Here is a 47,657-nt window from a genome sequence, read left to right as displayed (position 1 = left end):
CCGCCCCGGGGGTCAGACGGCATCCGCCGGGAGACGGCGCCCGGGGCGCGAAGGCAACCGCCGGGCCACAGCACCCCGGGGCCAGACGGCAACCGCCGGACACTCAGCCGGGCCGGACGACAGCCGCCGGGTACTCTGCCGGGCCCTGCCGCGGTCGCCGGGGGCCCGCCCCGGGGGTCAGACGGCATCCGCCGGGAGACGGCGCCCGGGGCGCGAAGGCAACCGCCGGGCCACAGCACCCCGGGGCCAGACGGCAACCGCTGGACACTCTGCCGGGCCGGACGACAGCCGCCGGGACACGCCCCGGCTCAGATCGCAGCCCCCGCCGGAAAACGGCCCCGGCTCAGATCGGCAGCCGCCGGAACACCCCTCGTGGCAGATGCCGCAGTGCCGACATCACCACCCGCAGGGTGCCCGGTACCCACACGGTCTCCGAGCGGCGGCGCAGCCCCAGTTCCACGGCCGTGGCGACCGCCTCGGGCGTGGTCGCGAGGGGGGTCTCGGGGAGGCCGGCGGTCATGCGGGTGCGTACGAAGCCGGGGCGTACGACCATGACGTGCACGCCCGTGCCGTGCAGCGCGTCGCCCAGGCCCTGCGCGAAGGCGTCCAGGCCGGCCTTGCTGGAGCCGTAGATGAAGTTGGCGCGGCGGGCCCGCTCGCCCGCGACGGACGACAGCACGACCAGCGAGCCGTGCCCCTGGGACTGCAGGGCGCGGGCGCACACCAGGCCCGCCGAGACCGCGCCCGTGTAGTTGGTCTGCGCGACCCGCACCGCCGCCTCCGGCTCCCGTTCGTCACGGGCCTGGTCACCGAGCAGCCCGAAGGCGAGCAGCACCATGTCGATGTCGCCCTCGGCGAAGATCTTGCCGAGCACGGCCTCGTGGGCGGCGGGGTCGAGCGCGTCGAAGGCGACGGTGTGCACGTCGGCGCCGAGTCCGCGCAGCTGCCCGGCGGCCTCCTCCAGCGCGGGTGAGGGACGGCCCGCCAGCCAGACCGTGCGGGTGCGGCGGGCGATCAGCCGGCGGGCGGTGGCCAGCGCGATCTCGGACGTACCACCGAGGACGAGCAGGGACTGGGGGAGGCCGAAGGCGTCCTTCATGACAGCTCCTAGGGGTTGCCTGGTTTCCGGTGCCTAGAGACCGAGGCGGCGGGACAGGTCGGACACGAAGACACCGTGCGGGTCCAGTTCGGCGCGCAGGGTGCGGAAGTCGTCGAGGCAGGGGTACATCGCCGCGAGCAGTTCCGGGCGCAGCCGGGCGTCCTTGGCGAGGTAGACGCGGCCGCCCGCGGCGGCGACCTCCTCGTCGAGTTCGTCGAGGAACGCGCCGAGGCCGGGCAGCCCCGCCGGGATGTCCAGGGCCAGCGTCCAGCCGGGCACGGGGAAGGACAGCCAGCCCGGGTCGGACTCCCCGAAGCGCTTGAGGACGGCGAGGAAGGACGGGCAGCGGCGTTCGGAGATGCGGCGCACGATGCGGCGCAGGGCGTCCTCCTGGCCGTAGCCGACGACGAACTGGTACTGCACGAAACCGCCGCGGCCGTACACGCGGTTCCAGTGGGGCACGCCGTCCAGGGGGTGGAAGAAGGCGGAGATCCGCTGGAGTTGGCCGGCCCGGGCGCGGGGGGCCTTGCGGTACCAGAGCTCGTTGAACAGGCCCACGGTGGTGCGGCTGAGCAGGCCCTCGGGGAGGACGGCGGGGGCGGACGGGAGGCGGGACGTGCGGAAGGAGAGCGCGTCGCGGCGCAGGCGGGCGGGGAGCGCGTCCAGGGGCGCGTGGTCGCCGCGGGTGAGGACCGCCCGGCCGGTCGCCGCGCCCCGGGCCAGCAGGTCGATCCAGGCGACCGAGTAGCGGTAGCGGTGGTCGGTGGCGGCCAGCCGGGCCATCAGGTCGTCGAGGTCGGCCGCCCGTTCGGTGTCGACCGACATCAGCGAGGTCTCCACCGGCTGGAGCCGGATCGTCGCGGTGAGGATCACCCCGGTCAGGCCCATGCCGCCCGCGGTGGCGTCGAACAGGGGCGTGCCGGGGATCACCGTGCGGATCTCGCCGTCGGCGGTGAGCAGTTCGAGGGCGAGCACGTGCCGGGCGAAGGAGCCGGAGACGTGGTGGTTCTTGCCGTGGATGTCGGCGCCGATCGCCCCGCCGACGGTGACGTAGCGCGTGCCGGGGGTGACCGGCACGAACCAGCCGAGCGGCAGCAGCACCTCCATCAGCCGGTGCAGGGAGACGCCCGCGTCGCACAGCACGGTGCCGCCGTCGGCGTCGATCGCGTGGACGCGGTCCAGGCCCGTCATGTCGAGCACGGCCCCGCCCGCGTTCTGCGCGGCGTCCCCGTACGCCCGTCCCAGGCCCCGGGGGATCCCGCCGCGGGCCCCGCACTCCCGGACGGCCGCCGCGGCCTCCTCGTACGTCCGCGGGCGGATCAGCCGGGCGGCGGTGGGGGCGGTGCGGCCCCAGCCGGTGACGGTGGTGTGGTCCAAGCCCGTGATGTCCGGGGCCTGATCGGGGGCGGAATCGGTGTCGGCAGACATGTCGGTGACCGTATCGCCCTGGTGTGAGCTATTAGTTCGAGAACATGGCATCCCTCCCCGAAACGGGTGATTAATGGGATGTCGCTCAATATTGCCGGAGTTCGGGCCAGGTGGGCGTGAACAGTGAGTCCACATGGACGACCTCGACGACCTGCACGACATGGACCACCGGATCGTTTCGGCGCTCAGGGCGTGCGGCACCGACCCGCGCGTGGCCGGGGCCGCACGCGCCCTGTCCTGGGCGGGGGAGCACGCGGCGCTGTGGCTGGCGGCGGGCCTCGCCGGAGCCGCCGTCGACGGCAGAAGACGCGGCGCCTGGCTGCGCGGCACGGCCCTCACCGCCGGGGCGCACCTCGTCAGCATGGGGGTGAAACGGGTCGTGCGCCGCCCGCGCCCCGCGCACGTCGAACCCCTGGTGCGCACCGCCGGCCGGCACTCCTTCCCCAGCTCCCACGCCACCTCCGCCGCGGCCGCCGCCGTGGCCTTCGGTGCCCTAGGGGCGCGCGCGGTCCCGCCGCTCGCCGCCGCCGTGTGCGTCTCCCGCCTCGTTGTCGGCGTCCACTACCCCTCGGACGTCGCGGCCGGTGCCGCGCTCGGCGCCCTCACGGCCCGCCTGGGCGCCCGCTGGGTGAAGGGAGGCGCCCACCATGAGTGAGACGGCCGTCCTGCGGCAGCGCGCCCCCGAGCAGCCGTCCGCGCCCTCCCGCAGGGGCGGTCTCCTGGCCGGTCTCGTCCGGACCGCGCGCCCCAGACAGTGGGTCAAGAACGTCCTCGTGGTCGCCGCCCCGGCCGCCGCGGGCGAACTCTTCTCCCGGTACGCCCTGACCCGACTCGCCCTCGTCTTCGTCCTCTTCACCGCCTGCGCCGCCGCCGTCTACCTCGTCAACGACGCCCGCGACGCCGACGCCGACCGCGCCCACCCCGTCAAACGGCACCGCCCGGTCGCCGCCGGACAGGTGCCCGTGCCCGTCGCCTACGCCGTCGGCGGCGCCCTCGGCGTCCTCGCGCCGTTCGCCGCGGCCTGGCTGTGCGGCCCGGCCGTCGCCGCCCTGCTGACCGCCTACCTCGGCATGCAACTGGCGTACTGCGTCAGCCTCAAGCACGTCCTCGTCGTCGACCTGGCCGTCGTCACCACCGGCTTCCTGATGCGGGCCATGGTCGGCGGACTCGCCCTCGGCATCCCGCTGTCGCGCTGGTTCCTGATCACGACCGGGTTCGGCGCGCTGTTCATGGTGTCGGCCAAGCGCTACTCGGAGGCCGTGCAGATGGCCGGAAAGGCGGGCGCCACGCGCGCGTTGCTCACCGAGTACACCACCGGCTACCTCCGCTTCGTCTGGCAGCTGGCGGCCGGTGTCGCCGTCCTCGGCTACTGCCTGTGGGCCATGGAGGAGGGCGGCGTCCCGCACACCAGCGTGCTGCCCTGGCGGCAGCTGTCCATGGTCGCCTTCATCCTCGCGATCCTCAGGTACGCCGTGTTCGCCGACCGCGGCACCGCCGGCGAACCCGAGGACGTCGTCCTGCGCGACCGGGCGCTCGCCCTCATCGGCCTGGCGTGGCTGGCGATGTACGGCCTGGCGGTGGCCAACTGGTGACCACGCGCGCGTGGCCGGGCCCCGCGGCCCCCGGCCGTCGCGAGGTGCTGGGCTTCGCCGCCGCCGGTCTCCTCGCCTACGCCGTGGACCTGGCCCTCTTCACGTACCTGCGCGGCCCCGCCGCGCTCGACCCGCTCACCGCCAAGGCCCTCTCCTTCGTGGCCGCCTGCGCGGTCGCCTACGCGGGCAACGCCCTCGGCCCCTACCGGACCGCGCGGGTCCGGGGCCTGCGCCCGTTCGCCGTGTTCTTCGCGGTGAACCTCGCCGGGGCCGCCGTCCAGCTGCTCTGCCTCGCCGTCAGCCACTACGGCCTCGGGCTCACCTCCCAGCGCGCCGACACCGTCTCCGGCGCGGTCGTCGGCATGGCGCTGGCCACAGTCCTGCGGTTCTGGGGTACCCGTACATGGGTGTTCCGGGCGGAGGGCAGAGTCGGATCATGGACTGGCTGAAAAGGCTCCCGGTGGTCGGACCGTGGGCGGAGCGGCTGATGATCACCCACGCGTGGCGGTCGTACGAGCGGCTGGACCGCGTGAAGTGGACGCGGCTGGCCGCCGCGATGACCTTCACCAGTTTCGTCGCGCTGTTCCCGCTGCTGACCGTGGCCGCCACCATCGCCGCCGCCACGCTCAGCACGGAGCAGCAGAACGCGCTGCAGGACAAGATCGCCGAGCAGGTGCCCGGCATCTCCGACCAGCTGGACATCGCCGGACTGGTGGACAACGCCGGCACGGTCGGGTTGATCGCGGGCGCGGTGCTGCTGTTCACCGGCATCAGCTGGGCCGGCTCCATGCGCGAGTGCCTGCGCGCGGTGTGGGAGCTGCCCGACGAGGAGGAGAACCCCGTCCTGCGCTACGCCAAGGACGCGGGCGTCCTGATCGGCCTCGGCGGCGCGCTCCTCGTCACCATCGCCGCCTCCGCCGTCGCCTCCGCGATGATCGGCTGGATCACCCGCCAGCTCGGCATCGACGAGGGCGGCTGGAGCGGGGCCCTGCTGCACGTCGCCGCGTTCCTGGTCGCCGTCCTCGCCGACTTCCTGCTGCTGCTCTACGTGCTGACGCTGCTGCCCGGCGTCGAGCCGACCCGCCACCGCCTGTTCGTGGCGGCGCTGACCGGCGCGGTCGGCTTCGAACTGCTGAAGCTGCTGCTCAGCGGCTACCTCCAGGGCGTGGCCGCGAAGAGCATGTACGGCGCGTTCGGCGTGCCCGTGGCGTTGCTGCTGTGGATCAACTTCACCTCGAAGCTGGTGCTGTTCTGCGCCTCCTGGACGGCGACGCAGAGCAAGCGGGACGAACTCCCGGCCCTTACGGGCGAGTCCGGCGGCGCACCAGATCCGGCAGCGGCCAGCGACGGTTGACCAGGAACGCGCCGCCCGCGAGCAGCACCAGCACACCCCCGGTGATGCCGAGCGCGACCCCGATGCCGCTGGAGCCGTCCGCGGCCGGGGCGCTGGCCACCGGCTTGGCGCCGGTCCCGGCCGTGCCGCTGCCGCCGTCGCCGGAGCCGCCGGCCTCGCCGGAGGAGTTCGCGCCGGGCTGCGCACTGGCCTGCGCGGCGCTCTTCGGCGGCACCAGCTCGCCCACCGGCTGCACCTTCCCGGCCGCCTTGAAGCCCCAGTCGAACAGCCGGGCGGTCTCCTTGTAGACCTCGTTGTGCTCGGCCTTCTCCGGGTTCATGACCGTGACCAGCAGCACCTTGCCGTTCCGCTCGGCGACGCCGGTGAAGGTGGCGCCCGCGTTGGTGGTGTTGCCGTTCTTGACGCCGGCGATGCCCTGGTAGACGGGGACGTCCGAGTCCCCGGCCAGCAGCCGGTTGGTGTTCTGGATCTCGAAGGACTTGCGGACCGTCTTGCCCTTCTTGTCCTTCTTCGTCTCGCCGGGGAACTTCGCGGTGACCGTCGAGGCGTACTCGCGGAAGTCCTTCTTCTGCATCCCGGAGCGGGCGATCAGCGTCAGGTCGTACGCGGAGGAGACCTGCCCCTCGGCGTCGTAGCCGTCCGGGCTGACGACGTGCGTGTCGAGGGCCTGCAGCTCCTCGGCGTGCTCGTTCATCTCCTTGACGGTGTTCGCGACGCCCTTGTTCATCGCGGACAGCACGTGCACGGCGTCGTTGCCGGAGCGCAGGAAGACACCCAGCCACAGGTCGTGGACCGTGTAGGTCTCGTCCTCCTTTATCCCGACCATGCTGGAGCCCGCGCCGATACCGGCCAGGTCGGAGGGCGCGACCTTGTGCTTCGCGGTGCTCGGGAACTTGGGCAGCAGCGTGTCCGCGAACAGCATCTTCAGCGTGCTCGCCGGAGCGAGGCGCCAGTGCGCGTTGTGCGCGGCCAGCACGTCACCGGACTCCGCGTCGGCGACGATCCAGGACCGGGCGCTCAGGTCCTTCGGCAGCACCGGCACGCCGCTCGCCAGGTTCACCTGCGTGCCCGGCTGCCCGAGCCGGGCGCCGCCGACGGTCGACATCGACGCCGGGGGAGTGGCCGACGGGCTGCCCGAGGGGCTCGGCGACGGGCTCGGGGCGGCGACGGCGGCGGGCGCGGCCAGGGCGAGGGACGACAGGACGGCGGAGGTGACCAGCAGGGATCGCCTGGCGGTCTTCTTCGGAGCGGGCACGGTCGGAAACGTACATGCCGTACGCACGGAAGTCCCGCCTCCGGCCCCACCCCGCGAACGGAACCGGACAGGCGCTGGCGATACTGGACTCATGAAGCTCAGCCGCCCCGTCTCCTGGTTCCTGCTCGCCTTCGGGGTGTGGAGCTGGGTCATCTGGATCACTTTCGTCAAGAACCTTGTCAAGGACAGCAGCGGGCTCGCCTTCGACGACGGTCGTCCCACGGCCTACTTCTGGGTGCACCTGCTGCTCGCCGTCGTTTCCTTCGTATTGGGGACGGCCATCGGGGCCATCGGGTTGCGTGGTCTGCGCGCACTGCGCCGGACGTCATAACGTCATCAGGGCAATCGGGAGACACGACACCGTGGCCATCGTCTTCGTACTCGTCGCACTGCTCGTCCTGGCCGTCCTCGTGACGGCCAACTGGTATGTGTGGCGCCGCCTGTTCCGCGACACGACGCGAGGGCCCGGGCTCACCCGCCGCCTGGGCGCCGTGCTGGTCGCCGGCGGCTGGACCCTCGCGATCACGGCCCTCGTCGCCGAGCGCACGGGCGCCCCGTTCGGACTCCAGCAGGCCCTGGCCTGGCCGGGCTTCCTGTGGCTGGCCCTGTCGATCTACCTGTTCCTCGGGGTGCTGGCGGGCGAGGCCGTACGACCGCTGCTGCGGTGGTTCCTGGAACGGCGGGCGAGAACCGGGACGGGAACGGGCCCGGGCCCGTGCCCGGGCTCGGAATCGGACTCGGGGCTCGATGGGGAGGAGAGGGCGGCGGCCACCCCCCGGGGCGGCAGCGCCGCCGGGACGCCCGTGTCCGCGGTGGCCGCCGGTGTGACGACGGCCGAGCCGCCGGCGGACGGCGGCGGCGTCGCAGCGGCCGCGTCCGTCACGGCAGCCGCCTCGCAGGCCGACCCCGGCTCCGCCGACCCCGGCTCCCCAGCCACCGCCCACCACCCGCAGGCCGACCTCACCGCCGACGCCGCACGCCAGCCGCTCACCACCACCGCGCCCGAGCCCGTCACGCCCGAGCCCCCCACGCCCGCCCCCGCCGCCCCCTCCCGCCGTCTCTTCGTCTCGCGGGTCGTCGCCGGGGCCGCCGCGGCTGCCGCTGTCGGGACCGTGGGGTACGGGACGTACGGCGTGCTGCGCGGGCCGAAGGTGAAGCGGGTCACCGTGCCGCTGGCCAAGCTGCCGCGCGCCGCGCACGGGTACCGGATCGCCGTGGTCAGCGACGTCCACCTCGGCCCGGTCCTGGGCCGCGGCTTCGCCCAGAAGGTCGTCGACACGATCAACGCGACCCAGCCCGACCTGATCGCGGTCGTCGGCGACCTGGTGGACGGGAGCGTCAAGGACCTCGGCCCCGCGGCCGCACCCCTGGCCCAGCTGAAGGCCCGTCACGGCTCCTACTTCGTCACCGGCAACCACGAGTACTTCTCCGGCGCCGAACAGTGGGTCGAGGAGGTCCGGCGCCTCGGCCTGACCCCCCTGGAGAACGCCCGCAGGGAGATGCCGTACTTCGACCTGGCCGGAGTCAACGACGTCGCGGGCGAGGAGGAGGGCCAGGGCCCCGACTACGCCCGGGCCCTCGGCGACCGGGACACCGCCCGCGCCTGCGTGCTCCTCGCCCACCAGCCCGTCCAGATCCACGACGCCGTCGAGCACGGCGTCGACCTCCAGCTCTCCGGCCACACCCACGGCGGCCAGCTCTGGCCCGGCAACCTCCTCGCAGCCGCCGCCAACCCGACCGTCGCGGGCCTGGAACGCTACGGCGACACCCAGCTCTACGTCTCCCGCGGCGCGGGCGCCTGGGGCCCGCCCACCCGGGTCGGCGCCCCGTCGGACGTCACGCTGATCGAGCTGGCGTCCAGGCAGGCCTGACCGCGCACCTCATGAGGGAGCTGTGAAACTGGACCGAAACGCCCATCGGTAAGTTCTTTCCCAACTCATCAGATCTCCCTTCCCCCTGGTCAAACTCCTGTGATTGGGTGAGCCCGCCACGAACTGGTGTGGCATACGCGCATATGCACAAGGGCCCGAGGGCCCGGTGAGGCCCAGGGAGGGCACAGCCGATGCGATCGATTCGCATACGGATACTCGCGGGGCTGCTGGTCCTGGCCGCCGCGGGCGTGGGCGCCTGGCAGTTCCTGCCGTCCAAGGGCGACGGCCGCACCATCACGGTCGGCACGACGGACGCCGTCACCTCACTCGACCCGGCCGGGGCCTACGACGCGGGCTCCTGGGCGCTGTTCAGCAACGTCTTCCAGTCGCTGCTGACCTTCGCGCCGGGCGGCACCGCACCCGTGCCGGACGCGGCCAAGAGCTGCTCCTTCACGAGCAGCGACCTGACCACGTACCGCTGCGAACTGCGCTCGGGCCTCACCTTCCCGAGCGGCCGGAAGATGACCGCCGAGGACGTGCGGTACTCCTTCGACCGGATCCTCAAGATCAAGTCCCCGGTCGGGCCGGCGTCCCTGCTCGGCACCCTGAGTTCCGTGGACGCCGACGGGCTGACCGTCACCTTCCACCTGTCCTCGCCCGACGCCACGTTCCCGTTCAAGGTGGCCACCGGCGCGGGCTCGATCGTCGACCGCACCGTGTACCCGGCCGACAAGCTGCGCTCCGGCGACGCCGTCGACGGCACCGGCCCCTACACCCTCACCTCGTACACCAGGGACAAGAAGGCGGTCCTCGCGCCCAACCGGCACTACCAGGGCGCCGTCAAGGGAGGCGCGGGCCGGAGCGTGGAACTGCGCTACTACGCCAGCCCCGAGGCCCTGGACACCGCCTGGAAGGACAAGCAGGTCGAGGTCGCGACCGACCAGCTGCCGCCGCAGGTGCTCGCCGATCTGAACCCCAGCGATCCCACGCAGCGCGTCTTCGAGGCGGACGGCTCCGAGACCCGGAACCTGTACTTCAACACCCGTAGGGGCAAGCCCCTGCACGACCCGAAGGTCCGGCAGGCCATGGCCTGGCTCATCGACCGCGAACAACTGGCCGCCATCGTGTACGACGGCACCGTCGACCCGCTGTACTCCCTGATCCCGACGGGCCTCACCGGGCACACCGCCTCGTTCTTCGACGACTACCCGAAGCAGGACCCGAAGAAGGCGCGGCAGCTCCTCACCGAAGCCGGCGTGACCCTGCCGGTCCGCTTCACCTACGGCTACGCCGAGGGCCGCGGCGCCGGTGAGCAGGAGGCCGCCGAGATCAAGCGGGAGCTGGAGGCGAGCGGCCTGTTCAAGGTCACCCTCAAGGGCTACGAATGGACCGACTTCCAGAAGCAGTGGGCGAGCGGCAAGCTCGACGCGTACGCCGTCGGCTGGGTCGCCGACTTCCCCGACCCGGACACCTTCGGCGCCGCGCTCGTCGGCACGGGCAGCACCATGAACACCGGATACAGCAGCAAGACCGTCGACCGGCTCATCACCGACAGCCGCCGCTACGCCGACCGCAGCGAGGCCGACCAGGACTTCCGGGAGGTGCAGCAGACCGTCGCGCAGGACGTGCCGGTGCTGCCGCTGTGGCAGGCGAAGGAGTACGTCGTCACCACCGAGGACATCGGCGGCGGCCAGTACCTCTCGGACGGCACGGGCGTGTTCCGCCTCTGGAGCCTCAACGGACTCTGACGGTGAGCCGGCGCCGGGTCTAGGTGTCGCCGCGCCGCGCGGCCGGGTCCGGGATCGCCCGGGTCATCCCCGGCAGGAAGTCCGTGAACAGCTCGTGCACCTCGCGCACGAGTGGCCGCAGCACCCGGAAGCGGGCCAGGGCGACGCCCCGCGCGGTGAGCCGGGCCCCGCGCTCGGCGAGCCGGTAGCTGCGCTCCCGCCCCTCGGTCCGGTCGAAGATCCAGTACAGGCAGAGGCCCATCTGGGACAGCCACATCAACTCGGGCAGGATGTCCCGCAGTTCCTCGGGCACCTTGGACCTGGTCGCCCCGGCCAGCACCGCCCGGTGCACGCTGATGGCCTCCTCGCGGGCGTGCTCCGACTCCGGCGAGAAGGGGCTGAGCGGGCTGTCCGGATCGGCGGCGTTCTTGAAGAACTGCACCGCGAACTCGTGGTAGGGCGCGGCGATATCCAGCCACGCCCGCAGCACACCCGCGAGACGCGCCTCCAGCTCGGTCTCCCGCTCCAGGATCTCCCGGACCGCCACCTGGTGCTCGGCGGCGATCCGGTCGTAGAAGCCCTGGATCAGGTGCTCCTTGCCCGCGAAGTAGTAGTAGGCGTTCCCGACGGAGACCCCGGCCTCCTTGGCGATGGCCCGCATCGTCGTCTTGTCGTAGCCGCGCTCCTGGAACAGCCGCATGGCCGTCTCCAGGATCAGCGCGCGGGTCTGCTCGGACTTGGTCGGAAGGGCGCCGTCATCGGGGCCGTCGTTCTTCGCGGGCACGGGAAGAGAGCCTAACGTCAGCGCCCGGGCGCCCGGCGGGGGGCGCTGCTGCCGGTCAGTCGCTCTTCCGCTTGTTCCCGGCGTCCAGGATCTCGGCGACGTCGACGCTCACCTTGGCACCGATCGTGTCGGGCAGCGAGACGGTCTCACCGGGGGCGTGGACACGGTGGCTGCCGTATTCGTCTCCGGCCGGGTCCGTCAGCACGTGCAGGCGCTGGTGCTTGCGGTCGACGATGACGTAGACGGGCACCTTGGCCTCGGCGTAGGCGGCGACCTTGGTCTTGAGGTCGTCCTTCCAGTTCCCGGAGGTGACCTCCAGGACGAGACGGAAGCAGGCCGGGTCGTAGGCGTTGTTCTCGACGAGGTGGTCGTCGATGTCGGCGTCCACCACCACGAGGTCGGGGATGGCGTAGTCCTCGGCGCCGGTGGGGAGCCAGAGCCCGACGTTCTGGAGCACCTCGGTTTCGCCGCCATGCAGGCCCGCGGCGATGAACGGGATCATGAGGCCGGTGAGGGCACGGGCATGGGGAGCATCCGGGGACGGGGTCACGAGGAGATGACCTCCGATGATCTCGACGCGGTAGCCCGGATGGCGCTCCATGATCTCGTCGGCGATGGTCGTCAGGGTGACCGGCTCTTCGTCGTGGAAGGGCTGCTCGACGGAAGCTGCGGACATCAGGTGCCTCCTGGGGGCTGGTGTCGAGACCATCATCGTAGGCCGGACGACACCCGTGGGACCTTCGCAGCCACGCTCACCCGATGGTGTGGCATATGCCAGAGGGCCCTGCCTCCAGTGGAAACAGGGCCCTCATCAGCCAGCGGGCGGCCTCAGTAGCGGCGCGTGATCAGCGCCCTCTTCACCTCGGCGATCGCCTTCGTGACCTCGATGCCGCGCGGGCACGCGTCCGTGCAGTTGAAGGTCGTGCGGCAGCGCCACACGCCGTCGCGGTCGTTGAGGATCTCCAGGCGCTGCTCGCCGGCCTCGTCACGCGAGTCGAAGATGAAGCGGTGCGCGTTGACGATGGCGGCCGGGCCGAAGTACTGGCCGTCGTTCCAGAAGACCGGGCACGACGTGGTGCAGGCCGCGCAGAGGATGCACTTCGTGGTGTCGTCGAAGCGCTCGCGGTCCTCGGCGGACTGCAGCCGCTCACGCGTGGGCTCGTTCGTGTCCTTCGTGATGAGGAAGGGCATGACGTCCCGGTACGCCTGGAAGAACGGCTCCATGTCGACCACGAGGTCCTTCAGGACCGTGAGGCCCTTGATGGGCTCGACCGTGATCGGCTTCTCGGGGCTGATGTCCTTGATCAGCGTCTTGCAGGCCAGGCGGTTCTTGCCGTTGATCCGCATGGCGTCCGAGCCGCAGATGCCGTGCGCGCAGGAGCGGCGGAACGTCAGCGTGCCGTCCAGCTCCCACTTGATCTTGTGGAGGGCGTCGAGGACGCGCTCCTTCGGGTCGATCTCGACCTGGAAGTCCTCCCAGGTGGCGTCCGCCGCGACCTCCGGGTTGAAGCGGCGGACCCGGAAGGTGACCGTGATGTAGGGGGAGTCGGCGAAACCGGGCTCGGGCTTGCCGGCCGCGTCTTCCTTGTCCAGAACAGGGGTAGCCATCAGTACTTACGCTCCATCGGCTGGTAGCGGGTCTGGACGACCGGCTTGTAGTCGAGACGGACGGTTTCGGAGCCGTCGGCGCCGACCTCGCGGTACGCCATGGTGTGCCGCATGAAGTTGACGTCGTCGCGGTTCGGGTAGTCCTCGCGGTAGTGACCGCCGCGGGACTCCTTGCGGGCCAGCGCGGAGACGGCCATGACCTCGGCGAGGTCGAGCAGGTTGCCCAGCTCGATGGCCTCCAGCAGGTCCGTGTTGAACCGCTTGCCCTTGTCCTGGATCGCCACGTTCTTGTAGCGCTCGCGCAGCTCCGCGATCTTCTCGACCGCCGTCTTGATGGTCTGCTCGGTGCGGAACACCATGACGTTGGCGTCCATGGTCTCCTGCAGCTCGCGGCGCAGGACCGACACCCGCTCGGAACCGGTGGAGTTGCGCAGCCGCTCCACCTGCTCCAGCACGAGCTCCGCCGGGTTCTCGGGCAGCTCGACGAAGTCCGCCTTCTGCGCGTACTCCGCCGCCGCGATACCGGCCCGCTTGCCGAAGACGTTGATGTCCAGCAGCGAGTTGGTGCCGAGGCGGTTGGCGCCGTGCACCGACACGCAGGCGACCTCGCCGGCCGCGTACAGGCCCGGGACGACCGTGGTGTTGTCCGCCAGGACCTCACCCTCGACGTTGGTCGGGATGCCGCCCATGGCGTAGTGCGCGGTGGGCTGGATCGGGATCGGGTCCGTGTAGGGCTCGATACCCAGGTACGTACGGGCGAACTCGGTGATGTCCGGGAGCTTCGCGTCCAGCTGCTCCGGCGGGAGGTGCGTGAGGTCGAGGTAGACGTGGTCGCCCTCGGGGCCGCAGCCGCGGCCTTCCCGGATCTCCGTGTAGATGGAGCGGGACACGACGTCACGGGACGCCAGGTCCTTCATGACCGGCGCGTACTTCTCCATGAAGCGCTCGCCGTCCTTGTTGCGGAGGATGCCGCCCTCACCGCGGGCGCCCTCCGTCAGCAGGATGCCCATGCGCCAGATGCCGGTCGGGTGGAACTGGAAGAACTCCATGTCCTCCAGCGGGATGCCCCGCCGGTACACGGCCGCCTGGCCGTCACCGGTCAGCGTGTGCGCGTTGGACGTCACCTTGAAGAACTTGCCGCAACCGCCGGAGGCGTAGATCACGGACTTCGCGTGGAAGACGTGGATCTCGCCCGTGGCCAGCTCGTACGCCACCACACCGGCCGACTTCTTGACGCCGTCGACCTCGGTGATCAGCTGGTCCAGGACGTAGAACTCGTTGTAGAACTCCACGCCTTCCTTGACGCAGTTCTGGTACAGCGTCTGGAGGATCATGTGGCCGGTGCGGTCGGCCGCGTAGCAGGAGCGGCGGACCGGGGCCTCGCCGTGGTTGCGGCTGTGACCGCCGAAGCGGCGCTGGTCGATGGTGCCGTTCGGGGTGCGGTTGAACGGCAGGCCCATCTTCTCCAGGTCGAGGACGGAGTCGATGGCCTCCTTCGCCAGGATCTCGGCGGCGTCCTGGTCGACCAGGTAGTCACCGCCCTTGACCGTGTCGAAGGTGTGCCACTCCCAGTTGTCCTCCTCCACATTGGCCAGCGCGGCGGCCATGCCGCCCTGCGCGGCGCCCGTGTGGGAGCGGGTCGGGTAGAGCTTGGTCAGGACGGCCGTGCGGCTGCGCTTGGTGGACTCGATGGCCGCGCGCATGCCCGCGCCACCGGCGCCGACGATGACGGTGTCGTACTTGTGGATCTTCATGATTCTCGCAGCCCCGTGCCTAGCGGATGTTCGGGTCGAAGGTGAAGATCACCAGCGTGCCCAGCAGGATGGTGAACACCGTGGCCGTGTAGAGCAGGCCCTTGAGCCACAGCCGGGTGTTCGCGCGCTCCGCGTAGTCGTTGATGACCGTGCGCAGGCCGTTGGCGCCGTGCAGCATCGCGAGCCAGAGCATGAGGAGGTCCCAGACCTGCCAGAAGGGGCTCGCCCAGCGGCCCGCCACGAAGGCGAAGCCGACCTTGGAGACGCCGCCGTCCAGCACGAGCTGGATCAGCAGGTGGCCGATGACCAGCACGACCAGCACGACGCCGGACAGGCGCATGAAGAGCCAGGCGGCCAGCTCGAAGTTGCCCCGGGTGGTCTTCGGGGTCTTCTTGGTGCGCTTGCGCGGGGCCTCGATGAAGGGGGCCGGGTTGTCGACGGTGTAGACGGCGCCGCCCTCGACGGGGCCGACGCCGGCGGCGGACTTCTCAGTCGTGGACATTGGCGTCAGCTCCCGAAGAGTTCACGAGCGGCGTGGCCGAGGACGGGGTAGATCGCCCCGAGCATCAGCACGACCCACAGGGCGACGACCGTCCAGAGCATCTGCTTCTGGTAACGGGCGCCCTTGATCCAGAAGTCGACGGCGATGACGCGCAGACCGTTGAGCGCGTGGAAGAGGATGGCGGCGACGAGGCCGTACTCCAGCAGCGCGACGATCGGCGTCTTGTACGTGGCCACGACGTTGTCGTAGGCCTCAGGGGACACCCGCACGAGGGCGGTGTCCAGCACGTGAACGAACAGGAAGAAGAAAATGAGGACGCCGGTGACTCGGTGAGCCACCCAGGACCACATTCCTTCCCGGCCGCGGTACAGCGTTCCAGCCGGCACGGAAGTTTCCTCCGGGAGCGGGGATTGGGGCCGCGCCGGCTTGGTGTGTCGGTCGGGCCCGGCCGGGTACGGTCCACCGGCCCCCAGCATCGTAGCGAGGCGCTGCCGCCGGGCTGAGCGGGGGTCTGGCTGTGTGATCAAACTGGCATGCGTACGGGCTAGCTTTGCGGCTTATGGGGTGGGGTGTTCTGTTATTGGCCGGCTGCGGGTTCGTTGTGGTTGATCGCGCAGTTCCCCGCGCCCCTGAGGGCGTCTACCAGCCGTTCCCTTGCCAGGCACCGCAGCTCCTCCGCCACGACCACTCGTTCCTCTTCCGGATCGTTGGTCAATCGTGACCGGATGGCTTCCAGGATGCGGTCGAGGGTCTCGTCCGGGGCCACGCCGTCCAGGCAGATGACGAACACGTGTCCGAAGCGGGCCTCGTAGGCGGCGTGGGCCGCGCTCAGGGCCGTGTGGGCCGCGGAGTAGGTGCCCGGCGGGAGTGTGGGGAGGGGCTCGGCGGCCAGGGCCTCGGTCAGATCGGCCCAGGTCAGGTCGTAGGCCGCCTCGTCGGCGGCGGCGAGCAGGGAGCCGAGGTCCGGGTAGGGGCGGTGCTCCGCGACACGCCCGGCCCAGCGCGGGCTGCGGAGGCAGGTGAGGAGGGTCTGCTCCAGATCCTCGGCGGAGGCTGCGTTGAAGTGCTCCACCGGTATGGCGAGTCGGCCGGGGAGATCTGGGAGACGGTGCGCAGGCAGCGTGGGTCCTCGTGGGCGTCACGTGTGTCGGCAGGGCAAGTTGTGAGAGATGTGACCTCACGCTATCGAGTTCGACCGTGACGTGTCCGACGGATGCCCGAATTTCACCCGGGAGAGAGAGTTTCGGCACGCGTGGTGGACGCGCGCCGAGGCGCGTCGGGTTTTAGGTTGGCGTGGTGAGTCAGCACAGGCGCCGGGTTCCGGCGAAGCAGGGAAAGCAGCGGCAGGTGCTGGTCGTGGCCATGGCGGTAGCCCTGGTCGTGGTCGCGGCCGGGGTGAGTCTCGGGCTCTGGGCGGCCTCGGGCGGTGAGGGCGGTGCCACCGGGCCGGAGGCCAGAGCCTCCCGGGGCGGGGCCGCGGCCGCGCCCACCACCGGCGGGCCGAGCCCCGAGCCCGGTCCGACCCGCTCGTACCCCCTGTCCGAGGCGCCCCGCACCATCCCCGCCGTGCGCGACCACACGCCGGCGCGCGGCCCGGGCTGGCGCCCCGAGAAGGGCCACCGCGTGGTCGTGGACGACCCGGCGCTGGCCGACGAGGGACGGCTGATCGCCGGTGAGCTGGGGCTGTCGTACCAGGGCGAGAAGAGCGACAAGCGGGCCGGGGACCTACGGCTGAGCCTGAACGACGACGAGGGCGCGAACCCCGAGTCGTACGTGATGACCGTGCGCGACGGGCGGGTGGAGATCAGCGGGCCCGCCGAGGCCGGGGTCTTCTACGGCACCCGCACGCTCAAGCAGGAGGCCCACGACGGCGGGACGGCGCCCGAGGGCGTGGTGCGGGACGAGCCGGCCAAGGCGCAGCGCGGGTTCATGCTGGACATCGCGCGCAAGCCCTTCACGGCCGGCTGGATCGAGGACCGGATCCGGGAGCTGGGCGATCTGAAGTTCAACCAGCTGGGGCTGCACTTCTCCGACGACCAGGGGTTCCGGATCGAGTCGTCCTCGCATCCGGAGGTGGTGTCCGAGCAGCACCTGACCAAGGCGCAGGTGCGCAGGATCGTCGACCTCGCCAGGAGCCGGCACATCACCGTCGTGCCCGAGATCGACTCGCCCGGGCACCTCGGCGCGGTCCTCGACGCCCATCCCGACCTCCAGCTGCGCAGCGCGCAGGGGTCGGCGGTGCAGGGCGCCATCGACATCTCCAAGAGCGAGAGCGCCGACATCGTCGACGACCTGCTGAACGAGTACGCGGACCTCTTCCCCGGCGGGCCCTGGCACCTCGGCGGCGACGAGTACCAGGCGCTGACCCGCTCGAACCCCGAGGCGTCGTTCCCGCAGCTGGCCGCGGCCGCCCGGGAGCAGTACGGCTCCGGCGCGACGGTCGCCGACCTCACCACCGGCTGGCTCAACGACCGGGCCGCCACCGTCCGCAAGCACCAGCGCACCCCGCGCGCGTGGAACGACGGCTTCTTCCGCGGCACGTCCGTCGAGGCCGCCGAGGACATCCAGGTGGCCTACTGGACGGGCAAGGAGATCGGCGCCCGGCAGCCCGCGGAGTACCTGAGCGCCGGCCGCAAGGTGATCAACTACAACGACGAGTTCCTGTACTACGTGCTCGGCGAGCCGCAGACCTTCGTCTACCCGACGGGGCAGCGGATCTACGAGCAGTGGACACCGCGGGTGCTGCGCGGCACCGAGGCCGTGCCGGAGCGCTATGACGGGCAGATCCTCGGCGGCTCCTTCGCCGTCTGGGGCGACCGCCCGAACGCCCAGACGCAGGACCAGGTGGCGGCCGGGATCCGGATGCCGCTGCGGGCGACCGCGCAGAAGCTGTGGGACCCCGACCGGCCCGAGCTGTCCTGGGCGGAGTTCCGGGCACTGGCGGACAGGCTCGCCTGACCCGGCGCGCATTGGCCCATACGCCTGCGAACTCCCGTACGGCTGTGGTGGTCTTCTGACCGGAGCCGAATCGAATATGCCGGGGGGAACCGGGACATGGGCTACTGGGGTTACTTCGTCGTGGGCCGGGGGGAACGGCCGCTCGCCGAGCTGGACGCGCTGGCGCAGGCCGGTGACGGTCTGACGCGGCGCGGCTCGGCGCCGGGCGGGTGGCAGTTGTGGGAGTACCCGAGCGGTGACGGCGATGTCGGGAACATGAACGTCCTCGCCCGGGAGACCGGGGCGCCCGCGCTCTTCGGGTACGTCATGGACAGCGCGTGCGTGGTGCTGGAGGCCGCCGGGCCGGAGAGCGGGGCCTGGACGACCTGCCTCGGACGGGCCGCCATGGCCGGGTACCTCGGGGCCGACCGGGAGGGCCTCACGCTGGAGGACTACTTCCTGGAACCCGGCGACGCCGCCGAGCGCGCCGTCCGCTGGGCCGCCGAGGCCGGGCACGAGGTGAACGCCGGCGCGCTTGTGGACGTACTGACGTCAGACCCCGATCCCCTGGCCGAAAACCTGTTGTTCCGCTTCCTCGACAGGCTGGGCGTGGTGCCCCTGTGACACTCCGGGGCCGTCGCACGCAGTAAGGGGAAGTGCGGCTTCCGTGAGGGGCGAGGGCGGGAGCGGCCTGGCAGGGCCCCGGAGAAGGCCCGCAGAGGGAGGCGTGGATGAGCCTGGTGGAGTTGATCGCACAGGCCGATGAACGCGGGCTGGCCGCGAGCGGGCTGGCTTGTTTGGATCGGTGTGTGCCCCTGCTGGGCGGCGACGACGAGATCCTGCGCCCCCTGTGGGCGAGCCTCACCGACGGCGCCGGCGCCGAGGAGTGGGGCGAGCGTCTGGAGCAGGCGCGCGGGAAACTGGACGTCCCGGGCGCCGAGGACGAGGCGGTCCTGCTCGCCCACCGGATGCTGGAGGCCGCCCCCGCCGGGCGGGCCGCCGCCGAGGTGCGGGTGTGGGCCGACGCCTGCTCCGTCGCCTCCCTGCAGATCCACCGCCTCCTCGACACCGCCGGGGACGAGGCCTCGTCCGTCGCCGCACGCCGCGAGGGCCGTACGGAGGGCATGTCGCCGCTCGTCGCCGCGGAACTGCGCCGCCAGATCGTCGTGCTGGAGGTCCTGGCCGGGCACGGCCAGGCCGGGCTGCGCCGGGCGCTGGAGGTGTCGACGGAGGGGCGGCGGGTGCTGCGCGCGGTGGTGTCGCGACGAATCAGGCAACAGGGCTGAAAACGGGGCCACCGGCACCTCTGACCGGCCCAAACCCCTGTTTCTGGAAGAGTCCTGTGACCGTCCCTTGAGCGAGGTGGGGCGGTCCTGCGCCGGTTGCGGGAAGCCCCCGATTCCGCGTGACGAAAGCCCGCGGCACGGCGCTCTTCGGGATGTGACGACTCAAGCGGAGACCAGGCCGTCGGCTGCGGCGAAGCCGCTGCGATGGGCGGCGGACACGGTGGCGACGATGCGCGAGGGGGCACGGCTGCGCCTCGACTACTCGGCGCAGAGTCTGTGGAGCATCGACCGGATGATCGAGGGGATACGACGCGAAGGAGCGCCCTACGCGGCCGTGCGGGAGGTGCTGCGCGGATTCGGCGCCTACGCCGGTGAGGTGATGGCGCGTCAGACCGGCGCCGAGTGGTGGGCGAGCGGCGGCGACCACTGGATCCGCACCCCCGACGGGCGCCTGTGGGACCCGATCGACGAGGCCCGCCGCGCTTACGCGGGGCACGGATCGCTGCGGCTGCTGTGCCGGGACGCGGCGAACTCCGCGCCCCGGCGGTAGTTCAGCGCCCGAGCACGCCCTCCGTCCCGGGCCCGGCCGGCTCCGGGGCCGTCTGAGGAGCGGGCTCGGTGGGCTTGCCCGCGTTCCCGGCGAGGGCGCGGATCTCGGGCAGGTCGTCGTAGAGGTGCTGGCCGGGGCAGGCGGTCGGGTAGCCGTCGCGGTGCCCGGAGACGCGGTGCAGCGTGACCTTCTGGCCCAGCTTGTACTTGCCGTTGTCGGCACCGGCGGTCAGCACCGTCGTCCCGGTCGGGTCGAGGCCGTACAGGCCGAGCTTCCAGGCGGCGACCTTGGCGACCGACTCGCGGACCGCGGTGTTCGTGGTCGCCGTGGTGTAGTCGCCGAGCACCGAGACGCTGCTGGTGGCGGCGTTGAAGCCGTAGGTGTGCGCGCCGAGGACGGGCTTGTCGATGCCGCCCGCGCGGCCCTCGAAGACGGTGCCGCACTTGTCGACGAGGAAGTGGTAGCCGATGTCGTTCCAGCCGTTGCTCCGCACGTGGTAGAGGAACACGCCGCGCACGACCGACGCGGACTCCTCGCAGGTGTAGTCGTTGGTGCCCGCCGTGTGGTGGACGAACACCGCCTGGGTGTCGGAGGTGTAGGAGGGCGGGTCCTTCACCAGGGACTCGTCGGCGCCCCAGGCGGAGCGCGGCGTCACGGCGGGGCGCTCGGCCGAGGGCGCTCCGGCGGCCGGGCCGACGACGCCCGGCTCCACGACGTCCGGTTCGACGACCGCGGTGTGCACGGCGTCCGCCCCGCCCTCGGGGTCGACCAGTTCGACGCGCAGCCCGGCGGGCAGCCGTGCGCCCGAGACGCGTACCTGGACGCCGTCCGAGGGCCCGGCCCACAGCGGCTGGGTGCCGCCGCGCACCGAGGCGCCGTCGCGGTCGGGTCCCGTCTCGGGCGTCCGCACGTCGGTGTCCAGGGCGTGCCACGGGCTCCACTCGCCGCTCTCGCGGGAGCGGGTGCGCACCTGCGCGGTGCCGTCGAGGGCCGCGTCCGGGTCGTCCCAGGTGATGCCGACCATGCTGAACGGCTCGGTGGTGCGCGGCGCGAGGGACCGCTCGTGCGGATCGCCGCCCGGCACCCGGACGGTGTGCACCCCGTCCGAGGAGGAGGCCAGGGCCGGTCCGGCCGGGCCCAGGGCGCCGAGGGCCAGGGCCGTGGCGACGGCGGTGCGCAGCAGAAGGCGTGTCATTCGGTGCTCGTTTCCGGTCCTCTTGCGGGGCGGCGTGATGTCGTGATCGTCCTTCCCGCCCTCCGGGGCCGTCCGCTCGCCCGCCCGGAGAAATCCGGCGAACGGAGGACGGCTCCGCCGCTGAAAGAACCCCTGAGAGACAGGGGCCCCGCGCCGTGCGCGGGGCCCCTGTCCTCAACCGGGCTGACGGCCTGTCACGGCGTCAGCGTCTGGCCCAGGTGGGCGTCCGTCGGCGTGCCCAGCGTGGTCTTGCTGAAGATGACGGAGTCGGCGTAACCGAGGCCGGTGCTGTTGCTCGGCAGATGCAGCAGGATGCCGTCGCCCCCGTCCTCGCCGTCCGCGCCGAAGGTGAGGTCCGTCCGGCCGTAGCCGGACAGGTCGGTCAGCGACACGGACGAGCCGAAGCGGTCGTCGGTCTCCGTGGAGCCCGGGATGCCGGAGGTGTCCTGCGATATGCCGACCGAGCCGGAGCCGGTCAGGCCGGACGCGGAGCCCTTGACGAGGATCGCGTTGCCCGCGTTGGCGCGGTTGGCGCCGTCCCGGGTGAGGTCCTCGCCCGGGGCGCCCGCGAGGGCGTCCGCGTAGCCGTCGGCGTTGTAGTCGCCGACCGCGACGGAGGTGCCGAGGGCGTCCCCGGACTCGTTGCCGCCCGGCACGTACGCCGTGTCCTGGTGGATCACGGTCATGCCGGTGGTCGTGAAGCCGGTGGACGTGCCCGGGACCATGGTGATCTGGCCGCCGGTCTTTCCGCCGGACTCGGAGGCGACCGGCTGACCGATGACGATGTCGTCGTAGCCGTTGCCGTTGACGTCGCCGGCCGCGAGGGACCGGCCGCCCTTCACGGAGATCACTCCGGCCTTGGTCAGGCCCGTCGCCGAGCCCGCGAAGCGGACCACCCGGCCGATGCCGCCGGTGTCGCGGTAGTTGAGGGCGATGTCCGCGTAGCCGTCCCGGTTGAAGTCGCCGGTCGCGGCGTCGAGGTAGGAGACGGCGCCCGTGGCCGTGGTGAGCGTGCCGTACTTGGTGGCGCCGCCGGTCAGCCGGGCGTTCCAGGTGCCGCCCTTGCCGGTGCCGGCGGAGAAGACGTCCGCCTTGCCGTCGCCGTCGAAGTCGCCGACGGCGACCGTGGAACCGAGCCTGGCGCCGGTCGACGTGACCCCTGACGTGGTGTAGGAGAAGCCGGTGTCGAGGGCGGGGCCGTACATCACCGTGACGGAGCCGCGGTCGGCGTGGCCGCTGGTGTCGTCCTCGCCGGGCGCGCCGATGGCGAGGTCGGCGTAGCCGTCGCCGTTGACGTCGCCCCAGGCGCTGGCGGTGCCGAAGCCGTCACCGGACTCGTTCGAGCCGGGGACGCCGGTGCTGTTCTGGCTGAGCGTCACCTTCGCGGCCGTGACCGGGCCGTCGATGCCGCCCGGGACGACGGTGACGGTGCCGCCGCCGCTCAGGGGTTTGGGCGTGCCCGCGACCAGGTCGGTGACGCCGTCCCGGTTGTAGTCGGAGGTGGCCAGGGCGTGCGAGATGCCCGGGGTCTTGGCGACCTGGGCGATCCGGGAGAGCCGGGAGTAGAGGTTCGCGCCCGGGCAGGCGGTGGCGTTGGTGTCCCGGTGGCCGAAGACCCGGGGCAGGGTGATCGAGACGCCCTTGCCGACCTTGTTGCCGTCCTGGCCTGCCGGGCTGCCGGAGGTGAGCGTCACCTTGCCGGTCGGGTCGATGCCGTACATCCCGAACTTCCAGGCGACGAGCCGGGAGATCGCGTCGAGCGCGGCGCGACTCGGCCGGGCCTTCTCGAAGTTGCCGATGTACGAGATGCCGACGGTGTCGGTGTTGAAGCCGACGTCGTGGGCGCCGGTGACCGGCAGGTCCATGCCGCCGCTGCGGCCCTCGAAGATCTGGCCGCACCGGTCGACGACGAAGTTGTAGCCGATGTCGTAGTAGCCGCGGGCGAAGTGCTCCTGCTGGATGGAGCGCATCCGGGCGCGGGACTGGGCGCAGGACAGGGTGTTGTCGCTGTCCATGCCGGTGTGGTGGACGACGGCGGCCTTGATCTCGGTGCCGTAGGCCGGTGTGCCGTCGTAGTCCGTGGAGGCGCCCCACTCGGCCTGCGTGATGATCGGCGGCTTGACGACCGTGGAGGGGCGGGGGGCGGGGACCGTGGGGGTCGGGGACGGGGTGGCGGACGTCGATGTCGACGCGGTGGGGGACGCCGGCGTGGAGGCGGACGGGGATGCCGTGTCGCCGGGGGTGCCGGTCGGGGTGGCGGTCCCGGTCGGGGTGGCCGTGCCGGTGGGGGTGGCCGTTTCGGTCGTGGTCCCGGTGGGGGCCGTCGGCTCGGTCGTCGGGGCGGGGGTCTCCTCGGCGTACGCCGCGGGCCGGATGCCGTCCTCCGGGTCGGTGCCCGGGTCGAGCAGCTTCACGTCCATGCCGGCGGGCTGGCCGCCCGCCTCGGTGCCGTCCGCGTTCACGACACGCACCTCGACGCCGTCCGCGTCGCCGGTCCACAGGGACTCGGTGCCGCCGCGCAGCGCCGCCCGCTCGCCCTCCGCGCCGTCGGCCTGGGCCGGCTCGGCCGACAGCTTCTGCCAGCCGGACCAGCGCCGGCTCTCCAGGTCCCTGGTCCGCACCTCGGTGGTGCCGCGGACCCGGGCGTCCGGGTCGTCCCAGGTCACCAGCACCGCGCTGAACCGGTCCGTGCCCTGCTTGGCGAGGCCCTTGCGCCCCGCGCCCCTGTCCTTGAGCTGCACCGTGTGGACGGACGGCTTGCGGCTCTGCGCCGCGCCGCCGGACCCGCCCGGCGGATCGGCCATCGCGTATGTGACGACCCCCGCTCCGCTCAGCACGACGGCACCGACCGTCAGCCACGCCCGTCTCTTCAGACTGAGCGGTTTGTACGCGCGCGTGCTCCGAGGACTCAAGACCCCACCCCTAAAAATGGACACATACGCACCTGCTGTCACACAGGTGCCATTCACCCAGCGCACAGGTATGGCCAGACATCACACGGTCGTGGCGCCGTCCCGTGGTGGGGCGGCCTCCAGCGGGGACTCCCGGCCGCTGTGACACTTCTCCGGAGTCCGGCGCTGATGACCATGGAGGACGTGACACGGGCGCGTCCCCCGCGGTGCGGGCGCACCGGGCAGGGCATTCCGGGCATCCGGGTGTTCCGGCCGGGCGGTCCGCCGCGTACTCGGTACGGACTAGGACGGTTCTTGGGCCAGGGAGGCGCACCCCGGCGCGTGCAGGCGCACGACGGGGAACTGGGCACGGCCGTCGCGCGGGCCCAGGACGGTGACGAGGCGGCCTTCGCGGTCGCCTACCGGATCGTGCAACCCGGGCTGCTGGGCTACCTGCGCGGACTGGTCGGCGAGGACGCGGAGGACGTGGCCTCCGACGCCTGGCTGGAGATCGCCCGCGACCTGGGGCGGTTCAAGGGTGACGGCGCCGGGTTCCGCGGCTGGACGGCGACCATCGCCCGGCACCGGGCCCTGGACCACCTGCGCCGCCAGCGGGTACGGCCGAGGCCCTCCGCGCTGGAGCAGGACGTCCTGGACCTGCCCGGGCCGCACAGCACCCACGACCAGGCCCTGGAGGCCATCTCCACCGAGCACGCCCTCCGGCTGGTCGGCGGCCTGCCGCAGGACCAGGCCGAGGCCGTGCTGCTCCGGGTCGTGGTGGGTCTCGACGGACCCGCCGCCGCGCGCGTGCTCGGCAAGCGGCCGGGGGCCGTGCGGACGGCCGCGTACCGGGGACTGAAGCGCCTCGCCGCCCAGTTGGGCGCCGAAGGTGTGACGGATGAGGCTCCACGGACGCTGGGGGAGTCGAAATGAACGACGACGGCGGGCCGGGCGGACCCGCCCGGCCCGGTGCCCTGAACAGGGCGGGCGAGCGGAACGTATGGATCGGCCCCGGAAGGCCGGGCCGACCGGCCCGGTCGTGGGAACACGGCGGGCCGACCGGAACGCGTGGATCGAGCAGGGACGGAACCGGACATGGGTGACCATCAGAGCGACGCCGGGCTGCCCGGCCGCCGGCGTGTGCACCCCGGCGGGTCCGTGTACGGCGACCGGGCCGCGCATGAGACCGGCGGCCGGGCGGCGCACGAGGCCGGCGACCGGGCCGCGCATGAGGCCGGCGGCCGGCCGTCCGGCCGCCTCGGTGTGTACGGTCCAGACGGCCCGGGCTCCGACGGCCCGGGCTCCGAGGGCCGGGGCCCCGTCGGCTCCCGGTCCTTCCTGGACGACGCCGGGCTGGAGCTGCTGCTCGCCGCCGCCCTCATCCGTGACGGGATCGACAGCGAGGCCGAGCAGCGGGCCGTGGCCGCGTTCCGGGCCGCCCGGGACGCCGGCCCGCACCGGTCCCGCACCCGCCGCCGGGACGACTGGCGGCCTCGCGAGCGGCGGCATCCGGGGCGTTCGCTGAAGGCCACGCTCTCCGTGCTGCTCGCCAGCCTCACGCTGGGCGGTGTCGCCGTCGCGGCGATCGGCTCGGCGGGATCCACGGACGGTGCCGACGACCGCGGTCGCCCGCCCGCCTCCACCCGCGCCCCCGGCGCCTCGGCGGGCGAGCCCGGCGACACCCCGTCCGGCTCCGCCTCCGCGCACCCGGACCGCCCCGCGCCCGCCCAGGACACCGAGGCCCACTGCCGCGCCTACGAGGAGGTCGACGGCCGGGGCAAGGCCATGGACGCGACCGCCTGGAAGCGCCTCGTCGAGGCCGCGGGCGGTGAGAGGAACGTCACGGCGTACTGCGCCGGACAACTGGCCCGCTCCGAGGAGAAGCCCGGCGGCACCACCCGGCCCGACAAGGGCACCGACGCCCCGGGTTCCGGCGGCGCGGGCAACGGCTCCGGCAACGGCGGCACCGGCGCGGGCAACGCGGAGAACGGCTCCGGCAACGCGGACACGGGCTCGGGCACCGACCGGAGCGGGGGCGGCGCTGCCGACAGCGGCTCATCGTCCGGGGCGTCATCCGGTTCAACCGGTTCAACCGGTTCATCCGGTTCGTCTGGCTCGTCCGGTTCATCCGGGGGGCAGGACAAGCCCGCCCAGCCCAACGGTCGCCGTCCGTAACCGAATCCGGCAGCGGACCCTCGAACGCCCCGCGAGGGGCCCCAGTACGCCCTGCAACGGGCCGCGGAAAGCCCCCGAGCCTTGCCGGTCCGTCCGCCCCGCCATGGCAACGGCCGGGGCCGCCACCCCCCACAGGAGAGGCCCCGGCCGTCGCGCGGCACGGGCCGCGCGGCGGCCCGTACTTCCTACAGCGCTCCGGTTGCGGTTTCTGTCACACCCGGCCGTGTCACGGCTTAGTTGCATCTCGGACGGACATGGACGGGGAGTGGTTTCAGGTCGTAACGTGCCTTTCGCGCCAGGGCGGAGGCACCACGACCACCGCAACCACCTGCGGGCTTGTGACCGCAACCACCAATTGAGCAACCACGACGGCGAGAACCCGGTCCGCGAGAGCGGCGCCGGCTTAGGCGCAGAAGGGCGCGCGGTGCTGGGGGACGACGCGGAGCTGACCGCCGCGGTGCGTGCGGCACAGGACGGAGATGAAACCGCGTTCCGGACTGTGTACCGCGCCGTGCACCCGCGGCTGCTCGGATACGTACGGACGCTGGTCGGCGATCCCGACGCCGAGGACGTGACGTCCGAGGCGTGGCTGCAGATAGCCCGTGACCTGGAGCGGTTCACCGGCGACGCGGACCGCTTCCGCGGCTGGGCCGCCCGGATCGCCCGCAACCGCGCGCTGGACCACATACGCATGCGCGGACGCCGGCCCGCGATCGGCGGTGACGAGACCGAACTGACCGGCCGGGCCGCCGAGTCCGACACGGCCGGCGAGGCCATCGAGGCGCTCGCCACCGACGGCACCTTCTCCCTGATCTCCCGGCTGCCGCAGGACCAGGCCGAGGCGGTCGTGCTGCGCGTGGTCGTGGGCCTCGACGCCAAGACGGCCGCCGAGACGCTGGGCAAGCGCCCGGGCGCGGTCCGCACGGCGGCGCACCGGGGCCTGAAGCGGCTCGCCGAGCTGCTGGGCGACAATCCACAGGCCGATCCGGAATCGGCCGGGGTGCTCGACGCCCTGCCGCTCCAGCGAGAACCGCGCGGCGGTGCGGTGACGTCCGCAGGTGTGACGCACAGCGTTGCGCGGACGCAGAAGGATGTGTGATGGCCGACGAGCAGTACAGGTGGCTGGACCGCGAAACGGCGGAACGTCTGCTGAGCGGAGAGCCACCGGAAGCTGTCGACGGCGCCGCCCGCGGCGAGGCCGAACGGCTCGCCAGGGCGCTTGGCGCACTGTCCGCCTCACCCCCGCTGACCAGCGAGGAACTCCCCGGCGAGGCCGCGGCGGTGGCCGCCTTTCGCAAGGCGCGTGCGGAACGCGCCGACATCGGTGCGGCCTCTGCGGCCGGCGGAGGACAGGCCCCCGGTGAGGCCGCCGACACCGGACTGGTCCGGATCGGCGCCCCGGGCCGCCGTGGTTCCGGCGATGTCCGGCGGCCCCGCCGGGCCCGTCCCGCGCGCCTCGCACTGGCCGCCGCGCTGGCCGTCGGCATGGTCGGCGGCGTCGCCGTCGCGGCCGGAACCGGAGTGCTGAGGGCGCCGTTCGGCGGCGCGGAGCCCGGGCCGGGCGCCTCCGTCTCGACCGGGGCCACTCCTTACGAGCGCCCGCTGATGCCCCCCTCGCCGAGCGAGGCACCGCAGGGCGGGTCCACCCCCGACGACGACACCCGGGACGGCACCTCGACCGGCGGCACCGGAGGTACCGGCGGCTCCGGGCGGGGCGAGGCGCGCGACGGCGCGGACCCGAAGTCCGACCCCGGCCACCGGGGAGGCGGCTCCAGCGGCAGCCGGCGGGAACTCGCGGCCTCCTGCCGCGACCTGCGCGACGGCAAGCGGCTGGACGCCGGCCGCAAGCGCGCCCTGCGGGACGCGGCGGGCGACACCCGGGTGTGGCGGTACTGCGAGCGCGTCCTGTCCGAGGCCGACCCCGGCGCGGCGGAGCGGAACGACGGGCGCCCGGACAAGGGCGGCCACGGGTTCCGGGACGGCGGCCGGGGCGAGGAGCGCCGGGAGGGCGGGAAGCAGCGCGGCGAGAAGGGCAGCGGGAAGCAGGAGCGTTCCGAGCGGAAGGCCGGCGAAGGGGCCGGGAAGAAGGACGGCGGGGCCGACGACGGGAACCACGGCCGGGCCACGCGCTCGCTCGGACCCCTCCGACCTGCGGTTTCGTCCTCCGTGAAAATCTCCTGGCCGAGGGTGTGACGTTTTTGGCCGCCCCGGCGCAGTAATGAGTGAGCCGACTGGTCATCGGCCGTCGCACGGAGCCGGGGTTCCCCCCGTACCTACGGCTCGTGCACCTGAGCGCGGGCGGGACACGTTCCCCCGGTCCCGCCCGCGCCCCACCTTCTCCCTCACCGGGACACGACGACCTTGTCGCCATTGCGCACCTGCGCGTACAGGCCGGCGATCGCCGCCTCGTCCCGTACGTTGACGCAGCCGTGCGAGGCGCCCGCGTAGCCCCGGGCGGCGAAGTCCGCCGAGTAGTGCACGGCCTGGCCGCCGCTGAAGAACATCGCGTAGGGCATGGGGGAGTCGTAGAGCGTCGACACGTGGTCGCGGGACTTCCAGTAGACGGAGAAGACGCCCTCGCGGGTCGGCGTGTACTCGGAGCCGAAGCGGACCGCCATCGTCGACAGGGTCCGGCCGTCGATCATCCAGCGCAGGGTCCTGCTGGTCTTGTCGACGCACAGCACCCGGCCGGTCGCGCAGCGCGGGTCCGGCGGGTCCGCCGGCTGCCCGCCCATCAGGTACAGGTCCCACGTGCCGGGCTCGCGCGTCATGCCCAGCAGCCGCTGCCACGTGACCGTGTCGGTCTTCCCGGTGCGCGGCAGCCCGCGCTTGCCCTGGAAGCCGCTGACCGCCTTCTCCGTCGGCTCGTCGTACGTCCCGGTCGGCCCGTCGAAGAGCCAGGCGACCTGCCGCAGCCGCGCCTGGAGTTCGCGGACGTCCCGGCCGGTGTCGCCGCGGGACCACAGCACGCGGGGCGCGGCGCGGGGCCGGTCGTCACCGGGCGGGGCGGGCGCGCCGGTGGCCGGCCCGCCACCGTCGGGCGTGCGGGCCGGGGACGGCGTGCCGCTGGGGATCTCGATGTGCACCGGCGACCGGCGCTTGCCCTCGCCGTCCTGCGGCTGCACCGTACAGCCGCTCACCACGACCAGTACGGCGGCCGCCACCGCGATCGCTCTCCCCATGCCCCTGGTACGCACACGACCCCCCGTCGTCTCACCGGCGTGCCCGGATGTCACCTGAGATGTTCCCCGGGCGTGACCCGCCGCGAACCAGGGGGCATGGTGGTGAGCCAGGTCACTGCTCTGCGGGAGGCAACCCACCATGGCGCGTGAGTCGGAATCCGGACTGCCCATCGAGCCGGTCTACGGGCCGGAGGCCCTCGCGGGCTGGGATCCTGCGGAGAAGCTGGGGGAGCCGGGGGCGTACCCGTACACGCGGGGGGTGTACCCGACGATGTACACCGGCCGTCCGTGGACGATGCGCCAGTACGCCGGCTTCGGTACGGCGGCGGAGTCCAACGCCCGCTACCGGCAGCTGATCGCCCACGGCACGACGGGCCTGTCGGTCGCCTTCGACCTGCCCACCCAGATGGGCCACGACTCCGACGCCCCGCTCGCGCACGGCGAGGTCGGCAAGGTGGGCGTCGCCGTCGACTCGATCGACGACATGCGGGTGCTGTTCGACGGCATCCCGCTGGACCAGGTCTCCACGTCGATGACGATCAACGCCCCGGCGGCGCTGCTGCTGCTCCTGTACCAGCTGGTGGCGGAGGAGCAGGGGGTACGGGCCGACCAGCTCACGGGCACCATCCAGAACGACGTGCTCAAGGAGTACATCGCCCGCGGCACGTACATCTTCCCGCCGAAGCCCTCGCTGCGCCTGACCGCCGACATCTTCCAGTACTGCCGGGCCGAGATCCCGAGGTGGAACACGATCTCGATCTCCGGCTACCACATGGCCGAGGCGGGCGCGTCCCCCGCGCAGGAGATCGCGTTCACCCTCGCCGACGGCATCGAGTACGTCCGTACGGCGGTCGCGGCCGGCATGGACGTGGACGACTTCGCCCCGCGCCTGTCCTTCTTCTTCGTGGCCCGTACGACGATCCTGGAGGAAGTCGCCAAGTTCCGCGCGGCGCGCCGGATCTGGGCGCGGGTGATGAGGGAGGAGTTCGGCGCGCGGAACCCCAAGTCGCTGATGCTGCGCTTCCACACGCAGACGGCCGGGGTGCAGCTGACGGCCCAGCAGCCGGAGGTGAACCTGGTGCGCGTGGCGGTGCAGGGCCTCGCCGCGGTCCTGGGCGGCACCCAGTCCCTGCACACCAACTCCTTCGACGAGGCCATCGCCCTGCCGACCGACAAGAGCGCCCGGCTCGCCCTGCGCACCCAGCAGGTCCTGGCGCACGAGACGGACGTGACGGCCACCGTGGACCCCTTCGCGGGCTCCTACGCCGTCGAGCGGATGACGGACGACGTGGAGGCCGCGGCCGTCGAGCTGATGGCCAAGGTCGAGGAGCTGGGCGGCGCGGTCGGCGCCATCGAGCGGGGCTTCCAGAAGAACGAGATCGAGCGCAACGCCTACCGCATCGCGCGGGAGACCGACTCCGGCGAACGGGTCGTGGTCGGCCTCAACCGCTTCCAGCTCGACGAGGAGGAGCCGTACGAGCCGCTGCGCGTCGACCCCGCCATCGAGGCCCGGCAGGCCGAACGCCTGGCCGCGCTGCGCGCGGAGCGCGACCGGCCGGCGGTGGACGCGGCCCTCGCGGCCCTGAAGAAGGCCGCCGAGGGCGACGACAACGTCCTGTATCCGATGAGGGAGGCACTGAGGAACCGGGCGACGGTCGGCGAGGTGTGCAACGCGCTGCGCGAGGTGTGGGGGGCCTATGAGCCGTCGGACGCCTTCTGACCTGGAGTCCGGGGCGGGGAATGTGCTGTCCGGGTGTCAGACCCGCGTGCGACACTCCTTCGCATGTTCGGTGTCATCGATCTGCCCACCTATCTGGCGGGCCTCGTCCTGATCGTCCTGCTGCCCGGTCCCAACTCGCTGTACGTGCTGTCCGTGGCCGCCCGCCGGGGCGTGCGGGCCGGGTACACGGCCGCCGCCGGAGTCTGGTGCGGGGACACGGTGCTGATGACGCTGTCCGCGGCCGGGGTCGCCTCGCTGCTGCAGGCGAACGCCGTGCTGTTCGGGATCGTGAAGTACGCCGGGGCCGGCTATCTGGCGTGGCTGGCCCTCGGCATGCTGCGGGCCGCGTGGGGCATGTGGCGGACGCGCGGGGAGCGGCCCGCCGGTGGGGAGGTTCCCGCGCCCGCCGGGGAGCGGCCCCTCCGGCGCGCCTTCGTCGTCAGCCTGTTCAACCCCAAGGCGATCCTCTTCTTCGTCGCCTTCTTCGTGCAGTTCGTGGACCCCGGGTACGCGTATCCGGCCCTGTCCTTCGTCGTCCTCGGCGTCCTCGCCCAGATCGCGAGCGTGCTGTACCTCAGCGCGCTGATATTCGGCGGCACGAGGCTGGCCGCCGCCTTCCGCCGCCGCAGGCGCCTGTCGGCCGGGGCGACCTCGGCGGCCGGGGCGCTGTTCCTGGGCTTCGCGGTGAAGCTGTCGCTGGCGAGCGCGTAGGCGTACTCACCCGCCCTGGCCGAAGCGGGCCAGGTACGCGGGCAGCCCGGCCGTCGAGTCACCCGCCCAGCCCACATAGCCGTCGGGACGGACGAGGTACAGCCCGGGCCCGTACACCCGGGGCGCGGGCCCCCGCACGACACGCACCACCACCGCGCCCCCCGAAGCCGACGCCTCGCCTGCGGCGTGTGTCTCGCCTGCGGCGTGCGCCCCGCCGGCAGCTTGCGCGCCTCCTGGCGCCTGTGCCTCGCCCGCGGCCTGCGCCTCGCCTGCGGCGTGCGCTTCGCCAGCGGCCTGTGCCTCGCCCACGGCCTGCGCCCCGCCTGCGGCTTGCGCGCCCCCTGGCGCCTGCGCCTCGCCTGGCGCCTGCGCCTCGCCTGCGGCCTGCGCCTCGCCTGCGGCCTGCGCCTCGCCTGCGGCGTGCGCCTCGCCCGCGGCCTGCGCCCCGCCGTCGGCTTGCGCGCCCCCTGGCGCCTGCGCCTCGCCCGCGGCTTGCGCACCCCCCACGGCTTGCGCACCCCCCACGGCTTGCGCGCCCCCTGGCTCCTCCGCACCCCCTGGCGCCTGCGCCCCCTCCAGGGCCAGTAGCGTCCAGTGCGGGCCGCGGAACGTGTCGAAGAGGCGGGTGCCGTTCACCGTTCCGTCGGGGGCGCGGTCGCCGGCGCGGAGTGGGCCCGGCTCGGGGCGGGTCTCGTGGGTGAGGGGCGAGTGCCGGTAGCCGAGGCCGAGTTGGCGGGTCGCGTCTCCGCGCCGGGTCTCGCCGCGGTGCACGCGGGTGGACAGCCCCAGCACGTCCGCCGCGACGGGCCGCCGTTCCTCCTCGTAGGAGTCGAGCAGGGCCGGATCCGCGCCGTCGCGCAGCACCGCGCCCAGCTTCCAGCCCAGGTTGTAGGCGTCCTGGACGCTGGTGTTGAGGCCCTGGCCGCCGGCGGGGGAGTGCACGTGGGCCGCGTCGCCGGCGAGGAAGACCCGCCCGGAGCGGAAGCGGTCCGCGAGGGCGGCCCGGGGGCGGAAGTCGGAGGCCCAGCGCAGCTCCGTCACGGCCTCCGGCGCGAGGTGGGTGCGGGCGGCGACGACCTTCCGCACGCCCTCCAGGGACAGCTCCGGGGCGGTCCCGTCGGGGAACCGCGCCACCAGCTGGAAGTCCTCGGTGCCGGCCAGCGGGCAGAGCGCGAGGTAGCCGTCGCCGTCCCCGCCCGGCGGGAACAGGTGCCAGTTGTCCCGGTCCAGGCCGCTGATCCGGACGTCCGCGACGAGCGCCGGGCTCGGGTCGACGGTCTCGCCCGTCATGCCGATGCCGAGCAGCCGGCGTACGGTCGAGCGGCCGCCGTCCGCCGCGACGGCGTACCGGGCGGTGACCATCTCCCCGGAGGCGAACTCCGCGCGCACCCCGCCCCCGTCCTGCGTCAGGCCGACGACCTCCCGGCCGAAGGCGACCGAGCCTCCCAGCTCCTCCAGCCGGGCCCGCAGGATCTCCTGCGTGCGCCACTGCGGCACCATCAACGGCTCGTTGTACGGCGCGTCCTCGCTCGGCTCGGCCGGGTCGAACATCCGGTGCTCGCCCACCCGCCTGCCGTCCTGCCAGACCATCCCCACCGGGTAGGGGCCGCCCGCCGCGCGGATCGCGCCGAGCACGCCCAGATCGTCGAAGACCTCCATCGTGCGCGGCTGGATCCCCTTGCCGCGCGAGCCCGGGAACAGCGTCTGTGCCCGCTCGGCGACCAGCGCGGCCACGCCCCGCCGCGCGAGGTCGATGCCGAGCGTCAGCCCGGTCGGGCCCGCGCCCACCACCAGCACGTCCGTGTCCACGCCCCACCTCTCCTTAACGCCGTTAAGCGCCCTCGCTCACGAGCGTCGCCTTAACGGTGTTAAGTTGTCAAGCGTGAGTACGGAACGACGCGAGCCCCTGGACCGCCGACGGGTCGCGGACACCGCGCTGCGGCTGCTGAACGAGGTGGGCCTGGACGGCCTGACCCTGCGCGCCATCGCCCGGGAACTGGACGTGAAGGCGCCCGCCCTCTACTGGCACTTCAAGGACAAGCAGGCGCTGCTGGACGAGATGGCGACGGAGATGTACCGCCGGATGGTCGCCGGGACCGCGCTCGACCCCGCCGACACCTGGCGGGAACGGCTGCTCAAGGCGAACCACGGACTGCGCGCGGCCCTGCTGGGCTACCGGGACGGCGCGAAGGTGTTCAGCGGCTCACGCTTCACCGGCATCGAGCACGCCGGGCAGATGGAGGACAACCTGCGCCTGCTCACGGCCGCCGGCTTCAGCCTCCCCCAGGCGGCCCGCGCCCTCACCACGGCCTACCTGTACACGCTGGGCTTCGTCACCGAGGAGCAGGGCGTGCACCCCCTGCCCGGGGAGCGCCGCGCGGGCTACGACATGGACGAACGCGCCCGCCTGATGGCCGACTTTCCCTTGTCGGCCCAGGCGGGCGCGGAGATCTTCGAGAACTACGACCGGCACTTCGAGGAGGGACTCGCCCTCGTGATCGAGGGGATCGGGGCGCGCTACGGCGTCTCATGACACCCGCGGTCAGGCCCGCTTCGCCCGGGCCCGCCGCACGGCCCGGGTGACCACGGGCGGCAGCAGGTCCTTGGCGAGCCGGCGGGCCCGGGAGGGGGCGGGCCGGGCCGGGCGCGCCGCACGGGACTCGGCGGCCGCGGGGGCGGGGGCCGGTGCCGGCGCGGGCTCCACGTAGTGCCGGGAGGGCGGGAACGACGGCGGCTTCATGCCCCTGGAGCGGGCCCGGACCAGGGTGTGCCCGGCCGCCTGCTGCACGCTCAGCCCGCAGTCCGAGCGCTGCCGCAGCATGGCGAGCAGCTCCTCCTGGAGCGGCTCGGGGTCGCCCCAGGTGCCGTACAGCTTCTGCGTGCTGAGGCAGATCGGACGCAGGCCGCGGTTGAGGACGGCCTCCCAGGCGGCGACCGAGACACCGGGGGTGTGCTCGGAGCGGAAGTCGTCGAGGACCACGATGCCGTCGGGCAGCAGGATGTCGTGGGCCGCGCCGATGTCGCCGTGCACGTGCTCGTACAGGTGCGAGGCGTCGATGTGGATGAAGCGGCAGGTGTTCGGGGCCACCTTCTCGGACACCAGGGAGCTGGGGCCCGCGATCACCGTCGGCAGGGCGTCGTGGAAGGAGAGGTAGTTCCGCTCGAAGGCCTGCCGGGTCAGCGAGGCGTACGACTTCTGCGACTCCGCCTTGTTGGCGCCGTCCGGGGCCTCGCCCTCGAACAGGTCGCAGACCGTGAACTTCTCGCCGTCCTGGAGGTGGTGGCCGAGCAGGATGGCGCTCTTGCCCATGTAGACGCCCAGTTCCAGCAGGTCGCCGGTCATCCCCTGCTTCTTCTGCTGCTCCAGGAACCAGGTGAACAGCATCTGGTCCAGCGGCGGGAACCAGCCCGGGACGTCGGCGAGTTCACCTGGGAGCTTGTCGGTCGCTTGTGCGTTGGTCATGAGACGAGCCTTCTCTGTGAGCGTTGCCCGAACCGACGGTGGGTTGAACGTCCCGTGAACAGCTCAGCGGACCTTGGCCAGCGCGGCCCGCAGGCGTGGCGTCAGCGGATTCTCCACATATTTGTTCAGCACCCATGCGAGCAGCAGCATTGACGCCACCGTCAGGGAGAAAGTCACCGCCGATGGCAGACCGAGGCCGCGGTGCAGGGCGTGGATCACCACCCAGCCGAGGTGTTCGTGGACGAGGTAGAACGGATACGTCAGCGCCCCCGCCACCGTCAGCCAGCGCCAGTTCGCCCAGCGCAGCCAGCCCAGGGCGATCGCCGCGACCGCCACGAAGCCGAAGGTGACGACGAGGATGATGCCGGTGGCGGAGCGGTACGAGAAGCCGCCCGCGTCCGGCGCGTGCCACAGGCTCTGCACCGCGTAGTGCTGCCCGATCAGCCAGCTCACGGCGACGATGCCCCAGCCGTAGGCGTCCCGCCGGTCGAGGTGCACGAGGTAGAGGCCGACACCGCCGATGAAGAAGGGGGCGTACTCGGGCATCAGGACGATGTCGAGCAGCGGCATGTGCGCGTTCTGGGCGATCACCGCCGCGAGCAGCCAGCCCGCGCAGAACATGATGACCCGGCGGCGGTTCGCCCCGGGCAGCACGACGCACAGCGCGAACAGGGCGTAGAAGCGGATCTCCGCCCACAGCGTCCAGCACACCCCGAGCACCCGGTCCACGCCCAGCGGCATCTGCAGCATGGTCAGGTTCACCAGGGCGTCGCTCGGCGAGACCGCCTTGTACGCCACCATCGGCAGCGCGAACACGGCCGTGACGAGGACGACCGCCACCCAGTAGGCCGGCAGCAGCCGGGAGGCGCGGGAGGCGAAGAACGACTTCAGCGGCCGACCCCAGCCGCTCATGCAGATCACGAACCCGCTGATCACGAAGAACACCTGGACGCCGAGGCAGCCGTAGGCGAAGACCTCGTGCAGCGTGGGGAACTGGAGCTTCGGGGAGGACCCCCAGGCCTCGGCGACCTCGCCGTCGCGCCCGCCGTAGTGGTAGGCCGCGACCATCAGCGCGGCCACCAGCCGCAGGCCGTCGAGGGCGCGCAGCCGGCCCCCGGAGCTCTGCCGGCGCCGCGGGACGGTCGGGGCGCCCGGTGGTTCGACCAGCACGGCGACACCGGGCTGGGGCTTGCGGGTGCTGACGACCGTCTCGGTCACGCTGAAAACCTCTGTGTGGCTCGTTATGTCCTTTACCTGAGCCGCCTGTGGGCGGGCAGGGCGCCTGTCACCCTAGGACGTGAATTGACGCAATTACGTTCGATGGCAACAGGCTTCGCCTGCCGGTCTCCGCGGGTTCATCTGGATGTTGCCGAGACCACCCGCCGCGCGGACCCTCGCGCGGGCCCTTTTCAGCGGCGTACCGCCTTGCGCAGTGCCCGGGCCCGCCGGACCACCCGGCGTGCCGTGGAATTGCGGGGCAGGAACGCCAGCCGCTGCGGAATTCCGCCGGGCAGTCCGAGCGCGGTGAGGCGCCGCTTCTTGAAGTAGCGCCGGGTGCGCGGGCCGAGATGCCGGGCGAGGAACTGCTCGGCCTGTTCCCGCAGCTCCGGGTAGATCTGCGGCTGCATGGTGAATCCGACGGCGGTGAGCAGGCCGGGCAGCCGCTCGGCCGGCAGCACGTCGCCGTCCTTGTCGCTCTCCAGGTCGGGCAGCAGCGCGTCCGCCAGGGTGGTGGGGACGCGGTTGCTGTTCTGGTAGGGCGTCAGCCGCTCCAGCAGCAGCTCGGTGCCGATCCGCGCGGCCGGCAGGTCGTAGAAGGCCGACGCCGTGAACAGGGCGGTGGAGAAGCAGCCGACGACCAGGGCGGGCCGGGTGCGGTCGAAGAGGACCTCGGCGAGGACGGGTGTGTCCAGCACCGTGAGGTCGACGCCGAGCTTCTCGGCCTCGGTCTCCAGGGCGCGGCTGTAGCGGGCCGGGGCGGTCGGGTGGGGCTTGAAGACGACCGTGCGGTGGCCGCGGGCGACGGCACCCCGCATCATCCGCACGTGCAGGTCCTCTTCCTCCTCGGGGGAGAGGATGTTCAGCGCCGACAGGTACTGGCCGAGCAGCAGCGCCGAGTCGCCGGGCAGGTCGGGCAGCTCCGGCACCGTCTCGGTGACCTCGCCGAGCACCTTCAGGAACGCGGGCGAGGGCACCAGCCGCGCCGGCACGCCGAACTCGGTCAGCAGCATCGGCGTGAGCCCCGGCACCAGATCGAGGTGCAGCAGCCGCCGCACGCGGGTGCCGACCAGCGGGTCGAGCTTGTTGCGCGTGGGGCCGTAGCTCATCAGCCCGTCGGCGTAGACGTCGATGGGGGCGTCGGTGAACAGCTGGGCCACCGTGAGCGCGGGCGCCACCTGGATGGACTCCAGGACCAGGCTGACGCGGTCGTCGCCGAGGCCCCACAGCATCCGCAGATAGCGCTCGAACAGCGGGATGTCGTCCGAGCGCGGTGTCCAGGCCCCGGGGTGGAAGGGGCGGATGGCCTCGTTCCAGGACAGGACGTCGTCGAAGTGCGAGCGCAGCGGCTCGAAGCCCGGCATCTCGTCGAGGGCCGGGGTGGTCTCCGGGGTCGCGGAGTTGTTGAACACCAGCAGCACCCGGCGGTCCGGCTCCTCGAAGAGGTCCGAGTCGATCGCGGCGGCCAGGGTGGCGACGCCGTACAGCGTCGAGGCGCAGAAGATCTGAGTGGTCCCGGGCATCAGGCCGCCGCTCCCGTCGTGGTCACCCGGCGGCGCAGCCGCCGCAGCTTGGACGCGCGGTCCATGTCCATGGCCTCCAGGGCGTCACGGAGCGCGTCCTGCGGCATCCGCTTGATGGCCGCCGCGCTCATCGACCGCAGCTGCCTCGCCACGGCCGGTTCGAACCTGTCTTCGTTGGAAAGGTGGTGGGCGATGATCGCGCAGTAGGTCCGCACCGCCTTGGGCAGCAGCCGGTCGGCCTCGCGGTCCGCGGCCGTCTCCTCGATCACCTGGTCGAAGGCGCGGATGAAGTCGAGCTGGCGGACGTCCCCGATCTGCGTCAGGGACGACGCCACCCCGCGCCGGTAGAAGACGCCCAGCAGGCTCACCACGGCGAACGACTCCGCCTCCCGGTGCAGCTTCCAGATCCACGGCCGGTCCTCGGCCGTGCGCAGCCCGTCGGTGAAGTGGAGCACGCCCTTGTCGACGAGGCGGCGGTGGTAGGCGCCGGCCCAGGCGTAGGCGTAGTCCACCGACGTGGAGCGGTGGGCCGGGAGGATCGCCTCGCGCGGGTCGAACGCCTCCCAGCGGCGGCCGACCGGGACCCGGTGCACCGAACGGGCGCGGGCGGTGGCCTGCACATGGTCGGTGCGCACGAAGTCGCAGCCCAACTGCTCCATGGCGGACACCAGTTCGGTGAGGTAACCGGGGGCCAGCCAGTCGTCGCCGTCCAGGAACGTCAGGTACTCGCCCTGTGCCGCGTCCAGGCCGGTGTTGCGGGCCGTGGCGAGCCCGCCGTTCTTCTCGTGTCGGATGTAACGCACCTGCGCGACGTCCGAAAGCTCCTCGGCCGCCCGTTCGAGAATGGCCGGGGTTTCATCCTTCGAATGGTCGTCGACCAGGATGAACTCGAAATCGCGGTCGGCGTTCAGCCGAAGGCTTCTGAGGGTGTCCGGGGCATATTGCTGCACGTTGTAGAACGGCACGATCACGGAAAGCTTAGGCACCCGCAAAACGTTAGGAGGCCGCCCGGCAGCGGAACTTTCCGATGGACGTACACCGGGTGAACTCAATGTGTCAGAACGGTGCACCCCGTGTACTTCCGGCTTTCCAGCAGGCCAGTTCGGCTCTCGGTGGGGTGTTGTTAACTTTTCGTTGAGTCCCGGTTCCGCCATACCTAGGATTCGCTTCCTAGCGTCTTCGACGTGCCAGCAAGTACACCGAAGCGCCCGCGCATCGCGGTCCTCGCGGACTCCGACACCCGATGGAAATGGGGTGCCCTGACCGCGCACCGCATCGCCCCGGGACCGTCCATGGAAACCGCAGCGCGCGAGGGCGCGCAAGTCGGCCCCGTCCTCGACGGATTCCTGCTGCGCGGCCGGGCCACGCCGACCCCGCGACAGCTCCAGGAAGTGGGCGTGCGCGCCGACTCGCTGCGGGAGGTCACCGCGGTCGAGTTCCTGCGCGTCATGGCCGAGGAGTCCTACGACGTCCTCGTGCTGTCCCTGGTGGGCGGCGGTGTGCAGGCGATGCTGCACGGCCTCAAGCGCGTCTGGGAGGACCGGACTTCACGGCCCGTCGTCGTCACCGGCTACGTCGGCGTCGTCTACGAGAAGCTCGCCGACGGCCTGCTGCTGCGGCACGGCGCGGACCTGGTCCTCGCCAACTCCCGCCAGGACGCGGACCGTTTCCGGGCCGTGTACGAAGGGGTCGGCGCCGACGCCTCCGCGGTGACGGAGGTGGCCCTGCCGTTCCTCGGCGGTGCGCCGTACGAAGGCGAAAACACGCCCTACACGGTCGTCTTCGCCGCCCAGCCCTCGGTCCCCGAGAGCCGCAAGGACCGTACGTACCTGCTGAACCGGCTGGTCGAGCACGCCCGGAAGCACCCCGAGCGCGAGGTGCTGCTGAAGCTGCGCTCCAAGCCGGGCGAACACACCACCCATATCGAGGAGTTGCCGTACCAGAAGCTGGTGCAGTGTCTCGATCCGCCGGCCAACTTCCGCCTCGTGTACGGCAACATGGGCGAGGTCCTGGACCGGACCGACCTGCTGGTGACCGTCAGCTCAACGGCCGCCCTGGAGTCGCTGCACCGCCGTGTCCCCACGGTCGTGCTGACCGACCTCGGCATCCGCGAGTCGCTCGGCAACCACCACTTCATCGGCTCCGGCTGCCTCGCCTCCTGGGACCAGCTCGACGCCGGACACCGGCCGGTGCCCGACGAGGAGTGGGTCGCCCGGCAGGGCGTCGCGGCGGACGGCTCCTACGAGTCCGCCTTCGACGCGGCCCGCGAACGCATCGCCAAGCTGCTCGACCGGCCCGGCGGCCTGCCCCCGCTGACCCCGTACTACACCCCTGTCACCGCGCCCGGCTATCTGCCCGGGATCCTCGCCCGCCACCACCTCGGCCCCGACGGCACGCCGCTGCCCGGCGCGCCCGCCGCCGACAAGGAGCCCGGACCGGTCCGGCAGATCGTGCGCCGGGCGGCGCGCGGCGCCTACCGGCACGGCGTACAGCGCGTGGCGCCCGTCATCCGGCGGATGGGGGAGCTGTGAGCCGCCAAGAGACCCCTGCCCAAGGAGTAGACCCGATGTCCCGACCGGAAGCCGGCCAAAGCGCCTCGGTGCGCCGCGTGCTCGCGGTGATCCCCGCACGCGGCGGCTCCAAGGGCGTGCCCGCGAAGAACCTGCTGCCCGTCGGCGGCGTCCCGCTGGTGGCGCGGGCGGTCCGCGAGTGCCGCGCCGCGCGGCTCGTGACCGACGTCGTGGTCTCCACCGACGACCAGGCCATCGCCGCCGCCGCCCGCGAGGCCGGCGCCGAGGTCGTGCTGCGCCCGGCCGCCATCGCCGGCGACACCGCCACCTCCGAGGCCGCCGTCCTGCACGCCATGGACGCCCACGAGGCCCTGCACGGGGCGCCCGTGGACGTGGTCCTGCTCGTGCAGTGCACCAGCCCGTTCATCCTCCGCGAGGACATCGACGGGGTCGCCGGCGCGATCGTCGAGAACGGCGCCGACACCGCCGTCACCGTCGCGCCCTTCCACGGCTTCATCTGGCGCGACGCCGACGACGAGGTCACGGCCGGTTCCGTCGCGGAGGAAGACGCCGCGACCGGCGGCGGCTACGGCGTCAACCACGACAAGTCCTTCCGGCCCCGCCGCCAGGACCGCCCCCAGGACCTGCTGGAGACCGGCGCCGCCTACGCCATGGAGGCCACCGGCTTCCGCAAGCACCAGCACCGCTTCTTCGGCCGCACCGAACTGGTCCGCACGGACCCGGCGCGCGTGCTGGAGATCGACGACCCGCACGACCTCGCCCGCGCCCGGGCCCTCGCGCCGCTGTTCGACGCGGACCGGCCCGGCGCCCTCCCGACCGCCGACGACATCGACGCGGTCGTCCTCGACTTCGACGGCACCCAGACCGACGACCGGGTGCTCGTCGACTCCGAGGGGCGGGAGTTCGTCTCCGTGCACCGCGGGGACGGACTCGGCATCGCGGCCCTCCGCCGGAGCGGCCTGAAGATGCTGATCCTGTCCACGGAACAGAACCCTGTGGTCGCCGCCCGGGCCCGGAAGCTCAAGCTCCCGGTCCTGCACGGCATCGACCGCAAGGACCTCGCGCTGAAGCAGTGGTGCGAGGAGCAGGGCATCGCGCCGGAGCGCGTGCTCTACGTCGGCAACGACGTCAATGACCTCCCGTGCTTCGCCCTCGTGGGCTGGCCCGTGGCGGTCGCGAGCGCCCACGACGTCGTGCGCGGCGCCGCACGCGCGGTCACCACCGTCCCCGGCGGCGACGGCGCGATCCGAGAGATCGCCAGCTGGATCCTCGGCCCCTCTCTCGATTCCCTCACCAAGTAAGGACTTCTCTGCCATGAGCACCAACTCCCGTATCCGCCAGTTCGGTTCGCGCGAGGTCGGCCCGGGCCGTCCGGTCTACGTCTGCGGTGAGATCGGCATCAACCACAACGGCGAGCTGGAGAACGCCTTCAAGCTCATCGACGCCGCCGCCGAGGCCGGCTGCGACGCCGTCAAGTTCCAGAAGCGCACCCCCGAGATCTGCACGCCGCGCGACCAGTGGGACATCGAGCGCGACACCCCCTGGGGCCGGATGACCTACATCGACTACCGCCACCGCGTGGAGTTCGGCGAGGACGAGTACCGCGCCATCGACGACTACTGCAAGTCGAAGAACATCGACTGGTTCGCCTCCCCGTGGGACACCGAGGCCGTCGCCTTCCTGGAGAAGTTCGACGTCCCCGCCCACAAGGTCGCCTCCGCCTCCCTCACCGACGACGAGCTGCTGCGCGCCCTGCGCGCCACCGGCCGCGCGGTGATCCTCTCCACCGGCATGTCGACCCCGAAGCAGATCCGCCACGCGGTCGAGGTCCTCGGCTCGGACAACATCCTGATGTGCCACGCCACGTCGACCTACCCGGCCAAGGCCGAGGAGCTCAACCTGCGCGTCATCAACACGCTCCAGCAGGAGTACCCGAACGTCCCGATCGGCTACTCCGGCCACGAGACCGGCCTGCAGACCACCCTCGCCGCGGTCGCCCTCGGCGCCACCTTCGTCGAGCGCCACATCACCCTCGACCGCGCCATGTGGGGCTCGGACCAGGCCGCCTCCGTCGAGCCGCAGGGCCTGACCCGCCTCGTCCGCGACATCCGCACCATCGAGGCCTCCCTCGGCGACGGCGTCAAGAAGGTCTACGAGTCCGAGCTGGGCCCGATGAAGAAGCTGCGCCGCGTCACCGGCGTGGTCGCCGAGGCGGAGATCGCCACGGCGGCGGGCGAGCCGGTCGGCGTCTGAGCGCAGCACCCCCACACCCCCCTTACGACGGGACGGTCGTACGTCGATGAGCCCCCGCGCCGGGAACGCCGGCCCCCACACTCTCGCCTTCGTCGAGAGCCCGGTACAGCTGCTGAACGTGCTGGAGTGGGCGCACGCGCACGCCCCCGGCGTGGGGCTCACCCTCGTGGTGCTGTCACCCGTCGACCCGATGACGCGCGGCCAGCTGCGGCGGATGTCCGACCTGGCCCGCGAGGAGGGGCACGAGGTCCGCTGGGAGGAGGCCCGCGGCGGGCCGCTGGCGCCCTTCCAGACCATCGGCGGTCTGGCCGCCCTGCTCCGCAGGGCGCACCGCATCGTGCTGGGGGACCCCTTCTCCCGCTACGTCCAGCTGCTGCTGACGATCACCCGCGCCCGTGACCTGGTCGTCGTCGACGACGGCACGGCGACGATGGAGTTCGTCGGGCAGCTGGCCCGGGGCGAACGCCTGGTGCGCTGGCACCGCAAGGGCGGCCGCCCCGGCCCGCGGGACCTGATCTTCGCGCCGGTGTCGTCCTCGGCCCGGCGCCGGCTGACCCCCGGCGGCAAGCGGCGGGTGGAGATCTTCTCCTCCATGCCCATGGCGGAGACCCCCGAGGGCGTCGCCGTCAGCGCCAACACCTTCGCCTGGACCCGGGAGCGCTTCGGCCCGCCGCGCATCACCAAGGGCGCCGACATGGTCGGCACGTCCCTGGTGGAGACGGGCGTGGTCGACGACGACCGCTACCTGGAAGCCGTCAGCGCCCTGGCCAGGGCCCACGGCGCCACGCGCTACTTCGCCCACCGCCGCGAGAGCACGGACAAGCTCCGCCGCCTGGCGCTCGAGACGGGCCTGGAGATCGTCCGGCCCGAACTCCCGCTCGAACTGATCGCCCGCCGCGGCCCCATCGGCCGGACGATCCTCAGCTTCCCCTCCACGGTCGTCCACACCCTCCCCCTCGCCCTGTCCGGCACGGAGGTCCGCGTCGCGGTCTGCGACATCGACCCGGCATGGCTGACCCGGAACGCCTCCCCACGAGCCCAGGGCTTCCTCTCCGGCGTGACCGGGACGGCCCGCGACGTCCACCGCCTGTCGCCGACCCCACAGCCGGACCCACCGGAGCCGGAGCACACCCCGGACACCCCGGGTCCCCTCGGCCCGACGACCTCCCCCGGGCCGGCGAACTTCACCACGTCCGGCTCGACGGCCATGGCCGGCCCGACGGGGGCCGCCGGTGCGGTGACCGCGGGGTAGCTGACCTCTGGGCAGGCCCGGGACGGCCGGGGACGGCAGGCGCTGCCGGTCAGGGGTCAGACGGGACCGTCTGCGATGGACTCCGGCGTCGCGCCGGGCTTGCGGGCCAGCAGGAACGCGCGAGGGCGCTGTTCCTCGCCCTCCGGCTCGCGCAGGACTCGGGCGTAGAGCTCCAGGCCCGCCTCGGCGAGGTGCCCGGCGACCGCGTCCGGGGTGCGCCAGTGGTAGTCGAGCGAGATCTCCTGCCCGAAGCGCTCCGTCACCCGCAGGTGCCCACCCTCGTCCCCGGACTGGAAGGCGAGCAGCACGGGCGCGCCCGGCACCAGGACGCGGTGGAACTCGGCGAAGACCGACGGCAGCTGATCGTCCGGCACGTGGATGATCGAGTACAGCGCGACGATCCCGCCGAGCGTCCGGTCCGGCAGGTCCAGGGCCGTCATCGAACCGACGTGGAAGCGCAGCTCCGGGTGCGCCCGGCGGGCCAGGGCGACCATGCGGGGCGAGACGTCGACCCCGAACACCGGCAGCCCGAGCGCGTGCAGCCGGGCCGCCACGTACCCCGGACCACTGCCGAGGTCGGCGACCGGGGCCTGCCCGGACCCCCCGGGCACCCGGGCCAGCTCCACGAAGACGGTCAGCAGCGCGCTCTCCAGCGGTCTCCCGGCCAGACTGTCGGGGTGCTCGGCGGCATAGGCCTCGGCGACGGCGTCGTACGAGGCCCGGGTGGCCTGGAGGAACTCGGGGATGTCGGCGCGCACGGGGCGCACCCTATCGGGGGCGTGCGTCCGGCAGATGAACGCGCCCGTGTTCACCGCGCACGGCGTGGTATCCGTGGAGAGGATGGATGGATACCGGAGTCGTGACGCATATGTGGTCAACGTCACACTCCCTGGGGTGCGGTGCCCGGCGCGGCCCAAAAGGCGTGCGAGTTTACCCATCTCAGTTGATAGCTATGCGCCCGGCGGTCATATTTTCTTCCCCGAACGGGTTGAAGTTTTGTTGATCGAGGGTCAGCCGACCGGCCTGGCGCCCTACCCTTCAGAGGGTGAACCAATTGATGTCACTGGAGTCCGAGGTCGATCTTCCCGGGGGAGCCGTACTTCCCGGTGCCCTGCCCGACGCTCTGCGCGCCGAGCTCATCGCGTTCCGACGTGACCTGCACATGCACCCGGAACTCGGCAATCAGGAGTTCCGCACCACCGCGGCGATCAAGGAGCGGCTCGAGGAGGCCGGCCTCAAGCCGCGCGTCCTCTCCGTCGGGACCGGACTCGTCTGTGACATCGGCGTACCGGGCGAGCAGTGGGACGGCGGTCCCAGCATGCTCGCCCTGCGGGCCGACATCGACGGCCTGCCCATCCCGGACACCAAGTCCGAGTGCCCGTACCGCTCGACCGTGCCCGACCGCGCGCACGCCTGCGGCCACGACGTGCACACCACCGTCGTCCTCGGCGCCGGCCTCGTCCTCGCCGAACTGCACAAGCAGGGCCTGCTGCCCCGCCCCGTCCGGCTGATCTTCCAGCCCGCCGAGGAGGTGCTGCCCGGCGGCGCCGCCGACGTCATCGACTGCGGCGCGCTGGAGGGCGTCGGCGCGATCGTCGCCGTGCACTGCGACCCGCGCGTGGACGCGGGGAAGATCGGGCTCCGCGAGGGCCCCATCACCTCCGCCTGCGACCGGCTGGAGATCTCCCTGGACGGCCCGGGCGGGCACACCGCGCGCCCCCACCTCACGACCGACCTGGTCACCGCGGCCGCCCGCGTCGTCACCGACGTGCCCGCCCTGGTCGGCCGGCGCTTCGACAGCCGCAGCGGGCTCGCCATCACCTGGGGCCGGATCGAGTCGGGGCACGCGCCGAACGTGATCCCGCAGCACGCCGAACTCTCCGGCACCGTGCGGTGCCTCGACATCGAGGCGTGGCGGACGGCCCCCGACGTCGTCGTCGCGGCGATCGACGAGGTCGCCAACCTGCACCGCGCCAAGTCGGAGATCAACTACGTGCGCGGCGTCCCGCCCGTCGTCAACGAGCCCGGCGTCACGGAGCTGCTGCGCGACGCGATGATCGCCCGGCGCGGCGTCGAGTCCGTCGAGGGCACCGAGCAGAGCCTCGGCGGCGAGGACTTCTCCTGGTACCTGGAGCACGTCCCCGGCGCGATGGCCCGCCTCGGCGTCCGCACCCCCGGCGAGCGCCACGTCCGCGACCTCCACCAGGGCGACTTCGACGTGGACGAGTCGGCGATCACGGTAGGCGTCGAACTCTTCACGGCCGCGGCCCTGGTCAACGGCCTCCGATAGCACGGCCCTCTTGGGGGCGCGGGGAACTGCGCGACCAGCCACGACGGTGCCGCACACGGCCCACAACCCCCGCCCCCTTCCCGGGCCGCCCCCTCCCCCCGGCGGAGCCTCCGGTTGCGCCCGGCGCACCCCGGCGGCAGCCTGGGTCCCGTGACGAGCACGTACGCGCCGTGTCCACGAACACACCTTTCGACCCCGTTCGAACCCGTGGTTCACAACGGCGTAACCGGCCATCGGCACGAATGGATAACGGCCCCGCGGCGAACCGTTCCCAGGAGTGTCTACGCGCGTTAATGTGCGCCGAACTGAGCACCCGCTGCGGGGCTGTGAAGAATGGGGAACTTCAGATGCGTCGGATATCCAAACTGACCCGCGTCGCGGTGGGGGTCGCGTCGCTGGGACTCGTCGCCACGGCCTGTGGCGGCACCAGCAGTGAGAGCGGCGGCAGCGACACCAAGGACGACAAGGGCCTCGCCATCGCCTACGACATCGGCGGCAAGGGTGACCAGTCCTTCAACGACGCCGCCTACGCCGGCCTGACCAAGGCCAAGGACGAGTTCGGCTACAAGACCGCCGACATCGAGCCCACCGAGGGCGAGACCGACGCCGACAAGGAACAGCGCCTGGCCTCCCTCGCGAAGCAGGGCTACAACCCGGTCATCGGTGTCGGCTTCGCCTACGGCCCCGCGATGAAGAACGTGGCCTCCAAGTACCCGGACACCACCTTCGGCATCGTCGACTCCGTCGTCGAGGGCAAGAACGTCGCCTCCCTCGTCTTCGCCGAGGAGCAGGCCTCGTACCTCGCCGGCGTCGCCGCCGCCAAGGCCACCAAGTCGAACACCGTCGGCTTCGTGGGCGGTGTCGACATCCCGCTGATCCACAAGTTCGAGGCCGGCTACAAGCAGGGCGTCCAGGACACCAGCGGCGGCAAGGTCAAGGTCATCTCCCAGTACCTGACCCAGACGGCCGAGGAGGGCGGCTTCTCCAGCCCCGACAAGGGCAAGGCCGCCGCCGAGGGCCAGATCGAGAAGAAGGCCGACGTCGTCTACCAGGCGGCCGGTCTCTCCGGCCAGGGCGTCATCGAGGCCGCCGCCAAGGCGAAGGTCTGGGCGATCGGCGTCGACTCCGACCAGTACAAGCAGGCCGCCCTCGCTCCGTACAAGCAGTACATCCTCACCTCCGCCCTCAAGGACGTCGGCGGCGCGGTCTACGCGCTGGCCAAGTCCGTGCACGACGACAAGCCGCTGACCGGCACCCAGACCTTCGACCTGAAGGTCAACGGCGTCGGACTCTCCGAGTCCAACCCGGAGTTCGGCAAGATCGCCGGGCTCAAGGACGCCGTGGACAAGGCCAAGGAAGGCATCACCGACGGCTCCATCAAGGTCAAGACCGAGTAGGCGCGACCGGTCGGGACGACAGCCGCAGCGGGGGGGGGCCCCGGGGGGGCCCCCCCCCCCCCCGGGGGCGCCCCCCCCCCCCCCCCCCCCCCCCCCCCCCCCCCCCCCC

The 47,657-nt window shown here is 72.4% G+C and carries 43 protein-coding genes; 24 read left to right on the top strand and 19 right to left on the bottom strand.

Features of this window, described 5'->3' with window-relative positions:
* Positions 1–343: 343 nt before the first annotated feature.
* Positions 344–1,099, bottom strand: a complete 756-nt coding sequence (locus tag ABZ386_RS39920; RefSeq protein WP_351337283.1) for a decaprenylphospho-beta-D-erythro-pentofuranosid-2-ulose 2-reductase — start codon at positions 1,097–1,099, stop codon at positions 344–346.
* 33 nt (positions 1,100–1,132) lie between these two features.
* Complete coding sequence (locus tag ABZ386_RS39915; RefSeq protein WP_358968377.1) at positions 1,133–2,527, bottom strand: FAD-binding oxidoreductase; 1,395 nt, start codon at positions 2,525–2,527, stop codon at positions 1,133–1,135.
* A 133-nt stretch (positions 2,528–2,660) separates the two neighbouring features.
* On the opposite strand from ABZ386_RS39915, the gene ABZ386_RS39910 reads away from it, so the two are divergent.
* Genes ABZ386_RS39910 through ABZ386_RS39895 form a run of 4 tightly spaced genes read left to right on the top strand, consistent with a single transcriptional unit; the run spans position 2,661 to position 5,473 of the window.
* On the top strand, positions 2,661–3,182 hold the full coding sequence (locus ABZ386_RS39910; protein ID WP_114254887.1) for a phosphatase PAP2 family protein: 522 nt from the start codon (positions 2,661–2,663) through the stop codon (positions 3,180–3,182).
* Positions 3,175–4,119: a decaprenyl-phosphate phosphoribosyltransferase gene (locus ABZ386_RS39905; protein WP_351337276.1), complete on the top strand. Its 945-nt coding sequence runs from the start codon at positions 3,175–3,177 to the stop codon at positions 4,117–4,119. The genes ABZ386_RS39910 and ABZ386_RS39905 overlap by 8 nt, the downstream gene beginning before the upstream one ends.
* On the top strand, positions 4,116–4,568 hold the full coding sequence (locus ABZ386_RS39900) for a GtrA family protein (protein WP_351337273.1): 453 nt from the start codon (positions 4,116–4,118) through the stop codon (positions 4,566–4,568). The genes ABZ386_RS39905 and ABZ386_RS39900 overlap by 4 nt, the downstream gene beginning before the upstream one ends.
* On the top strand, positions 4,556–5,473 hold the full coding sequence (locus tag ABZ386_RS39895) for a YihY/virulence factor BrkB family protein (protein ID WP_358968374.1): 918 nt from the start codon (positions 4,556–4,558) through the stop codon (positions 5,471–5,473). Before ABZ386_RS39900 ends, ABZ386_RS39895 begins: the two co-directional genes overlap by 13 nt.
* Here the strand turns inward: ABZ386_RS39895 and ABZ386_RS39890 are convergent.
* Positions 5,421–6,728: a D-alanyl-D-alanine carboxypeptidase gene (locus ABZ386_RS39890; RefSeq protein ID WP_343236407.1), complete on the bottom strand. Its 1,308-nt coding sequence runs from the start codon at positions 6,726–6,728 to the stop codon at positions 5,421–5,423. The genes ABZ386_RS39895 and ABZ386_RS39890 overlap by 53 nt on opposite strands.
* Positions 6,729–6,819: 91 nt before the next feature.
* Here ABZ386_RS39890 and ABZ386_RS39885 point away from each other — a divergent pair, with 91 nt between their 5' ends.
* The 3 genes from ABZ386_RS39885 to ABZ386_RS39875 all read left to right on the top strand — a co-directional run bounded on the left by ABZ386_RS39885 (position 6,820) and on the right by ABZ386_RS39875 (position 10,347).
* Complete coding sequence (locus ABZ386_RS39885; protein ID WP_355720415.1) at positions 6,820–7,059, top strand: hypothetical protein; 240 nt, start codon at positions 6,820–6,822, stop codon at positions 7,057–7,059.
* 31 nt (positions 7,060–7,090) lie between these two features.
* Positions 7,091–8,599, top strand: coding sequence for a metallophosphoesterase (locus ABZ386_RS39880; RefSeq protein ID WP_351337264.1), 1,509 nt, complete (start codon positions 7,091–7,093; stop codon positions 8,597–8,599).
* 191 nt (positions 8,600–8,790) lie between these two features.
* Positions 8,791–10,347: an ABC transporter substrate-binding protein gene (locus ABZ386_RS39875; protein ID WP_358968370.1), complete on the top strand. Its 1,557-nt coding sequence runs from the start codon at positions 8,791–8,793 to the stop codon at positions 10,345–10,347.
* Positions 10,348–10,366: 19 nt separating this feature from the next.
* Here the strand turns inward: ABZ386_RS39875 and ABZ386_RS39870 are convergent, their stop codons facing one another.
* The 7 genes from ABZ386_RS39870 to ABZ386_RS39840 all read right to left on the bottom strand — a co-directional run bounded on the left by ABZ386_RS39870 (position 10,367) and on the right by ABZ386_RS39840 (position 16,046).
* Positions 10,367–11,110: a TetR family transcriptional regulator gene (locus ABZ386_RS39870; RefSeq protein ID WP_355719083.1), complete on the bottom strand. Its 744-nt coding sequence runs from the start codon at positions 11,108–11,110 to the stop codon at positions 10,367–10,369.
* A 55-nt stretch (positions 11,111–11,165) separates the two neighbouring features.
* On the bottom strand, positions 11,166–11,786 hold the full coding sequence (locus tag ABZ386_RS39865; RefSeq protein ID WP_351337255.1) for a Uma2 family endonuclease: 621 nt from the start codon (positions 11,784–11,786) through the stop codon (positions 11,166–11,168).
* Positions 11,787–11,938: 152 nt separating this feature from the next.
* A complete protein-coding gene (locus ABZ386_RS39860) occupies positions 11,939–12,718 on the bottom strand; it encodes a succinate dehydrogenase iron-sulfur subunit (protein WP_031119860.1) in 780 nt (259 codons plus the stop codon).
* Positions 12,718–14,472 (bottom strand): succinate dehydrogenase flavoprotein subunit, encoded by a 1,755-nt coding sequence (sdhA, locus tag ABZ386_RS39855; protein ID WP_114254897.1) that lies wholly within the window; start codon positions 14,470–14,472, stop codon positions 12,718–12,720. The genes ABZ386_RS39860 and sdhA overlap by 1 nt, the downstream gene beginning before the upstream one ends.
* A 19-nt stretch (positions 14,473–14,491) precedes the next feature.
* Positions 14,492–14,974 carry a succinate dehydrogenase hydrophobic membrane anchor subunit gene (locus tag ABZ386_RS39850; protein WP_114254898.1) on the bottom strand — a complete coding sequence of 161 codons (483 nt, stop codon included), beginning with the start codon at positions 14,972–14,974 and terminating at the stop codon, positions 14,492–14,494.
* 5 nt (positions 14,975–14,979) lie between these two features.
* Positions 14,980–15,360: a succinate dehydrogenase, cytochrome b556 subunit gene (gene sdhC, locus ABZ386_RS39845; protein WP_010047075.1), complete on the bottom strand. Its 381-nt coding sequence runs from the start codon at positions 15,358–15,360 to the stop codon at positions 14,980–14,982.
* Positions 15,361–15,551: 191 nt separating this feature from the next.
* Positions 15,552–16,046 carry a 2-oxo-4-hydroxy-4-carboxy-5-ureidoimidazoline decarboxylase gene (locus tag ABZ386_RS39840; protein ID WP_358968367.1) on the bottom strand — a complete coding sequence of 165 codons (495 nt, stop codon included), beginning with the start codon at positions 16,044–16,046 and terminating at the stop codon, positions 15,552–15,554.
* Positions 16,047–16,336: 290 nt separating this feature from the next.
* On the opposite strand from ABZ386_RS39840, the gene ABZ386_RS39835 reads away from it, so the two are divergent.
* The 4 genes from ABZ386_RS39835 to ABZ386_RS39820 all read left to right on the top strand — a co-directional run bounded on the left by ABZ386_RS39835 (position 16,337) and on the right by ABZ386_RS39820 (position 19,747).
* Positions 16,337–17,932: a glycoside hydrolase family 20 protein gene (locus ABZ386_RS39835; protein ID WP_355719104.1), complete on the top strand. Its 1,596-nt coding sequence runs from the start codon at positions 16,337–16,339 to the stop codon at positions 17,930–17,932.
* Between the two features lie 96 nt (positions 17,933–18,028).
* Positions 18,029–18,535 carry a hypothetical protein gene (locus ABZ386_RS39830; RefSeq protein WP_356501510.1) on the top strand — a complete coding sequence of 169 codons (507 nt, stop codon included), beginning with the start codon at positions 18,029–18,031 and terminating at the stop codon, positions 18,533–18,535.
* A gap of 107 nt (positions 18,536–18,642) precedes the next feature.
* A complete protein-coding gene (locus ABZ386_RS39825) occupies positions 18,643–19,197 on the top strand; it encodes a hypothetical protein (RefSeq protein ID WP_356618503.1) in 555 nt (184 codons plus the stop codon).
* Positions 19,198–19,351: 154 nt separating this feature from the next.
* Entirely contained in the window at positions 19,352–19,747 is a 396-nt protein-coding gene (locus ABZ386_RS39820; RefSeq protein WP_114254903.1) for a hypothetical protein, read from the top strand.
* 1 nt (position 19,748) lies between these two features.
* Here the strand turns inward: ABZ386_RS39820 and ABZ386_RS39815 are convergent, their stop codons facing one another.
* The gene (locus ABZ386_RS39815) at positions 19,749–20,942 is read right to left on the bottom strand and encodes an N-acetylmuramoyl-L-alanine amidase (protein WP_355719098.1); all 1,194 of its coding nucleotides are present in this window, start codon (positions 20,940–20,942) and stop codon (positions 19,749–19,751) included.
* A gap of 194 nt (positions 20,943–21,136) precedes the next feature.
* Positions 21,137–23,746 carry an N-acetylmuramoyl-L-alanine amidase gene (locus ABZ386_RS39810; protein ID WP_358968401.1) on the bottom strand — a complete coding sequence of 870 codons (2,610 nt, stop codon included), beginning with the start codon at positions 23,744–23,746 and terminating at the stop codon, positions 21,137–21,139.
* A gap of 402 nt (positions 23,747–24,148) precedes the next feature.
* On the opposite strand from ABZ386_RS39810, the gene ABZ386_RS39805 reads away from it, so the two are divergent.
* The 4 genes from ABZ386_RS39805 to ABZ386_RS39790 all read left to right on the top strand — a co-directional run bounded on the left by ABZ386_RS39805 (position 24,149) and on the right by ABZ386_RS39790 (position 28,201).
* Positions 24,149–24,766, top strand: a complete 618-nt coding sequence (locus ABZ386_RS39805; protein ID WP_355719101.1) for an RNA polymerase sigma factor — start codon at positions 24,149–24,151, stop codon at positions 24,764–24,766.
* Positions 24,767–24,928: 162 nt separating this feature from the next.
* On the top strand, positions 24,929–26,008 hold the full coding sequence (locus tag ABZ386_RS39800; protein WP_358968362.1) for a hypothetical protein: 1,080 nt from the start codon (positions 24,929–24,931) through the stop codon (positions 26,006–26,008).
* Between the two features lie 424 nt (positions 26,009–26,432).
* On the top strand, positions 26,433–27,107 hold the full coding sequence (locus tag ABZ386_RS39795) for an RNA polymerase sigma factor (RefSeq protein ID WP_114254907.1): 675 nt from the start codon (positions 26,433–26,435) through the stop codon (positions 27,105–27,107).
* Positions 27,107–28,201, top strand: coding sequence for a hypothetical protein (locus ABZ386_RS39790; protein WP_358968359.1), 1,095 nt, complete (start codon positions 27,107–27,109; stop codon positions 28,199–28,201). Before ABZ386_RS39795 ends, ABZ386_RS39790 begins: the two co-directional genes overlap by 1 nt.
* Before the next feature lie 149 nt (positions 28,202–28,350).
* Here ABZ386_RS39790 and ABZ386_RS39785 read toward each other — a convergent pair whose 3' ends face one another.
* A complete protein-coding gene (locus ABZ386_RS39785) occupies positions 28,351–29,190 on the bottom strand; it encodes a L,D-transpeptidase family protein (RefSeq protein ID WP_358968356.1) in 840 nt (279 codons plus the stop codon).
* 139 nt (positions 29,191–29,329) lie between these two features.
* On the opposite strand from ABZ386_RS39785, the gene ABZ386_RS39780 reads away from it, so the two are divergent.
* Positions 29,330–30,910 carry a methylmalonyl-CoA mutase family protein gene (locus ABZ386_RS39780; protein ID WP_355722133.1) on the top strand — a complete coding sequence of 527 codons (1,581 nt, stop codon included), beginning with the start codon at positions 29,330–29,332 and terminating at the stop codon, positions 30,908–30,910.
* 63 nt (positions 30,911–30,973) lie between these two features.
* Complete coding sequence (gene leuE / locus ABZ386_RS39775; RefSeq protein WP_358968353.1) at positions 30,974–31,621, top strand: leucine efflux protein LeuE; 648 nt, start codon at positions 30,974–30,976, stop codon at positions 31,619–31,621.
* 6 nt (positions 31,622–31,627) lie between these two features.
* Here leuE and ABZ386_RS39770 read toward each other — a convergent pair whose 3' ends face one another.
* Entirely contained in the window at positions 31,628–33,430 is a 1,803-nt protein-coding gene (locus ABZ386_RS39770) for an FAD-dependent monooxygenase (protein WP_358968350.1), read from the bottom strand.
* Positions 33,431–33,503: 73 nt separating this feature from the next.
* Between ABZ386_RS39770 and ABZ386_RS39765 the strand changes: the two genes are divergently transcribed.
* A complete protein-coding gene (locus ABZ386_RS39765) occupies positions 33,504–34,154 on the top strand; it encodes a TetR/AcrR family transcriptional regulator (protein ID WP_114254913.1) in 651 nt (216 codons plus the stop codon).
* Positions 34,155–34,163: 9 nt separating this feature from the next.
* Here ABZ386_RS39765 and ABZ386_RS39760 read toward each other — a convergent pair whose 3' ends face one another.
* From ABZ386_RS39760 to ABZ386_RS39745, 4 genes are all read right to left on the bottom strand, one after another.
* Complete coding sequence (locus tag ABZ386_RS39760) at positions 34,164–35,084, bottom strand: class I SAM-dependent methyltransferase (protein ID WP_351337218.1); 921 nt, start codon at positions 35,082–35,084, stop codon at positions 34,164–34,166.
* 63 nt (positions 35,085–35,147) lie between these two features.
* Positions 35,148–36,254 (bottom strand): acyltransferase, encoded by a 1,107-nt coding sequence (locus ABZ386_RS39755; protein WP_351338037.1) that lies wholly within the window; start codon positions 36,252–36,254, stop codon positions 35,148–35,150.
* A gap of 239 nt (positions 36,255–36,493) precedes the next feature.
* Positions 36,494–37,825, bottom strand: coding sequence for an alpha-2,8-polysialyltransferase family protein (locus tag ABZ386_RS39750; RefSeq protein WP_351337215.1), 1,332 nt, complete (start codon positions 37,823–37,825; stop codon positions 36,494–36,496).
* The gene (locus ABZ386_RS39745) at positions 37,825–38,811 is read right to left on the bottom strand and encodes a glycosyltransferase family 2 protein (RefSeq protein ID WP_351337212.1); all 987 of its coding nucleotides are present in this window, start codon (positions 38,809–38,811) and stop codon (positions 37,825–37,827) included. The genes ABZ386_RS39750 and ABZ386_RS39745 overlap by 1 nt, the downstream gene beginning before the upstream one ends.
* A 198-nt stretch (positions 38,812–39,009) precedes the next feature.
* On the opposite strand from ABZ386_RS39745, the gene ABZ386_RS39740 reads away from it, so the two are divergent.
* The 4 genes from ABZ386_RS39740 to ABZ386_RS39725 are packed head-to-tail and all read left to right on the top strand — an operon-like array spanning position 39,010 to position 43,861.
* Entirely contained in the window at positions 39,010–40,356 is a 1,347-nt protein-coding gene (locus ABZ386_RS39740) for a DUF6716 putative glycosyltransferase (RefSeq protein WP_358968347.1), read from the top strand.
* Between the two features lie 35 nt (positions 40,357–40,391).
* Entirely contained in the window at positions 40,392–41,657 is a 1,266-nt protein-coding gene (locus ABZ386_RS39735; RefSeq protein ID WP_351337206.1) for an N-acylneuraminate cytidylyltransferase, read from the top strand.
* Between the two features lie 13 nt (positions 41,658–41,670).
* Positions 41,671–42,609, top strand: a complete 939-nt coding sequence (locus ABZ386_RS39730; RefSeq protein ID WP_351337203.1) for an N-acetylneuraminate synthase family protein — start codon at positions 41,671–41,673, stop codon at positions 42,607–42,609.
* Positions 42,610–42,655: 46 nt separating this feature from the next.
* Positions 42,656–43,861 carry a hypothetical protein gene (locus ABZ386_RS39725; protein WP_358968344.1) on the top strand — a complete coding sequence of 402 codons (1,206 nt, stop codon included), beginning with the start codon at positions 42,656–42,658 and terminating at the stop codon, positions 43,859–43,861.
* Between the two features lie 56 nt (positions 43,862–43,917).
* Here the strand turns inward: ABZ386_RS39725 and ABZ386_RS39720 are convergent, their stop codons facing one another.
* Positions 43,918–44,619 carry a class I SAM-dependent methyltransferase gene (locus ABZ386_RS39720; RefSeq protein ID WP_351337198.1) on the bottom strand — a complete coding sequence of 234 codons (702 nt, stop codon included), beginning with the start codon at positions 44,617–44,619 and terminating at the stop codon, positions 43,918–43,920.
* Between the two features lie 299 nt (positions 44,620–44,918).
* Between ABZ386_RS39720 and ABZ386_RS39715 the strand changes: the two genes are divergently transcribed.
* Both ABZ386_RS39715 and ABZ386_RS39710 read left to right on the top strand, forming a co-directional pair.
* Entirely contained in the window at positions 44,919–46,151 is a 1,233-nt protein-coding gene (locus tag ABZ386_RS39715; protein WP_351338034.1) for a M20 family metallopeptidase, read from the top strand.
* Between the two features lie 347 nt (positions 46,152–46,498).
* Positions 46,499–47,548 (top strand): BMP family ABC transporter substrate-binding protein, encoded by a 1,050-nt coding sequence (locus ABZ386_RS39710; protein WP_351337195.1) that lies wholly within the window; start codon positions 46,499–46,501, stop codon positions 47,546–47,548.
* Positions 47,549–47,657: the final 109 nt, after the last annotated feature.

The sequence above is a fragment of the Streptomyces sp. NPDC006140 genome (genome assembly GCF_040628815.1).
Classification (GTDB): domain Bacteria; phylum Actinomycetota; class Actinomycetes; order Streptomycetales; family Streptomycetaceae; genus Streptomyces.
This window is presented reverse-complemented; position numbering and strand designations above follow the sequence as displayed.

Bases quoted from the DNA above. Each gene is read 5' to 3' on its own strand.
- ABZ386_RS39920 (WP_351337283.1), bottom strand. From the start codon at position 1,099: ATGAAGGACGCCTTCGGCCTCCCCCAGTCCCTGCTCGTCCTCGGTGGT.
- ABZ386_RS39915 (WP_358968377.1), bottom strand. From the start codon at position 2,527: ATGTCTGCCGACACCGATTCCGCCCCCGATCAGGCCCCGGACATCACG.
- ABZ386_RS39910 (WP_114254887.1), top strand. From the start codon at position 2,661: ATGGACGACCTCGACGACCTGCACGACATGGACCACCGGATCGTTTCG.
- ABZ386_RS39905 (WP_351337276.1), top strand. From the start codon at position 3,175: ATGAGTGAGACGGCCGTCCTGCGGCAGCGCGCCCCCGAGCAGCCGTCC.
- ABZ386_RS39895 (WP_358968374.1), top strand. From the start codon at position 4,556: ATGGACTGGCTGAAAAGGCTCCCGGTGGTCGGACCGTGGGCGGAGCGG.
- ABZ386_RS39885 (WP_355720415.1), top strand. From the start codon at position 6,820: ATGAAGCTCAGCCGCCCCGTCTCCTGGTTCCTGCTCGCCTTCGGGGTG.
- ABZ386_RS39875 (WP_358968370.1), top strand. From the start codon at position 8,791: ATGCGATCGATTCGCATACGGATACTCGCGGGGCTGCTGGTCCTGGCC.
- ABZ386_RS39865 (WP_351337255.1), bottom strand. From the start codon at position 11,786: ATGTCCGCAGCTTCCGTCGAGCAGCCCTTCCACGACGAAGAGCCGGTC.
- ABZ386_RS39860 (WP_031119860.1), bottom strand. From the start codon at position 12,718: ATGGCTACCCCTGTTCTGGACAAGGAAGACGCGGCCGGCAAGCCCGAG.
- sdhA (WP_114254897.1), bottom strand. From the start codon at position 14,472: ATGAAGATCCACAAGTACGACACCGTCATCGTCGGCGCCGGTGGCGCG.
- ABZ386_RS39850 (WP_114254898.1), bottom strand. From the start codon at position 14,974: ATGTCCACGACTGAGAAGTCCGCCGCCGGCGTCGGCCCCGTCGAGGGC.
- ABZ386_RS39835 (WP_355719104.1), top strand. From the start codon at position 16,337: ATGGCGGTAGCCCTGGTCGTGGTCGCGGCCGGGGTGAGTCTCGGGCTC.
- ABZ386_RS39830 (WP_356501510.1), top strand. From the start codon at position 18,029: ATGGGCTACTGGGGTTACTTCGTCGTGGGCCGGGGGGAACGGCCGCTC.
- ABZ386_RS39825 (WP_356618503.1), top strand. From the start codon at position 18,643: ATGAGCCTGGTGGAGTTGATCGCACAGGCCGATGAACGCGGGCTGGCC.
- ABZ386_RS39815 (WP_355719098.1), bottom strand. From the start codon at position 20,942: ATGACACGCCTTCTGCTGCGCACCGCCGTCGCCACGGCCCTGGCCCTC.
- ABZ386_RS39810 (WP_358968401.1), bottom strand. From the start codon at position 23,746: ATGGCCGATCCGCCGGGCGGGTCCGGCGGCGCGGCGCAGAGCCGCAAG.
- ABZ386_RS39800 (WP_358968362.1), top strand. From the start codon at position 24,929: ATGGGTGACCATCAGAGCGACGCCGGGCTGCCCGGCCGCCGGCGTGTG.
- ABZ386_RS39790 (WP_358968359.1), top strand. From the start codon at position 27,107: ATGGCCGACGAGCAGTACAGGTGGCTGGACCGCGAAACGGCGGAACGT.
- ABZ386_RS39785 (WP_358968356.1), bottom strand. From the start codon at position 29,190: ATGGGGAGAGCGATCGCGGTGGCGGCCGCCGTACTGGTCGTGGTGAGC.
- ABZ386_RS39780 (WP_355722133.1), top strand. From the start codon at position 29,330: ATGGCGCGTGAGTCGGAATCCGGACTGCCCATCGAGCCGGTCTACGGG.
- leuE (WP_358968353.1), top strand. From the start codon at position 30,974: ATGTTCGGTGTCATCGATCTGCCCACCTATCTGGCGGGCCTCGTCCTG.
- ABZ386_RS39760 (WP_351337218.1), bottom strand. From the start codon at position 35,084: ATGACCAACGCACAAGCGACCGACAAGCTCCCAGGTGAACTCGCCGAC.
- ABZ386_RS39750 (WP_351337215.1), bottom strand. From the start codon at position 37,825: ATGCCCGGGACCACTCAGATCTTCTGCGCCTCGACGCTGTACGGCGTC.
- ABZ386_RS39735 (WP_351337206.1), top strand. From the start codon at position 40,392: ATGTCCCGACCGGAAGCCGGCCAAAGCGCCTCGGTGCGCCGCGTGCTC.
- ABZ386_RS39730 (WP_351337203.1), top strand. From the start codon at position 41,671: ATGAGCACCAACTCCCGTATCCGCCAGTTCGGTTCGCGCGAGGTCGGC.
- ABZ386_RS39725 (WP_358968344.1), top strand. From the start codon at position 42,656: ATGAGCCCCCGCGCCGGGAACGCCGGCCCCCACACTCTCGCCTTCGTC.
- ABZ386_RS39715 (WP_351338034.1), top strand. From the start codon at position 44,919: ATGTCACTGGAGTCCGAGGTCGATCTTCCCGGGGGAGCCGTACTTCCC.
- ABZ386_RS39710 (WP_351337195.1), top strand. From the start codon at position 46,499: ATGCGTCGGATATCCAAACTGACCCGCGTCGCGGTGGGGGTCGCGTCG.